Below are 57,671 nucleotides of genomic sequence, written 5' to 3' on the forward strand. Positions count from 1 at the left end.
AAGTCTGCATCCTGAATATGTTCATCCTGTCCACCATTAGACTGTCCACCAGCTTGTTGTCCAGCGTTCATATCCGGACCAGCCTGAGCACCACCTTGTGCACCGCTTTGTGCATACATCTCAGCACTTGCAGCCTGGAATGCAGTATTCAGTTCAGCCATAGCACTGTCAATAGTAGCCAGATCCTGTGCTTTGTGAGCATCTTTCAGTTTCTGCAAAGCAGCTTCAATCGGAGCTTTCTTGTCAGCAGGCAACTTATCACCCAGTTCTTTCAATTGATTTTCAGTAGAGAAAATCATACTGTCAGCCTGATTCAGTTTATCAATCTTCTCACGTTCTTTCTTATCTGCCTCAGCATTAGCTTCTGCTTCTGCTTTCATCTTATCAATTTCTTCTTTGCTCAAACCACTGGAAGCTTCAATACGGATCGCTTGTTCCTTACCAGTAGCTTTATCTTTAGCAGATACCTTTAAGATACCGTTAGCATCGATATCGAATGTTACTTCAATCTGGGGTACACCACGACGAGCCGGAGCGATACCTGTCAGATTGAACTGGCCGATTGATTTATTCTGTGCAGCCATCGGACGTTCACCTTGCAACACATGAATAGTTACTTCTGTCTGATTATCAGCAGCAGTAGAGAATGTTTCACTCTTACGTGCGGGAATAGTTGTGTTAGCATCGATCAACTTAGTCATCACACCACCCAGTGTTTCAATACCCATTGACAACGGAGTAACATCCAACAATACCACGCCTTTGATTTCGTCTGTTAACACAGCACCCTGTACAGCAGCACCGACAGCTACTACTTCATCGGGGTTAACACCCTTAGAAGGAGTTTTACCAAAGAAATCTTCAACCAGTTTCTGTACAGCAGGGATACGTGAAGAACCACCTACAAGGATTACTTCATCAATATCAGAGTTACCCAAACCTGCATCCTGCATTGCTTTTTTACATGGTTCAAGACAAGCCTGAATCAAGTTATGAGCCAGAGATTCAAATTTAGCACGAGTCAATGTCTTAACCAAGTGCTTAGGTACACCACCTACCGGCATGATATACGGTAAGTTGATTTCTGTACTTGTAGAAGAAGATAATTCAATCTTAGCTTTTTCAGCAGCTTCTTTCAAACGTTGCAAAGCCATCGGGTCCTGGGTAAGATCAGCACCTTCATCATTCTTGAATTCTTCAACTAACCAATTGATAATTACCTGGTCAAAGTCATCACCACCAAGATGAGTATCACCATTAGTAGAAAGTACCTCAAATACACCACCACCGAACTCAAGGATAGAGATATCAAATGTACCACCACCAAGGTCGAATACGGCGATCTTCATATCTTTGTGTGCCTTATCAAGACCGTAAGCAAGTGCAGCAGCAGTCGGTTCATTTACGATACGTTTTACTTCCAGTCCGGCAATCTGCCCAGCCTCTTTAGTGGCCTGACGTTGTGAATCAGAGAAGTATGCAGGTACAGTGATAACAGCTTCTGTTACTTCTTGTCCAAGATAGTCTTCAGCAGTTTTCTTCATTTTCTGCAAAATCATTGCAGAAATTTCCTGCGGAGTGTAAAGACGACCATCAATATCAACACGCGGAGTGTTATTATCACCTTTTACTACTTTATATGGAACGCGGGTTACTTCTTTTTGCACCTGATCCCAATTTTCACCCATGAAGCGTTTAATAGAGAAAATTGTCCTTGTCGGATTTGTGATAGCCTGACGTTTTGCAGGATCACCTACTTTACGTTCGCCACCATCAACAAATGCAACAATAGAAGGAGTTGTACGTTTACCTTCGCTGTTTGCAATTACTACCGGTTCGTTTCCTTCGAATACAGAAACACATGAATTTGTTGTTCCTAAGTCAATACCAATAATTTTTCCCATGATCTTTATACTTTTATATTATTTATTATTCTAATTTCCTTTTGTCCGATTGTCATTCAGCGCCTTTCTTCAAGGATATCTTTCAAGCGGACGACAACTAAAAAACAAACCGTGTGCCAAAAGGAAATTACATTAGTTAGTGACATATTTTCTGCCAAAACGACAGTTTTTAACGATAGAAACTGCCGCAGCAGGCACAAGGCTGCAAGCATGATTGCTTCATACAACAAATGTAACCGGCTCTGGTTCGATGGAAAAAATAAATTCTTATCTTTGTAGTTGGAAGTTAGAAGATAGTAGTTTCTAATTTATACAAACCTGATATGACAAACCGCATTTTATACATCTGCCTTTTTGTTTTGCTGACAGCCTGTGGTGGAAAAACAAAAAAGGAAACAGTATTACAAGATAGTACTCCCGTTTCTCTGTCACAAGCCCAAGGTTTCGGTATAGCACATACCGATAATTATACCATTGTCACTGTATATAATCCCTGGAAACCAGGAGAAATATATGATAAATATTATCTCGTTAAAGATGAGACAATTGCAGTGCCCCAAGACGGACATAAAATTACTATTCCGTTAAAAAGCCTGATGACAAACTCAGCCACCCATCTCGGCTTCCTAGAGTTGTTGGGAGAACTTGACAAAGTGACGGGCGTATGTAATTCTGACTATATTTATAACCCCACTATTCTAAAGGGAGTAGAAAAAGGACAAATTAAGGATTTGGGAGACGCTTTCAATCTTGATATAGAGAATCTGCTCCTACTCCATCCACAAGCTGTCATGACTACCGCTTATAATACCGAAGATGAGAATAGCAAACGAATGCGACAGACAGGCCTTAACCTTATATATAATATAGAGTGGCAAGAGCCGACTTTGCTGGGACGCGCCGAATGGATTAAATTTATCGGAGCTTTCTTTGATAAAGAAGCACTGGCTGACAGTATATATACGGGAATAGAACAACGCTATAACGATTCAAAAATGAAAGCACTGGTACTCTCATATGCTCCATCTATTTTCTCCGGACAGGATTATCGCGGTACCTGGTCATTACCTGGTGGTAAAAGCTATACAGCCCAATTGTTTCGTGATGCCGGAGCCTCGTACAAATACTCACAGGATTCAACCAGCACCAGTATTCCCAGTAATATAGAAGAGGTATTGGTGAATTTTAACCAAGCGGATATATGGATAGGTGCACAGGCTTCTTCACTCGAAGAGTTGGGAAAAACAGATAACAAATACAAACTTTTCAAAGCCTACAAAGAAGGTAATGTGTACAATACAAACAAACGAACAAATGCTACCGGAGGAAATGACTACTGGGAAAGCGGAGTCGCACGTCCTGACTTGCTACTGAATGACATGATTAAAATCTGCCATCCCAACCTTTTCTCTGAATATGAACTGACCTATTACGAACGACTGAAATAATGAAAAGTTATCCTCTGTTTTTTTTGTTAAGCGGACTGCTGATTTGTGCTTTTCTGGCTGATATCGCTATTGGCAGTGTCAACCTGTCATTATCTGATGTGTGGGTAACCTTAACAGGAAACAGTGACAATCTTATTTATCATGAGATCATATTAAATCACCGGTTACCTAAAGCTATTACTGCCATACTGGCGGGAGGAGCTCTCTCTGTAGCCGGCGTACTGATGCAAACCCTGTTTCATAATCCATTGGCAGGCCCTGACGTATTGGGGGTTACCTCCGGTGCCAGCTTGGGAGTTGCCTTACTCACATTAGGTACTTCCACCCTTCCCCTTTGGCTCATTACCGGATGGGGGCAGGTAATGGCTGCTATTATTGGAGCAGTATGTGTACTATTGTTGGTTATAATCGTATCCATTCGCATACCACAGACCGTTTCTTTGTTAATAATAGGTATGATGTTCGGTTATTTTGCCGGAGCAATAGTGAGTATTCTGCAAAGCATGAGTAATCCGGATACACTGAAACTATTTATTACCTGGACATTCGGTAGCCTTTCTTCTGTAGGTTGGGGACAAATGGCAGTAATGGCTCCTGTCATTATCTGTGGAATATTTCTAGCGCTACTTTTACAGAAACAGCTGAATGTATTACTACTGGGCAGAAACTACGCCAGTGGACTGGGTATTTCTGTCACTCAACTGCGTTTATGGATTATTCTGGCTACAGCACTGTTGGCAGGTACTTCAACGGCTTTCACCGGACCGATTGCTTTTATTGGGATCACAATGCCTCATATTGCCCGTGGGCTATTCCAGACTCCCAATCACCGGATTATTCTTCCGGCTTCTATGCTGTGCGGAGCCATCATCCTATTAATATGTGACCTTATTTCACAAATGCCTGGTTTTCAAGGCACACTCCCCGTCAATGCCGTGACAGCCCTCTTTGGTGCTCCAGTCATTATCTGGATCATACTAAAAAATAAAGGATAAAAAGGATAAAGCAATACTTCAGTAAGACCTTCATAGCGTATGATAGGACTCAACCTGTACAAGGTTGGTAAGGAACGATGTACGACATGCACATGTCGTACTGTACCAGATGCACATGTCGTACTGCACGAGATGCACATGTCGCGCTGTACGAGATGCACATGTCGTACAGCGCTTCTCACCGAAGAAAAGAGTACTTCTCTAAGGCAAAAGCCATCTACCTTCCTTATATTCAGACATAAACACATAGCCCCGGATGTACAACATTTGTTCATCCGAGGCTACACTATACTTATTTAATATATACTTCTCTTATTTCTTGGTAAGCACCAATACTAAAGTATTATTCGCATCATACAAGCCAATTCCACCACCGGCAAGTTTACCAAACGATTTCACTTCATTCAGGGCACTCATAATTTTACCTTCGGTTTCCATATCAGGACATGCCATCATGGTAGATGCTACAGCAGGGAAAGAGATTGAAAGAGCATTACCCTCCTCCATTTTGAAACCACCATTGATCAGGTTGCATCCGGCATTGCCATGAATTCTCTGTTCTTTCACATCAAAAGCAATGAAAGGTTGTTTTTCCATACCAGCAGGAACCGCTTCTCCATTCACTTCCGTAATGTTCCATTCACCCTTTAAATCAGCCACTTTCACATCGGAAGCTTTCTTTTGAAGTATAACAACAGGACGGTCGGAAGCATTGCAAAGAGCCATTGTTGCTTTCCCCATTTTTTTATATCCCTTGACCTGTCCCAAAGTGCTCAATACATTCTGTTCAAGGGTCATGTCCGGGCAAGCCATACGAGTGCTGCCTAATGCTCCCAAATCAATTGTACCAGCTTTCGCATTCACATCAATTGATCCTATTAAACGATTACATCCGGTGTAACCATATACTTTTCCTGTAGTAGTATCGAAGCCGATAAAAGGGATTTGCTGACCTTGACCCGGCACAACAGCTGTACCGTTTATCTCAATAATATTCCATTCACCATTCATGGAAGACAAAGAAGTCGCCTCTTTGGAAGAGCGACAAGATGACATTGCAAGTGCTGCACCTGCAATGAAAATAGAAACTAATACTTTTTTCATTATTCAATAACGTTTAAGTTAAATATGGGCGCAAATATATCAAAAATAACATAAAGTTCATACATTTGTCTGAGTTAATATTAACAGAACAGACAATTCAATGGTTCATGAAATACAAACGAAGATGAAAAGAATTACATTTATCCTCCTCTGCCTTATTCTGAGAATTGTAGCCATTACAGCTCAGAATGATTATCTTGTAACGACGCCTCAGCAAAAAAGTAATAGTATGAGCGAAGAAGAACAATTTATTGAGAGTAACTTTCCGTTGCAACTCTTATGTAAATGGACACCCGGATTAAAATTCATGTTTATTCCTGATGGTAATGAGCTTTTTATTCCAATCTTCAACTCTTACGAAACAGAAAAAGAAGTAGACAGCAATAAACTTAAACACAAAATCTTCGAGTTTCAGGGTACAGAAGAGAAAGAAAAAGAGACCTACGTGGGTACTAATTACTCCACCCGTTTCATCTTTAGCTGCGAAGGAAATAAGTATTATTCCGAATTCAAAAACCTACGCCTTAATGATATTTGTGAACAAAACCCACGTGCCAACATTAGTGGCCTGGTATATTTACCCGATGTAGACAAGGCACGAGAGTTACTTATCGGCAAAGTTGTTTACACCCACATCGCCAGTGCACGGATAGACGACAGTAATAGCTATTCAGGTTATAAGACAGTACAAATTGCCGAAAATGAAAAAGTTACAATCACAAATATAGGAGTAGGCAGTAAAGCCTATCCGGTAAAGATTGTTTTTGAAGACACAAAAGGTAATTCATACTATGTTGAAGTAGCTTTATCCAGAACAAATTCCGGCATGGATAAGTCAGACTTTCAGGCAGATAAGAAAACTAAATATTTTCCAAACGCATTCTCATTCAATAATCAAAATGCATTAACACTTGAAAACTTAAAAAGCAAATACGTCGGCATGTCCGTCTATCCCAAGCAAACGATGAGTACAAAATGCAACATGAAAGTAGAAGGAAGTACCACAGCATTAGAAGTACGCCTGCTACGCTACACTCCGTTACAAATAAAAGATATTTCCATTGAGCCTCCTAAAACAGTAGCTATGCTGACTCTGGAAGATGCAAACGGAAGCACTTATGAGACTGAAGTAGATTTGAAATATGATATAATTACCAAAAACGAGAATTACATAGAAGATATTTTTGTGTTTGGAAATATCCGGAAGCAGTACCCTTACATCACAGAAGAAAATTGGAAACTAATTGCTCAAGGAAAAATAAAGGAGGGAATGACCACAGATGAATGTCGTCTGGCACTGGGCAATCCTATCCAAATAGAATATAAACAGGACACGCGTTTTGAAAGCTGGTTGTACGCTCGTAAAATACTTGAATTTGAAAGCGGCACGTTGCTTCGTTATAAATAAATAAGGAAAGAGGGAATGATTTTATAAAAATAATACCGTATATTTGTTCCTTAAACAAGTCTTAAATTCTTAATTTTTAATTCTCATATTAAAGAAATGGGTAGAGTTCTTATTATCGGTGCGGGCGGTGTAGGTACCGTTGTTGCGCACAAAGTGGCACAAAATGCCGATGTATTTACTGACATTATGATTGCCAGCCGCACTAAATCCAAATGCGATGACATCGTAAAAGCCATTGGTAATCCTAATATAAAAACAGCCAAAGTAGATGCTGATAATGTAGACGAGCTGGTAGCTTTATTCAATGACTTCAAACCGGAAATGGTAATCAATGTTGCCCTCCCCTATCAAGACCTTACCATTATGGAAGCTTGTCTGAAAGCTGGAGTGAACTATCTGGATACTGCGAACTATGAGCCCAAAGATGAAGCTCATTTTGAATATAGTTGGCAATGGGCTTACCACGATCGCTTCAAAGAAGCCGGGCTGACAGCTATCTTGGGTTGTGGTTTCGATCCGGGGGTAAGTGGAATCTATACAGCATATGCCGCAAAACACTATTTCGACGAAATTCAGTATCTGGACATCGTAGACTGTAATGCAGGTAATCATCATAAAGCGTTTGCCACTAATTTCAATCCGGAAATTAATATCCGTGAAATCACCCAAAACGGACGTTATTATCAAGATGGTAAATGGGTAACCACCGGTCCGCTTGAAATTCACAAAGATATTACCTATCCTAATATCGGTCCGCGCGATTCATACCTACTCTATCATGAAGAGTTGGAGTCATTGGTAAAACATTTCCCTACGATCAAGCGTGCACGTTTCTGGATGACTTTCGGTCAGGAATATCTGACTCACCTGCGCGTAATTCAAAATATTGGTATGGCCCGTATTGATCCAATCAATTACAATGGCGTAGAAATCATCCCGTTACAATTCCTCAAAGCCGTATTACCTAATCCACAGGAACTGGGCGAAAACTATGAAGGCGAAACTTCTATTGGCTGTCGCATCCGGGGATTGAAAGATGGTAAAGAACGCACATACTACGTATACAACAACTGTAGCCATCAGGAAGCTTACAAGGAAACTGGTATGCAAGGAGTCAGCTACACTACCGGTGTGCCGGCTATGATCGGCGCCATGATGTTCTTCAAAGGAGAATGGAAACGTCCGGGTGTGAATAATGTAGAAGAGTTTAATCCGGATCCGTTCATGGATCAACTGAATAAACAGGGATTACCCTGGCACGAAGTATTTGATGGTGATTTAGAGTTATAAAATAGTATGGGATTAAACGTTGGAGATAAAGCTCCCGAAATACTAGGAGCAAACGAAAAAGGAGAGGAAATACGTCTCAGCAATTATAGAGGAAAGAAAATCGTAATCTACTTTTATCCAAAAGATAATACTTCCGGATGTACAGCGCAGGCTTGTAGCTTGCGTGACAATTACTCTGAACTGCGTAAAGCCGGTTACGAAGTGATTGGTGTAAGTGTGGATGATGAGAAATCACATCAGAAGTTCATAGCTAAAAACGAATTACCCTTCACTCTCATAGCCGATACAGACAAGAAATTGGTAGAAGAATTCGGTGTATGGGGAGAAAAAAAACTGTATGGGCGTGCATACATGGGAACATTCCGTACTACTTTCCTTATTAACGAAGAAGGAATTATAGAACGAATCATTGGCCCTAAAGAGGTGAAAACCAAAGAACACGCCGCTCAAATTTTAGTAAACAAAGACTAATCAGTCAGTATACTGACTACTAAATTCTAACTATTAACTACTAAAATAGTATGGCAAAGAAAGACGAACTTAATTTTGAAACAGGAAATAATATGGCATCAAGCGAAAAACTAAAAGCCTTACAGGCTGCCATGGACAAGATAGAAAAGAGCTTCGGCAAAGGTTCTATCATGAAAATGGGTGACGAAGTTGTAGAAGAAATGGAGGTTATCCCTACCGGATCAATCGCATTAAACGCAGCTCTTGGCGTAGGCGGTTATCCACGTGGTAGAATAATCGAAATCTATGGTCCGGAGTCTTCCGGTAAAACAACTCTGGCCATCCATGCCATTGCTGAGGCACAAAAGGCAGGAGGTATTGCAGCATTCATTGATGCTGAACATGCATTCGACCGCTTCTACGCAGAAAAGCTGGGAGTAGATGTAGACAATCTCTTTATCTCTCAACCGGATAACGGAGAACAGGCATTGGAAATAGCCGAGCAGCTGATCCGTTCTTCTGCCATTGATATTATTGTCGTGGACTCTGTGGCTGCGTTAACACCGAAAGCCGAAATTGAAGGCGATATGGGTGATAACAAAGTTGGCTTACAGGCACGTTTGATGTCTCAAGCACTACGTAAATTAACTTCTGCAGTAAGCAAAACCCGCACTACTTGTATTTTTATCAATCAGTTGCGTGAGAAAATCGGTGTAATGTTTGGTAATCCGGAAACGACTACTGGTGGTAATGCATTGAAATTCTATGCCTCTGTACGTTTGGACATCCGTGGTTCTCAACAAATAAAAGATGGCGAAGAAGTTATCGGTAAACAGACTAAAGTGAAAGTAGTGAAGAACAAAGTAGCACCTCCTTTCCGTAAAGCAGAGTTCGACATCATGTTCGGCGAAGGTATTTCCCGTTCCGGAGAAGTAATTGATTTAGGAGCTGACATGGGAATTATCAAGAAAAGCGGTTCATGGTATAGCTACAATGATACCAAACTGGGACAAGGACGTGACGCTGCCAAACAGTGTATCGCCGACAATCCGGAATTGGCAGAAGAACTTGAAGCATTAATATTTGAAAAGCTGAAAGAGCATAAGTAAATTAAAGATTGAAAATTAAAAATTAAAGGCTGCGCAGTTGGATTAATAATCCCTGCACAGCCTTTAATTTTTATCCTTTTGTCTTTCAAACCTCAATAGCTGATCAACCTTCTTAAAACCAATAAATATATGCCAATGTGCTACAACTGATGACAACCCACAGTAATATACCTTGAATCAACGGCTTTAACCCTACCGACCTTACTACATCCATAGAAAGAGAAGCACCTATGAAAAACATAGTTATAGTCAAAGTTTTACGAGCCAATCCGTTAATAGCAGATCCTAACTCCGGAACACTACCTAAGAGATAAGTATTTACTATCATAGCCAGTACAAAGAAGAAAATAAACCAGGGAATACTTATTTTTTGTCCCTTACTTTTGAATATAAACGAAGTTGCAAATGCCATCGGAATAATCCAAAGAGCACGAGTCAATTTTATAGTAGTAGCTACCTTCAAAGCCTCTTCACCGTACGCTGCCCCTGCCCCAACAACAGAACTCGTATCATGAATAGCAATGGCAGCCCATGTTCCGAATTCATGCTGGCTCATACCCAAAGCGTGACCAATAACGGGAAAGATAAACAATGCAATTGCATTTAGAATGAAAATGGTAGCTAATGCCACAGACATTTCACTATCATTTGCTTTCACCACCGGTCCAACAGCAGCAATAGCACTCCCCCCACAAATAGCAGTACCGGAACTGATCAAATAAGAGGTATTACGGTCCACCTTCAATACCTTGCGACCAATAAACCACCCGATCACTAAGGTACCAATAACAGAAATAATTGTAAACTCCATACCTTCTTTACCGGAAGCTAAAGCAGAATCAAGATTCATACCAAACCCCAAGCCGACAACGGAATATTGCAATAAATATTTTGAGGTTTTCTTATTAAACTTGGGATGTGCCTGCCCACAGATTAATGCAAATGCTAATCCTAAAAAGAGAGCTAAAGGAGGGGTTACCCATGCAGAAAGAGCATGCATTCCTGGAATGTAGTCTAACAACAAGAAAAAAGTTAAAATTGAGAGTAAAGTTACATAAACAGTTTTGTTATTTGCCTTTAATGTTCTTGTAATTGCTAAAGCCATATCTTTATTATTTAATTATTTTTTTCGGCTGCAAAGATACGCTTAGTTTATGGGTTACGCCAATCGTTTCTATTTATGTGCTATAACTTTTTATTATCACCTCCAAATAGAAATTACTTATAGTATAAATTTTCTACTACTATCTTAAGATTGATTTATACTATAAGTAATTCAACTATCTTTTATAAACATTTGTTATTTCAATAAATGTTTATTTATAAAATTCCATGCACCTTCTTTGTAATAGCGATGCCCTCCATTGCCAATGTAAAGTTCGCAATTATCCGGAACACCGGCAGCCGTATATATTTTCTTCAAATTTACAAAAGCTTTCTGAGCTTCTTTTAGAGGAAACATAGCATCGTCTTTTCCATTCAAAGTACAAAAAAATCGAGGGGCTGTCAGTCCTGCAATATCAGACATTTCACCATACTCCAATATTCCCGGAACATAGTTACAGTCACAATGATACATTGTTCCAATACTCCCTGTAAAAGTACAAAAATAGGAAGATGGAATCGACATCGAAATACGAGTATCGCACGCTCCGGCAAAAAGAGTCGTCGTCCCACCTCCCGAATTACCAGAAACAATAATATTAGACTTATCAACGGGCAGCTCTGCCAATGCCCAATCTATCAACTTAGAAATATCCCACACTCTATCACCTATAGGAGTTCGCCCAACCAATAAGTCTTGCATTAATAGCGTACGACAAGAATATGGTACATCCTTTGCCTTATCTTCCGAAGTACGTGTCTTTCCGAATCCTCTTGAAGTAGGAGCTATGGCAATAAAACCGTTCTGCACTGCTTGTACAGCAACATTTCTTTCGCCAATCTCGCCCTCAATGCGCTCCTGCTCAGAGAGATATATTCCGGCGTAGGTTTCCGTATTTTTCCCATGTCCGTGCGGAGTTATCATTAAAGGCAGGTTTCCTTCTTTATTTTTAGGTAATAAAAGCACAAACGGCAGGGGAACAGTCGGTTCAGTCCATATTTCCCATCTCTCTCTAATAGCATATCCAATATCTTCAGAATTGATTTTCCTGGCTTTAATTTTAAATGAAGCCAACTGCTTTTCTAACTGACTGATCCCTAATCTTTCTTTTAATTTATCTCTAAATTCTGTCTGCCAAACATCGACTTCCTCAGATGTCGTACCTTTAAATGCATACTTCATTTCAGCACTGTTATAGAGGTCTTCATAATAAGCAGATGCGGAAAAACTGTCTTTATAAGCAAGGTCTCGCTCTCTCAAAATATCATCTTTTTGAGTTGTTTTTTGGTAATTTGTACATTGGGTCACAATTAATGTACTTGATAACAATGCAGACCAGTAAATTATTGACTTCATAAGCATATAACATTTTTTATCTTAATGTGAACTATACGAATGATTATAACTTTATACTTGCCACTATTTGATACAAGAAAGCGGCCTTAATATAACTTTACCCGAGATTCCTGATGGTCGGGGTTTCCAGTTTCCTGCATCAAATTTCCCATCCTTTCCAACGTTCATTCGTCCTTTTGAATCGATGTTCGCATTATAAAAAATCTTCCATTCCAATCCTCTTTTATCCATATAAGAAATACGATTTGCCATAAGGTTGGATACTTTAATTTTCAGTTCATCATTTCCTTTCAATACAGAAGCTGGTATCTCTATTGTATACGGAGCATTAAAAAGAGTTCCCAAATATTTATTATTCACGTATATCGCAGCACTCTCATACAGATGCTCTATATGAAGTAACCAAGCATCTGCTTTTCCCGGTAATGCTGGTATACGAGTTGTATATTCAGCAGTCCCAGAAAAAGCTGCGTAGTCTTCTCCATATTCTGTCCATGACTCCAATTCTGTAACATTTCTCGCTTCCGGTAATACAGGACCACCTTTCACAAAAGAAATCGTCCAATTATTATTCAAAATAACCTCTTCGCCTATCGGTGTATAGTAAGGATACAAATCACCCGTATACTTTTGACTGAATGTTTCGACTATCATCGATTCATTGGGTTTCAAACTAAGCCATAGTTCGGTCTGCCCACTCTTCTCACGCGTCCGCGCATAACCGTCTTTTCCTGTCATTGGATTATATAATGCACACGATTTATAATCCGCATTCAAAGTTATCCAATCTGAAAATTCTTTATCTTTAGGATTCAAAATAAAATAATAGAAATTCCCGTCTTCTTTTAATCGCCTGACACACTGTAATCCCTGTTTACAAATACTTTCGGAAATAATCCCCGATTCACTCATCAAATCCGAGATGGTCCCTGAGGTTATAAATTTGCCTTTTCCATATTGAGCAATACACACTTTCCCCTTTTCTACAAATCTAAGTCTATCTTTCAAAGAGAACAATTTATTTCTGTCGTGTTCTAAATCAATCAACCCCGGAACATCGGAAGGAAGCGTACCATAAAAAGCAACGGTAGCACCGGCCTTCACCAACTCCATCAATCGTTCAAATGTCTTTAAAGGCATATGTTTTATTTTAGGAACCACAATCATCTTATATGTATTCCCTCCGGCAGAAACACCATCTTTCCCGACTTTCACCTCTTGTAATAGTTGGTCAGACACAGCATCCCATGAATATCCGTTTAGCCAGAGATAACGTCCGCATTCATCCATTGTTACCGTTTTAAAAGAATGGAAGTAATGAAACATTTCTTTTCCGGGAGTAGACCAAAGGTCAGAAATTCCATAATAAAGCAATAAATCGTTAGATGGTTTTCCTGCCTGCAAAAAGCTTTGTGAACAGGCAACATAGTTATTGAGTGCTCCGAAATCATCCCAAAAACTATTGGATGGAGTAAAATGTACCGCTGCATAATACAGCCATCCCGGCCAAGAAGCATTTTGAGGAGAATAAGCCGTACCATGATAAAAAATATGATTTACACCTCCCAATAAAAATTTATCATTGGCAATCTTGACATCAGCCAATTTGGTTTGAAAATGTTCATTTAACAAAGTTGCTGATTCTGCTGACGTTAGCTTCTTTCCCATCAGATGAGCAGCCGAAGAAGCACTTTTTATATCCGTAATCGTACTCCCTTCTGTTTCCGGAATATCGCTGGCCGCATACAAATCCAGAGCATTAGCCGGAGAACCGTGTGCCTGGTTCCGAATACCTTTTCCTTGATGTTCAGCCCACAACTGCCATTTTCGGGTAAATCGTTCTAATAATAAATCAGAGATAACCATACGATAATCGTGTAAAACCCTACTATTAGTATCATCATCTGCCAAGCCTAAAAGAGCCGGAAGATATTGTTTTAAATCATATCCACAAACTCGTTTAAACTCTTTCAGAAAATCCGGAGTCCAATTTGCACTTCCAACTGCATCATCCACCTCATAAGAGTCATTAAAAAAACATCTTAAATAACTCAAATCATATCCGGCAAATGCTTCGTCGAACTTTTTCAGATATTCACTGATTGCATGCTCCGAAAAATGATCGATTACATTCCCTTCACCACCAGGGCTCGCACGTTCCACCATTTTACCATGATTGCCTTGAAACAAAGCACAAATCAACCAATCTCCCTTAGGAGCAGTCCAGTCTAAAAAACCGTTTTTCACCCTATCCGTAAGATCTATGGTTTCTGTAAATCCAACCTGCCCTACCCGTTTCTTATTCGCTGTGACAGTAATCAACGGCAAACTTTTTTTATACCAAATCTGTGCATAACAATTCTCCTGCAAGTTCCGGTTCGCAGTGACAGGTTCTTTCACATCGTCAATATTCACTTTCGAACCGTTTTGAGTATAAACCAGCGGTTGACGGACATATTCTATTCTCTCAGCCAGTCTCTCTCCCTCTTGTAACTCAAACGTTTTTGACAACATACTTTTACAGGCCATATCCTCATCGACCCAAGGCCCACCAAACGGCCATCCGGATGTATTCGCCATATCTACCCCCATGCCAAGGCGTTTAGCCTCAGCAAGGGTGTACACTAATTTATCCATCCATTCTGGAGATAGAAAATCAATAAATTTACTTTCTTCCCCCCTGACTCCATATACAGGAGTAATTTCAACCCCTCCTATTCCTGCTTTCCGATACGATTCCAAGGCAGCTGTAATATCTTTCTCAGTCAAGACATTCCCAAACCACCACCAACGGGTCCATGGTCTCATCTCTTGCGTAATTTCCGGCCATTTTACAGCTCCGGTTTCTTGCATTTTCGAACTATTAGAAAGAGAACAAGAAGCAAAAAATACTACAACAGTATATAATAAAAAATATTTTCTTAACATAATATCCATCATTTACTTAATTATTTAGCTAAAGAAACCGATTTTATTTTGACACGTCCTCCCTCATCATTAGATACAACAAAACCGATTGTCACAGGTCCGCTTGCCAATACTTCAAATTCCATACCCTGTTTTGTTATCTCTATTGTTTCATCCCAATGAAGATAAGCAATAACATTAGGATTACTTTCCACATCGTCAATATCAGGAAGTTCCACTCCCTTAGCTACTACAAAATAACAATTATTTTTTCCAACAAAACTAAACGGAACAAAAGCAGCATAATAAGCCCCTTCCGGTAAATCCGTGGTTTGATAAATTTTAGCATTTTCCAATGCACCCGTCGTTGCTTTATTTGCATAAAAATCCATCACTCCACCATTATCTCCCTGATAACCGCCTACATATATCTTCTTAGACGAATTATAAGTCGACAATACATTTTCAGTACAGGTCCAATCTTTCAGGCAGTCAACACGTCCGGAAACCAATCCTGCTTTCTGGAAAGGATTTCCACCATTTTTAATGTAGATATCCGTAATATCCTCCCAAATATGAACCACTTTTTCTTTTGTAACCAGATTTCCACGCGTACCCTTCGAAGTCAGTTTTACATTATAAATTCCAACCCCGGGAAACACATGCTTCTGAGGCTCTTTCTCGTTAACCGTTGACGACCCGTCATCAAAATCCCATTCATAATCCAGGCAGAAAACAGATTTATTGGAGAAAGAGACCTCAAATGGTTTCTTTTCGTCCATTTCGAAAGTGAAGTCCGGTTGAGGCTCTATAAACCCCGCTGTAATGTCGACAACAATAAGACTCATTTTTTCATTGATCTCTGCGTTCGAATTTAGTATCCTTATGCCTAATACATATCTTTTATCCAGATTATCCAATAAAAAAGGAATATCCACAGTTAAATTCAATTGTCCCAAATCTTCTCCCTTTGCAATATGTATTTCCGTATCCAACCGATATTTATCTGCAGGCAGAATTTCGGGAATAGTACCATCTTCACCCACTAATTCCTCCGAATCGATAAGAGCAGGTATCGTATCATTATCAATACCCAATTCAACACTCACATCATTATTACTCCATACCGATGACCGGTATATACCCAAAGGTATCAAAACCTTATTATTCTCTACATCGATTTTATAACGAAACGGAGCATTTTCTGTTTCTACAATCTGATCAACCTTATAAATAATACTTTCATAAGTCCCCGCTATGTATACTTTATCAACCGGATATTCAGATCCTGCATCATAAATATCTTTATATTCACATGCATGTAACAAGATAACCAGCAACAATGACAATGCTCTATATATCATCTTTTTCATATACTTTATATTTTTATTCGTTAAGAAATTTACCATAATGGATTTTGCGGCCAACCAGCAGCCATTACTTGCTCATTCAAAATGACCGATCCCGGTATAGGATAGAAATACATTTTAGGTGAAAAGACTCTCTTTTCAACATTGATTTTTTTATAAGTAAATGTTTCATTTTCATTCTTACGTATCTCAACACCTGTCAAATCAGCATTAAGCACATCCGTCGCAATCATCCATCTCCGGGCGTCCCATAAACGATGATCCTCAAAAGCTAATTCAATCCGTCTCTCATTTCTTATTCTTTTACGTAACACATCCTGATCCGTATCTCCAATCGGAATCATCTTAACATCAGAACGGCCTCTTGTTTTATTCACATAAGTCAGAATATCCGGATGTCCGGGATTACTCTCATTCAAAGCCTCAGCATAGTTCAAGTAAATCTCGGAAATACGAAAGATCACCCAGGGATGATTACTTGTACCATTCACCACCAAATCGATATTAGAATCTACAAACTTTCTCAAATAATATCCGGTCATTGTCCCGTTCTTAATCCTTTTGTGTGCCCCTCCATCAAATGTTTCTATAGTTGTATTTTTAAATGAAGAGCCATTGGTATATATCGACAAGGCCAAACGGGGATCACGATTACTATAAGGAGAGAGTGCGTGTTCCGGATTATTCCAATCAAACTTACTGCCATCAATCATTTCATAATCATCCACCAAATTCTGTGAAGGAGTAACTCGTCCTTCCCCATTAGGAAATCCGGCCGGAAAATTCAATTTTTCAAACGTATTGGTATTTCCGCTTATACGTCGTACCAATATCAATTCTGGGCTTTGAGTTACTTTTCCCAAATCCGAATAACGTTCCATTAGTCCATAACCGGCTTCGGCAGACAAATCAATTACTGCTTTAGCTGCTGCGGCGGCCTCTGCCCATCTGCCCCTACGGTCTTTCTGTTCTAAGGTCACCAGTTCGGGATGTGAATATCCTTGTGCCCATGAATCCGTATTCCACAAATCACTGGCCGCATATAGCAATAACCGACTTTTTAAAGCCAAAGCAGCCCCTCTTGTCACTCTTCCTAAATTATCATTATTATAAGTTATTGGTAAAGCATCTTCATCACCATTTTCGCCTTCTCCACCCAAAATAGAACATTCATTAACTATAAAATCAACGCATTCTTGCAACGTATTTCGATGAATATTTTTAAAATCTGCATCCAACGGTAAAGCTGTTTTCATAATCGGAATGCCGCCATAACGTTTTACCAATTCAAAATGATAATAAGCTCTTAAAAAACGGGCTTCTTTTTTCCAATTGGTAATATCCTTCAATCGCGTTTTATAAATCTCTTGTGCGTTTTCACTCGGATCAAATTTATATGCGTCCAGATTCACTTCAAACTTTTCCGAAGATTCCAAATAGGTATTTATACGACGTATATAAGAATAATAATGTGCCCACAAATCATCCGGATTAACATACTGATTCCAAGAACCGGAATTAAAGACTTGCGCATTACCCTGCAAGGTATATTCGGCCTCATCACTTAACGAAGCCATCATCGCATTATCAATCAAATAATGTCCGTCACGCATACCTGCATACAGATGAGTAACCTGTTTCTGCAAATTGCCATATTCCACGGCAATCGCCTCTTCATTCATAGTGGTCGAATATTCTCTGTCCAGATCAGAACATGCTCCAAACAAGAACAACATAAAAATAAGATTATATTTATTTATCGTACTTCTCATTTTTTCTCGTATTTATCAAAACTGAATATTTGCTCCTAAACTCACCGTTCTTACTGCAGGATAACCTCCAATCCTTTCTGAATCATATCCGTCAACATTATCCACAGCAAAAAGATTGGTTCCATTCACAAAAACCCTTAAATCGGCTTTTGTTGCGGGAATAATATTTTTAAAAGTATATCCGACTTCTACATCTCTCAATTTCAAAAAATTACCATTACGCATCCAAAAAGTAGATGTTCTATAATTATTTTGTTCATTAGTAAGAGAAAGCCGGGGATAGGTTGCGGTATGTGCTGTCTCGTCCGAAGTCCACCGGTTCAATGCAAATTCCGAAACAGAACCATTGTTTTGAAAAGCCTTGTAATAACTAGCATCCAAATACACATTCCTATTCAACGCTGCATGGAAAAATGCCGAAAAATCTATGTTCCTATATGAAAATCCGAGATTCACCCCAAGCGTTATTTCCGGAATATTCGTATAACCGAAAGGAGCACTGTCATTATTATCGATAATCCCATCTCCATTCCAATCTTTATACTTCAAATCTCCAGGAACAACCTCTTTCCATGTTGGTTTTGCAACGTCCGGATTATCAATATCCTCTTGTGTGTAATACCCCAATGATTCCAAATAAAAAGGTTGGTTGATACGATGCCCCGTCTTATACAAATGTCCATTATTCTCGGCCCTAATATCTTCAGACATATATAATATCTCATTCTTGGCCATCCACATATCTGTCTTTATATAATATTCAAAATCTTTACCGATACGGTCATGATAAGTAATAGATGCTTCAAAACCGGTATTTTTAGTTTTTCCAATATTCAGATACGGTAATTCTGCTCCCATATAAGAAGGAATACTCCGATTCGGTAAACATAAGATACTCGACCTACGATTGTGAAAATAATCGAACGAAAGATCTAATTTTCCTCCTAAATTCGCCTCAAATCCTATATTCATCTTTTTATCTTTCTCCCATGAAATATCCGGATTGGCCAATCTAAGCTGTCTGAAACCGGAAAAATTACTATTACTAATTCCAAAATTATACCCGTCTGCTCCTCCATATTCCTGATCATACATAAAGCGTCTGTCACCATTAATCTTATCATTTCCGGTCAAACCATATGATGCCCTGAGTTTCAAAAGTCTTATCAAATTATTTTCTTTCAAAAAATCTTCCTCTGAAATAACCCAAGCGATAGACCCTGCCGGGAAAAATCCGGCGCGATTTCCATTTTTAAACGTTTCAGCAGCTTGTAATCCCATAGAAAACTCACCTATATATTTTCGGGCATATGCATAAGTCATACGTGCTCCCATACCGACATGTATAAAAGGTTGTTGTTGTCCGTATGTCTCATTCTCATACGAATATAAAAGTAAAGCATCTATATCGTTTCTGCCAAAAGAACCTTTATAATTCAATGATCCCTCTACCGTCGTATTCCTCCATTGATCGGACATTGAATCATCAATCGTTAACTGTTCTTTTTTACCAAAAGGTTCAGAATACAGATATTTTCCTTCAACATCTTTACCCGTCAGCGCATAATACTCATAATTAGCATATCTATTAGAATATCCCAAATAATAACTATTAAAAGATATAGCACCGGAAACACTAAGTCCGGGAAGCAGCATATCCAACTTCTCCGTCAACCTTAAAGCAGAATTAATATTTCTCGAATTTTGTTTCCAATAGCCACGTTCTGTAATATTAGCCAACGGATTAGACCAATTACTGCTTCCTCCCCATGAATTATTAGGATTCATTACAGGAAATGAATTAGGCGGAAGCTGTTGTATACGGTTAAAAAGATCATTCGTATTCTTACCAGCATCTGTCCCTCCCGGAGTTATTTTGTCTTCGATAGCAATTCCCAATGTAATATGAGCAGATAAGTTTTTTGTAATATTCACATCCATATTAGAACGGATATTGTATCGATTATAATGCTGGTTCTTGGTTTTATCAGACATATCAGCCGTACGTCTGAGTAATCCGGAATTTCCCAAATAATTTAACAACACAAAATATTTTACAATATTATTTCCTCCTTGAAAATTCAAACCGACTTTATACATCTCGGCTGTTTTCCGTAAGGTCTCGTCGTACCAATCCACATTCGGATACAGATACTTATCCGTACCGTTTTTATAAGCATTCAAAGCATCCTCATCATAAAACTGAGCACCATTATTCGCATAACCATAAGCCTCATTGTAAAGACGTGCATAATCATACGAATCTAAAAAATTCGGCATCCGGGTTGGCTGTTGGAATCCAATCTGTGCAGTAAAATTTATTTTTAACGGAGAATTTAAACCTCTCTTAGTATTTATCAGTAAAACCCCATTAGCCCCTCTCAATCCATAAATTGCCGTTGCGGACGCGTCTTTCAATAAAGTTACCGATTCTATTTCCTCCGGCATCAGTTGAGACAAAAGTGTTCTCAGATATCCATCTCCATCAATATATTGGGTTACAAAGCCATCAATAACAATCAAAGGTTCAGTCAATCCCTGAAAAGTACCAAGTCCTCGTATAAACAATTTATTATCAATAACTCCAGTCTCATCCGAACCTTGACTAATCGTTAGTCCCGGTAAACGGCCGGCCAACGAATTAAGCAAATTAGGAGTAAAAGATTTCGAAAGTTCATTTCCACGGACAGAAGAAATAGCACTGCTCGTTTTATATCTTTCCTGTACATCGTATCCAATGGAAGTTTCGGCACATATACTGTCATTTACAGCAAAAGTGGAAACAGATATGGAAAGAAAAGCAAAACACATTATATATTTAAACATCGAATTCATAATATCTATTTAAAAGTTCAAGAAATATAACCATATCAATATCCCGGATTTTGAATTAGATAACCTTTATCCATTTCACCGGTAGAAAACGGATGCCTATACATCTTACGGTTGAAAGTTCTCACTTCAAAAACATAAGGTTCATATCGACATTCTTTCGTACCATCTATCTTATAGATTTTAATTCCGTACATATCGCCTTTCATAATCCCTTCCTGTTCACATATTTCCCAACGTCTGACATCAAACAAACGATGTCCTTCCATACACAACTCTATAGCTCTTTCATTCCGCACTTTTTCTCTGAATTCTTCCTGAGTCAGATTCCGAGATAAAGAAGGCATACCCGCCCGCTTACGAATTTCGTCCACAGCATCATAAGCCTCTGTAGGCGGAGTATCATAATATTCATTCAAAGCTTCCGCGTAACTTAAATAGAATTCTGCCAATCTAAAAATACATCCTTTAGGTTCAACCTGCACATTATCTCTCCGGCTAACTGAAAGTGGTACCGGTTTATGCATATATTGCCCTGTAATACATTTATCATTGCCAGTCTGAGACATGTCCATAGAAAGATTATCCGTAGAATTCCAAGGTTGACCATGATAAGTTGCCGTCTGTCTGAAACGAGGATCCAATTCTTCATATTTTTGCATCAGATCATCTCCTCCATTCATATTCCATGTCTGCTGAGTTCCATCTTTCTTCTCATATTTCATAACAAAATTAAATGTCATACAAAGTCCTCCTCCCGAGCCTCCGACAACACTCGGTATGTGTCCATTCCATGGAAAGTGTCCTGTACCGACTTTTCCTCTACACTGATCAGCAAGAATTACCTCTTCATTATCCGGATTATCCCATACGTATAAATAGGATATATCCTTACCGCTTTCATCCTTCCTTCCTTTTACAAGAGCCACACCTGTCTTGGTAGCCTCATCAAGAACATCTTTAGCGGCATCTGCTGCCGCTTTCCAGCGCTCTTTATCATAATTTCCTAAAACTATCAGATCATTATTTGCACCAAAATTCAGATAAGGTTTATCTGTATTAAAAGTGGGACTCGCAGCATAGAGTAAAGTTCTGGCTTTCAAACACATTGCAGCCAAATTAGTGAGTCTCCCTCTTTCGGAAGTATTTAACTCATTTGGTTTCGGTAAAAGTCTTATAGCTTCTTTGCAATCATCCAAAATAAATTGAACGACCTCTTGAACCGTATTCCGTGGAATTTTAAGATCCCCTCCTAAAGCAACACGTTCACGAAGAATCGGGACACCTCCATATTTACGAAACAGCTCAAAATAATTAAGTGCTCGGATACAATACCCTTCTCCTTTGACACGACGTTTGAAAGCATCATCTTGAAAAGGAGCATCATCTATGCGTTCCAATATCGTATTAGCTCTTCGTATAGCTTTCCAGTGAGTGGCAAACCTAAGATCCCCTGTATTACTAGGATTCATTCCTCCAGCGTTCCACGGAGCTTGACACCAGTACCAACCCTGGGTTATCTCGGCTTCATCTGTTGCAGCTCCCGAACCGATATCACTCATATCATGTTGGTTCCAGTATGGAAAATCACTTTTTACTCCCATAAAATAAGTTCCGGCAACGAAATAATCGATTTGTATCGGTGACGAAAAAATCGTATCTTCAGTAACATCCACTCCGGGAGGTTTCTCCAAATATCCATCACATGATAAACATATTGTATTCAAGAATATACTTAAAAATAGAACAGCGGTTTTTATATATTTTTTTTCCATTTTTATTGTGTATTAGAAATTAATGTTAAGTCCCATATTAACCGTTCTTACTAAAGGATATGGTTCATAATTATTATCGTTATAAGAAGGAACTTCCGGATCTTCACCTTTCCACAGTCCGCTCCAAGTAAGCAGATTCGTTCCATTCACATATATACGCGCCGACTCAATATGTACTTTTTTCAATATCGAATTGGTAAATGTATATCCCAATTCCACATTTTTCAAACGCAGATATTTTGAATCACGTATCCATAAAGTCGAATTCTGATAATTATGTTCCTGTGACCTGTTAGCCGAAACATGTGGAAATGTTATATTCTCCCCTCTTTCATATTTTTCTTGAGTCCAACTCCAATCTTTCAAGAAATCCAAGGCCGATCCATCTTGTTGCCAGCCTTGATAGAATTTCTTCGAAGCCTTTTTCGAAGAGTTTGCCGCTCCTTGAAATAAAACGGAAAAATCAAAATTCTTATAACTACCTCCCAATGAAAATCCATATGAGATCTCAGGGAAAGGGCTATAGCCAATAGGAACCATATCATTATTATTAATGATACCATCTCCATTCACATCCTTATATTTGACATCACCCGGTTGCAACTTATTGTTATTCCAGATAGATACCGGACGATTCGGATCATTTACCTCCTCCCAAGTATTATAAAATCCTTCAGCAATAAGTCCGAAATACTGTTCAAACGGTTTCCCTGTCCGCTGCATATACGGATAGGCCCTGTCAACCTCATCCATTTTCAATATCTCATTACGGGCAAAAGTAAACAGCCCTTTTATCCAATAATTAAAATCACCGATACGGTCATTATAAGATATTTCACCGTCAAAACCATAATTCTTCATTTTACCCAAATTATAAGCAGGTAAATCAGCTCCGACAATGACAGGTACACTACCTCTATTCGCCAGGATATTATCTCTCAATTCTCTAAAATAATCTCCCGTAAATTTAATTCGCCCTTCCCAAAAATAAAGGTCTACTCCGATATTCATTTTCTTCGCACGTTCCCATGTTAAATCAGGATTCCCTAATTTTCCTTCCGATGCTGTCAGATCCCATTTTTTATAATCGAGACCGATTGTTCCAAAATGATAAGCATTATTGCTTGCCGTAGCATTCGAATTATTATCCGAACTGTTATAAGTGTAAGCAGTAGGCAAATAGAGAAAGCGTTGGCCTCCAATCTTATCATTTCCAACCTCACCATAGGAACCTCTGATTTTAACATAAGTCACAATCTTATTTTCCGGGAAGAAACTTTCTTCGCTCAATACCCATCCTAAAGAATATGCAGGAAAGAACCCGAACCGATGTCCTTTTGCAAAATTCTCAGTACCATTATACCCGGCATTAAATTCAGCAAGATACCTGTTTTTATAAGAATAAGTAATACGACCTACCAAACCGGTATAAGCACTCGGAATCTTATATAATAAATTGGGATTATTATCTTTTGTTTGATTATACAACATCAAAGCACTTACCTTATGATCACCAAATTCTCCCGAATAATTCACTCCGGCTTCAAAATAAGTCCTTCCTCTTTGACTAAGAGATTCAGTAAGCCCATAAGGCGACGGAGTCCCTTGAGGAAGGAAACTCGGTGAACCGTCCGGTTTTTTCACAGCTTTATAAGTTTGAACCTCTTTGTAATACCGGGTACTGTGCCAATTCCATTGTTGATATGAAATCATAGCGTGAACACTCAGACCTTTAAGTAGAAAACCAAGATCGTAAGTTGGTTTCACCGAAACATTCAACTGATTGGAATAGTTCTTTAATGCCCCGCTATTGATCATTATTCGCGTTACAGGATTTCTGGAATAATTATACCGACCATCCAAGTTTTCAATCACTTTACCATCCACAACTCCCGGCCCCGATGTAGGCGGATGTGCAAAAGCATACGAAAGAACAACTCCGGTATCCTCATTAGGGCGATTGACAAATTCCAGCTGATCAGATACATTCAGCGTTACATCGAGTCGTTTTGTTACCTTAAAATCAAAATTCGTGCGAAAATTATATCTTTTATAACGTACTTGTGCATCATAATCAGGTACCAGATCTGTATTATTATACATACCACCTTGTGTAAAAACGCCTAATGAAGCAAAATACTTCACTCTTTCCGTACCTCCTCTTAAGTTAATATTATGCTGAGTTTGAAGACTTGTTTCCTTAAACAGCATATCCACCCAATTCGTATTCGGATAAAATACAGGATCGGAATTATCTTTAAACTTCCGAATCTCCTCATCCGTAAATACCGGATCGTAGTTTCCAGTCAAATAACCGTCATATTTCCGTGTTTCATTTAGTTGAACAGCCCAATTATATGCATCCATCGGCTCGCGTAAATTCGTAAATGAATTTATGGCATAACTGGTCGATACACTCAATTTAGGTTTCTCTACCATTCCTCGTTTGGTGGTTATCAGTATCACTCCATTAGCACCGCGTACCCCATATACCGCCGTAGCCGAAGCATCCTTCAAAATAGCGACATTTTCAATTTCATTCGGATCGATATTATTATAGTTTGCCACTTCTATTCCATCCACCATCACCAAAGGATTCTGTAAATCACTATCATAAGAACCTGCAAAAGAACCAATGCCACGGATTCGGATAATAGATTGGTCATTCCCCGGTTCACCTGATTTCTGAACAGCTGTAAGCCCAGGCAAACGCCCGACAAGAGCATTACTGATATTAGCCTGAGACGACTGTACCAATGCCTTCGTATTCACAGAAGATATTGCTCCCGTAACAGTCTCTTTCTTCTGTACTCCATAACCTACTACTACGACCTCTTCTACCATATGGACATCTTCAGTCATAGTAATAAAAATATCACCCAAGGTTTTTACTTTATAAATTACCGTACTATAACCTAAATATGAAAATTCAAGAGTAGCACCTACCGAAGCCTGAACAGAGAATTTTCCTTCTACATCCGTAATCGTTCCCAATGTTGTACCTTGAACCAATACAGTAGCTCCGATAAGAGGCTCTCCCTTTGAGTCTACTACTGTACCTTTCAATGTCTTTACGTTTGCAAAAGTAGACTCGATCGTATTCCCAGCCCATATAGATACCATTGAGACGAGCAGGAATACCAAACATAGATATAGGAATCTTTGTTGAAAGAATCCTAAATTCCAACATTTAATACCATTTTCCGTGTGTTTTTCCATTTTATTATAATATAGAATTTGTTTAGTAAATTGTTCCTTCTTTTACTGTTTCCCCACATTCCGCCTTTTTCCGGACTCTATCAAAATTGACGGATCTGACATCGATATGCCTGCTCTTTTCACCATCGATCTTTAAGAATAAAGGAACCTCTTCCGATGTACGAAATCCGGAAAACACAACATCCGAAGACTCATTCAGATATACTATAGGAGTCTCTCCCTGAGGTAGATCGACCTGAAAATTATTCAGACTTACATTATGCACATCATCAAAAATAAATGCGGGTCTATAATCCGGCTTCCGTAAACGACATTGTATATTTTCCATCGTCAGATTCTTTACATGCCGAATATACAGACCGTAAGCCGGCAGTACCGGACCGAACATTCTATTTTCGGGATACTCATTTATCTTTTCCGGAACAACAATAGAAGCATCGTTTTCATCCGCCCCTCCTGTATAGCCAAACATAATATCTCTGAGAGTAACATTTTCAACATAGCTACCGGGGATTCCTGTTATCGATGAAGTTATCAAACTTTGATTCTCAGCCACGATATTCGAAACTATAATATTCTTTAATACTCCTTTTCCCCTACGATTTCCCAAACGGATAAACAAAGGAGTCTGTACATCCTGCATCGAAATATTATTGATAACCACCCGATCCATCGTCCCACCGTCAACAACCTCAAGTGCTATACCCGAAATAACTGTTGTATCTGCTGAAATACCCCTTAACATCTTTGGCCAGTTACGAATATTATTTTCAGAGGCTTTCCGTATAACACAGTTACTGATACTTATATTCCGAAAAGTACCAAAAGACCCGGTACCGAACTTAATGCCATTGCAATTGGAAGCTATAACACAATTAGACACGGTCACATGTTCCACATCAAATCCGGGAATATCCGTTTTAAAACAAATGCCATCATCATCACAGTCTATGATACAATCAGATATTACGACATTCCTGCTATTAATATCAATTCCGTCACAGTTATGATTACCATGAGAATAGATCCTTATATTGTTCACAATTACCCCATCATTATTGGCACAACGTAATGTCCATGATGCCGAATTATAAAGAAATACATCCTTTACCTTGACATTGGAACAATTCTCGAACAATACAACATGAGGGCGACGACCTTTATCATCACCAAACTGGAAGTTTTTATGATTACCTTGTCCATCAATACATCCTTCTCCCTGAATAGAAGTATTTTTGATATTCTCTCCGACAACAATAGCACGTCCTTTGTAGGCTTTAGGATCAGTTACCCCCTGTAGTACAGCTCCATTGTGCAGGAATAAATGAACATTACTCTTAAGGAATATCGTTGTAGTTAGATAAGTTCCCGTAGGAACATACACCGTTCCCCCTCCACTCAATGCGCATTTATCTATGGCAGCCTGTATAGCTACCGAATTATCCCGGGAATTCTGTTTTGCGCCAAAATCCAAGATGGACATATCGGCAGCGTTCACTTGCATTCCCCATATTAAACATAGCAGACTTAATATAACCTTTTTCATTGATATTTTTTTTAAGATTACTATTTATTTTTTGTACATTCCTCCCATGAATCAGTGCGGAAAGGCACTGTCAACAATCCTTCTTTGTTATATAAATTGGCTCCCGGATTATTGGACCAAGCATAACGGACAGCTACAGGATCTTTTACCCTATCCGAAAACACCACTACCTTATCCCCTTGGATATAAGCTTTCGCCCACTCAAACTTCCGGTCTTTACCGGCAATAGAAAAACCTGTGACATATCCGTATTTATTGTTTTTAGTACACAAGCCTTTTTCCGCGTTATCAAAAGATACAATAATTGTATCCTTTTCCTTCCGAAACGATTGATATACAGGTCCCTCACATACCGTGTCTGTTTGACCGTATGTTTTATTCATTGCCACCAACGCAAGCCGTCTGCCCACTTCCTGTTTATTCACCGGATGTATATTATATGCTTCACCGATATCATAAATAACAGCCTGTCCTGTTTGCGGTAAAGTTAGCGTCATTGTTTGTGCTTCGCGTAATTCGGCCCATGGGCTATCCTTAGGTAGGATATCCTCCGAATTTATATTCGCTAACGATACCCAATAAAACGGAAACTCATATCCCCATTGCCGACGCCAGTCATTTATCAGATTCGGAAACATGGTTCTGTATGCATAAGCCCGAACCGTATCGTGTTCGCCCTGATACCAGATCACCCCCTTTATACGAAACTTTATCAACGGATGAATCATCGCATTATACAGTAGTGAAGGTGCAATATTCGGCCCTATTTCCACATAACCATAATCCATGCTGACAGCAGACTTTTTATATTTCCACTTTTCTGATAAAGGAAAATGAAATTTATTCTTCCCCTTTGTTTCAAGATAATAGTTCTCCGGTTCGGAGATAAATCCTCCGGTATGAGAGGAGTTACTAACCCGAACCGTTACCGTATTCTCCCCTGCTTTCAAAAGCCCTTCGGGTATATCATAAATACGCCGTTTATCGTAACCGTATCCTTCTCCTACTTTCACACCGTTTATCCAGACAATATCCCCGTCGTCAATAACTCCCAACGATATGGTACCGGACTCTCCGACCACCTTTTCCGAAAGATTTATTTTCTTACAATACCACACATTTCCTAACGAAGTTCCCAGCTCTGTTCCCATCCACGCTCTGGGAAGATTTACCTCTTTCCACAAGGATATGTCCGTCTCCGGATCATACCATTTCTCGGCCATACCGATATCATTAGCCAGTGCTTTTTCAAATTGTTTCTTATTATCGGAATTCTCTTTTTGGAATTTTCCGAAATCATTTAATGCCAATTGATTATAATCGGCCGACATTGCCGGTGGAAGCATATCAAATGCTTTTCTGCTTGTCCATGTCCTTACTCCGGTAGCTCCCCAAGACGAATGTATAATTCCAATCGGAATATTCAATTGTCTGTAAAGCTCACGCGCATAATAGTATCCTACAGCCGTAAAATTGCCAACAGTAGAAGGAGAACAGATTTCCCACTCACCTGCCATATCTTCTTGAGGCGATGCGTTCACAGTCCGCGAAACATTCAGAGAGCGAATCATCGGATAATTGGCCGCTTCAATCTCTTTTGGAGCATTTGCGGACAACTTTACCTGGAATTCCATATTCGACTGTCCACTACAAACCCACACGTCTCCTATCAGAATATTTTTGATTTTAATCTCATTGCTTTTACCTGAAACAGTCATCTCGTAAGGTCCGCCAAAAGGCATTTCTTTCAGTTGAAGTTCCCAATAACCGTCATTATTTGTACGGGTTCTCTGGTTTTGCCCATTAAATATCACAGTTACCAGTTCTCCTTTGTCTCCCCATCCCCATACTTTGACAGGAGCATCCCTCTGAATAACCATATTATCGGCAAAAACACCGGATACCTTAATCATCGCGGATAAATCAGTAATGCCCAATAATCCAAGAATAATCACTACAAATTTTCTTATCATAATCCGATTCTTTAACATTATCAATTAACTTCTGTAATCATAAAAACAAAGCTATCAAACATGGCACTATCATTTACATTTATCCCCATCTTCATCAATTCTTCGCCTGTAAAGATCTTGTCATTTCCCCAAAAGGAACTTTTCTTGCCCATTCTGTTCAGTTCTGTCAGTTTATACTTCTTTTTTTCGTCCAAGCCATCCAATTTAAATTCCAAGAAACAATCTCTACCGTGAAATTCGAAACTATAAGCAAACACAACTGCATTTTTTTTATCTTTATCAACATACATGGATGCCGCCCATCCGCCCTCATCATAAGGCGAAACAAGCCGGTATAAGTCACCGAACTGCACTATCGGACGAATCTGTTTATAGGTCTCTATCGCGTTTTTAGCAAAAACACGTTCATCGCCCTGCAAATCTTCAGGTTGCAGTTCCATGCCCAGACGTCCGGCCATAGCCACATCAAACCGATACTTCAGCGATGCATGCATTTTTGTTTGATGATTAGGACTGATCGAAACATGAGCACCCGTAGCGATAGCCGGAAAAAACATATTAGTACCGTATTGAATAAATATCCGGCTCAGCGGATTCGTATTATCACTGGCCCAAACTTCATCATGATACTTTAAGGCACCAAAATCCAAGCGTCCTCCACCCGATGAACAGAGTTGAATAGTGATATGCGGATATTTTTTACGTACTCTGTCATAAACAGAATATAAACCATTGATGTAATCCACCCAAAAATGAGACTGCCTGTCAGCCGGAAGATATTCCGAACCGGCACGATTGATAAAACGGTTCGAATCCCATTTGATGTATGAAATATTAGGCGAACTACTTACTATATCATCAAATGTTTCGACGATAAAATCCTGTACCTCCGGATTCGTCAAATCCAATACACATTGGCTTCTAACTAATAAAAGCTCCCGATTACCGCTTCTAACGATCCATTCCGGATGTTTTTCGGCTAATTCACTTTTAGGATTCACCATTTCCAACTCTACCCAAATCCCGAACTTTACACCTTTCTTATGTGCATAATCGGCTAAATGACCGATCCCCCCGGGAAGTTTTTTCTTATTCACCTGCCAATCTCCCAATCCACACCGATCATCATCGCGAGGATATTTATTACCAAACCAACCATCATCAAGAACAAACATTTCAATACCGAAATCAGCAGCGGCATCAATCATCCTTTTCACCTTTTTCTCATCAAACTTAAAATAAGTGCCTTCCCAACTGTTCAAGACAACTGGACGTATCTCATTCCCATGCTCCAATGCGTACTTACGACACCAGTCATGATAATTTCTTGAAATCTGCCCACGACCGCAAGAGCTATAAGTCCAAATCATTTCCGGCATTTTAATTTTCTTTCCCGGTTCTATCAGGAGCATCGAAGCATATGGATTAATCCCTCCTACCATATGCAATATACCATATTTATCAAGTTCGAAAGTCATTTTATAATTCCCCGACCAGGCTAAAGATCCGGCATATATCTCACCAGCTCTTTCTTGTGCCGGAGCATCTGCCGAAAGCATAAAAGAAGAATTCACCGACTCCGTTGTCAAAATTCCGGTCCGTGCTTCTATGCTCTTTGTTCCCGGTGTCAACTGCTCTTCTTTCATTTTCATTTCAGTTCCCCATCCTCCATAAAAATGAGTGAGATAATAAGACTTACGATGTAAAGGAAGATAAGCCGAAGCTATTTTTTCAATCTTAACAATATCATTTTCCCTATTTTCCAATTCTATGTATTGAGCGATAATATTTTCCTTTTTATATGCCTTAAATACAACATTGACAAAAAGAGGATACAATTTATCTTTAAGCCGAATGATCGTTTCGGACACATTATCATCCACGTTTATCGTATTATGCTCCACATAATATAAATCGGTTGTAAATACTCCATCAGCGTGTGTCAACTGTAAAGCAGGATCCAAAAAGTCTCCGGAAGTAGGAAAAATCTCCGGTATAAGCGGACGACCATCACGCCTGAGCTTGTATTCCTTATTTAAAACAGTAGTCCGGCTATCGGAAACCAATCTATCTCCAAAATACAGAAAAGAGACCTTCTTATTTTCCGAAAGAGTAAAAAACATATTCAATCCGGCCGTTTCTATAGTTATAAAATCCATTGATTTTGCACAAACTTCCACTCCGCACAGAACAAACGATAAAAAAGTAATCAATACACACTTTCTCATATCATATCATAATATTAGTTTTCCATTCTATTTATTTCTCAGATATTCTCACCGGTAAGGTAAAAGGAAATGCCGGTAAGCCATTTTTATTATATAGATTTGCGTTCACGTTATTTTCTACAGCATAACTTACTTTTGCCGGATTCTGAATATTTTCACAACCTATTATCAATTTATTTCTTTTAGCAACAGCTTTCACTTTTTGCTTCTTTCCGGTGGTATCAGTCACCCAAATATCATTTATCTCTTTTCCTTTTATGCACAATTCTTTCACAAGATTAAAACTCACTACTATTTTATCTCCTTTAGCTACCGCTTTCTCCGCTACCGGATAATCTGCAAAGTTTTTTCTCCCATATATCTTATTCAACGCCATATCAGCAAACCGCTGTCCGAAAGGTAATTTATCATCCGGATGTACATCATCCGCATTTCCAATATCAATCGTACAGATGACATAAGTATCTTTTTTCTCACGTGCCTTTAACTGTGCATCTCTTAAAATCGCTGCTCGCTCAGCAGACGGATAATTAAAATTAGTCAGCTGCCCGATAAGAACAGGAAAATCCGAATGGAAACTATCTCTCCAATTATCAATCATACTCTGTAACTGATATTCGTATTCATCGGCCCATTCCACACTATTTTCTCCTTGATACCAGATCAGCCCGGATATGGTATAGGGCATGCAAGGATGAACCATTCCGTTATAAAGGGAACCGGGCTTACAATGCGGTCGTTCCAGCATATGAACACTTTTCGGTTTTTTGACAATCTCCCGGGCAGTACCTTTTACCAAATTTTCTTCCTGCAAAGCCAATTTCTCTGCGTATGCAATGCTATCATGCGGAAAATCCTTCTTCCATTTCCACCATCTGTCTGTCGCTTTTCTCAAATCATCGTCAGAGGCCTGTAAATCATAAGAAAGCCATGATTCAATACCTGTTCCGGCCCAAGAGGCAGAAATAATTCCAATCGGAACATTTAACTGTTCTTGTAAGAAAACGGCAAAATGGTAACTCATAGCCGAGAAATGTCGAACAGTTTCAGCATTACATTCTTTCCAAACAGCATTCTTACCAAAAACAGATTCCTTCCGGTCTGAGACATGACGCGGAACATGAAACAAACGAATATTAGCATGGTCGGCATTTTTCAATATGTTTTCAGCATTCTTTTCTTCTATGATTGACCATCCCATATTAGATTGCCCACTGGTAAACCAAACTTCACCTATTAAAACATTATTCAGTTCTATCCGGTCCGTTCCATTGATCAATATATGATAGGGTCCTCCAGCTTCAGGGGTAGAAATATACATATTCCATTTACCATCCAATCCGGTTTTTGCCACATACTTCCTATTGTTCCAACTTGTCTCTACGGATATATCCGTCCCTGGCTTGTCCCAACCCCAAAATGCAACTTTTGATTTCTGTTTCAAGACCATATCATTACCTATAAGTCCAGGCAAAATAGTCTTTGCATACAAAGTACCGAATGAAGTGATAGAAAGAAGAAAAATCACCAGAAGATTTACAAAAAACTTTTTCATAATATTAAATATTTTCAAAACACAGGAATTACTGCATAAAAGTATCCTCTGTAATATCAGAAAACAGAGTACTTTTTAGAAAAACTCTCATCATTACAAATAAGATTAATAATATAAATCCCCTGTTTAAGCCGATGTAAAGTAACCGAAGAATATCCAGAAAAAGAATCTTCAAGAATTAACTGTCCATAAACATCAAAAACTCTCATTTTCACCTGTTTTTCTTGATATCCATTTAAGCTTACATATCCATTATTGTCTACACGAATCAATTTCTCCCCATCGTTTTTTATTTGACTCAACCCTGTCCCCACAGGATCTTTATCCGTAACAATATTTTTCACATACTTCGTTACATACTCCATATCATTCCGAATCAAAAAATTCTGTCCATGATCTCGTATCCAAGTTGCAGGCTCAATCGTATTCTTGTAAAAATAGCCACCATCTATCGCATTCAGAAACACACACGGTTTTGGACAATTCTTTATCGTATTACGATGAATAATGATATTCTTAAAACCACCCGCAGGTGCCAAATCACCATTCGATGCTTCCAATACTACTGAAATAGCAGCAGCCTGAGAACGCTTCAAATTTTGGCGGAACATACACGTTTCTATGTGATTACCACTTATTTCCAGATTTCTCGATAGTCCTGCCTCCATCCAATTAAATTCAGGAGCAATAATTATTGCACCGGCACCAGTATATGTTATTTCATTATTTTGTATTTTTCCATCAGATGACTTTACCAATATTCCTCTTCCCGGAACATGGCCAATTTTATTATTGATAACCCGGAACCCCGCCCCGATTCTGTCAGTTGAATAAATCACATCACCAGGGGAGACATTACTAACTTTATCCCAATCTTCCGCTGAAAAACGAACCATTACAGTTCTTATATACCGGGTATCTTTAATATCTTTAAAATAAGACAAACATTTCTTTATATCCTCTGCGGTAGGATCGGCTGACAACGTCACTCGTGTGGGCTTAGCCTCTCCACGATAGACCCCATCATTCGAAACAACAACAACATTTTCATCTTTCTTGATAGTTACATCTGCAAGATTATAATCCCTTGCCAAAATATACAATTGTTTATATTCTTTATCTACCCTATATACCGGATAAAAATTCCCGTTAATTGCTATCGGGTCGTCATTTGTATACTGAATAACACATTCCTCTATAGTAGGTCCTATTGTCGCATGCTTACTATGAATTCCATCAGCAATACCAGGTCGTAACCTATCTTGAGGATATTTGGGATCATCTACTTTCCGATCGATAATACAACGATAATAATGTGTATTTTCACAATAATGTTCGGCAAAATGAAAAGCAGGAGAATCATAAATGGTTATACCGGACATTGTCAGATTCTTACAATGATTCATAATGATACAATGACCAACATAAGTAGTAGGAATATTATTGAATACAACAAAATCACCGACTTCATAAGTTCCGACCTTAGGCATTGTCAAATTTACCTGTACTTTACGATCCTCTAAATAAACAATCGGATCTTTTATTTCATTGGTATAAAGATTCCAAATCAACTCCCGGGTATTTTTATCAAAGAAATGTACTCTATTCTGCACTGTTTCCGGATTCAGCATCGGATACCCTTCATGTATCTCCACTTGAAGTGTCTTTGCATCGGCCGACATTTGAGTAATCGTACCTTGTGTAGAGCAAGGCGGATCATACTCTATTGTCAAATCAGAAAAGACCATATCTTCACAATACTCAAAACTAAAAGCCTGTTTCTGATAATTACAAATAATTGTCGAACCATTTCCCTTGACCTGAACATTTTTTTTATAACTAAATAAGTAAGGTTGTTTTCCATCTTTCAAATCAAGGATGTAGGTTCCTTTGGGAATATCAATCACAGAATTATTGATTTGAGCATCAAGAACAGTCCGTAGATCCCCATTTACTTCTCCCGCATTGCTCGTACAAGAGATCATTCCCAAAAAGAATAGTAAACCGAAAGATTTCATTTTATGTTTCATAAGTATTTTATTGATTCTTTATTTACTCGATTTTTACTTTTTAAAATTCATCAACCAATGGCCTATTCTCCAGCCATGCCAACATATTCATAACCAGATAATTCCAATTCTGAAATCCAGGATTTAGTATAGGCTCCCCATTTTCAGGCTGATAATACTCGTGTAAAGCCCCGAAACGTTTAAAATCACGTCCAAATAACTTTATAGTTTTCTCGGCCAATTCGTACGCCTCCTCTTCATACCTATATTTCACCAACCCTTTCCAAACCATATAATTCGAAATCCCCCACACGGGCCCTAACCAAGATGACGGATTACCAGTAGCTTTCAAATTATACATCTTCTCCATTTTAGAAAGAGTTCTGATGCCATACGGAGCATTAAAGGTTTCTGTATTTTTAAAATGTTCCCGAACGATTCTTTCCGATTGTTCCGGCGTTGCAATATCTGCCCACATGGCCAAAAAGCCTGACCAAACACCAATTCTCATGATCAGACAATCCCAATCACGAGGCATGCCACTATGTCTCTCAAATGCCTCCGCCCCCCTTACAGGCAATAAATTCAAATCTACACTATAGAAGAAACCGTCTCTTTCATCCCAACAATGCTTCTGAATAGCTTCTCGCAAATCTGATGCATTCTTTTGATATTGAGGTGCGATCTCAGACAGCCCCAACCTTTCGCACAAATAAGCTACAGCTTTCAATTCCTTATACATCAAACAATTTAAAAAAATAGATCCGGAGCTTCTTGCCGGACGATAATAGGTACACGGATCATTATCTACTCCGATAGCTACATCATTTTGCCAATAATATAATCCGGTAGCCCGATCTCGGTGATGGTTAATATAATTATTCACAAAAGTCTGAAGATAATAAAATTTAACTCTAAGCCATTCGGCATCACCACCATTGAGTTTTGTTAAAAATGCAGCATGTTGAGCCAAACACGGCTTATGCATATTCGTTTTATAAATTTCTTTAGGTTGTATTTCGGCTCTCACAGATTCCCGCTTTATATTTATAGGTATCCAACCATCCATTCCTCCAAATTCCAAAAAATTCAAGATACAACCTTGCTCATATTCTATGGCTTCTTTCGAAGCTTTATCATTACCTATATCCAACAATATCTGACGTAGTGCTATATTAGTCAGCCAAGAATCCCAATCCCATAAAACATCGGAGTATTGATTGCTTCCCGGAGTAATAAAAGGATATTTCAAAGCCATCCCCTCTTCTCTGAACATCCCTTTGTAATCATTGTAAATACATTTTTTTATGATAGAACTATAATCTCTCCATGTTTCTTCTTGTTGAGAATAAACAGAAAATATTGCTATCGAAAATACAATAAATAAAGAAAAAGCTCTTTTCTTTTCCAAGAATTTATCCATAGTTACAGGATTTAATCTTCAATAATTATTTTATATAATTCACAGAAAGGTGCATAAACCTTTTCAAAGCACCTTTCTGTGTTTTATTCTTATTTCAAGATCTTTTCAGAATATACTTTTCCATTTTTATCTACTATCCGCACGATGTAAATACCTTTTTCCAGATTCTGTATGTTAACAGATGTAACGTTCACAGCACTAGGAATGCACGGCATACCAAAAGATGTATACATTTGAACCGATGCAACTTCTTCAGAAAAATACAAAAGACCTGTAAGATGATTCAAATAAACATGAACCTGAGAATCCACTTTAAATTCATTGACAGAAGAAGCAACTCCATTATACTCGAAAGCACCTAAGTCTCTGGAATTACCAGTTTTAGCAACACCTCTTATATCAGTTTGCGGAATCAATTCTTCTCCTTTATATATCAACGAAGAAACTCCATTATCAATAGCATATCCTTCAGGATCATTGATCTCGATGTAAGGAATACCTTCTGTCGGTTCGGTTAACTTACGATTAATTCCCACTTGTTTCAGTTTCTGGTCAGTAGACTTGCCGCGAACACTTTTGTTGTTATTTGCCGTAGCAATATCTTCATTATTAAAATGATACAAAAATCCGGCACCCCAAGTCGCATCATACGCTCCACCTACACCATCAATTAAATTATTCTTAATAATATATTCACCTTTCGATCTGGCATCTTTTTCCCGGATTGACCATCCCCAACCTAACTGGTCAACCATTGTTCCGTCACCTTTATCAATAGGTTCTATCATACAATCCAACATAATATTATTTACAAAAACCAAATCGAAATCACCACCAAAGTCACTGAAATTTATGGCATTCTGGTCTGTCTGAACTAATCCGTCAACACCAGTATTGTTCATCATAGACGTATTGTTTACAAAAACAAAACTTCCCGACATCCCTACAGTAGGCGCTGGTTTCTGAGAAGTAATAAGATTCGCTTGTGGGCCTTCCGTACGATTTTTGTAAAATACATTATTAACAAACTTCAAGTTTACATTTCCTTGTTCGCATCTTGCCCAGTGCATGAATCCACTGGCACCCACAGACTTATTGTTTGCTACCGTACAATTCATAAATGTTACATTTGCATCACATTCCTCATTAAGGAATAAACGTATGCCACCTCCTGTAGCATTTCTGGCTGTATTAGTAGCTACGTTAGAATCAAAATAACACTTATCAAAAGCAATATCCATCTCCATACCTTCTATATATAAAGCACCTCCGGCAGCTCCACTACCATTTTCAGCCACACCGTCTCCCGTTTCATTATTTCTGAATATACAATCTTCAAATCGGGCATAAATAGGATTCTCAGATTCTCTCAGACAAACGGCACCGCCTTGATAAGCTTTACATCCTTCAAAAATTGAATTTTTTACAACCAGTTTACCTTCACTGCAAATGGCGCCTCCACGGCAGTTTACTCCAGTAGTAACCACTCCGTTTCTCACAACAACATTATTAAGATTCAACTCCGAATATGGATCTACGTATATCATACCACCAGATCCGGTTCCCCCATCCCGATGCAAATTTTTCAGCGTAATATCTTCCAAGTTCAACTTCACTCTTTTCAAATCAAAGAAACTTGAAACATTCATTTCTCCATCATTAAACTCATCATCATTCACCCCCATTATTGCAGCTTCAGGAGTCCCCCCTTTTATTGTAACTTCTTTGATAGTAGCCTCCTTACTTACGTCAATTACCGGGTCCAAATAGATTTCATCCAATACAATAATTGTACATCCATCAGTCCAATTATCAGCATTTAGTGAATACCAGGGTTGCTCTTTAGTTCCAGGATTATCATCACTTCCACTCGAACTTACATAAAAAGTTTCTTGGGCTGATAAATTAGACTGCCAGCACAATGCCAATACCATAGAGTAAAATAAGTTTTTCATAAATTTCAAATTTTAATGTTTAACATAAGCTCTATTACTACATTTATATCAAAGTACTTTAATGTTCAGATTATAACCGATCAACGTTCGTTGGTCATTAAAAACTCCAACGTTCCACCCTGCATAATATCATCATATGAGATTTTATAATCTCTGATTTGTCTTCCATTCAACTGAACCGATTTCACATATTTATTCTCTTTAGACAAATCATGTGCTATCATTGTGAATACTTTTCCATTCTTCAATTTTATTTGTGCCCGAGGAATCTGAGGGGCACCCATTACATATTCAAGACTGACCGGATTCACAGGATAAAATCCTAATGCACTGAATATATACCAGGCTGACATCTGACCACAATCATCATTCCCACATAGCCCATCAGGTTTTGATAAATAGAAGCGATCGAATACTTCACGGACTAATTCAGCTGTACGATCATTTTTCCCAAGCAAAGTATACATATATATTACATGATGACTCGGTTCGTTTCCATGAGCATATTGACCTATCAGGCCTGTTACATCTCCAACAAATCCAGTCTGATCAGCAGATTGTTCAATAACAAAAAGTGAATCCAGCTTCATTATCATCTTATCTGTTCCCCCCATTAACTCTGTCAACCCTGCTATGTCTTGTTGTACATGCCATGTATATTGCCAAGCATTCCCTTCAGTATAATCACCACCGGCAGTCCCGGCATGAGATAAATGAAAAGCACTGAATGGTGTACGCCATTTGCCGTTGGAATCTTTTCCACGCATCAGTCCCGTTTCATTATCAAATAGCTTTTTATAACTCGCCGAACGTTTCATGAAAAAATCATAATCATCACCTTTACCCAATTTCTTTGCCAACTGTGCTGCACAATAATCATCATAAGCTCCCTCCAACGTACGAGAGACAGATTCTTCTTCCACAATGTCAAAAGGAAAATATCCATATCGATCATAGGCCTCTACATCATATTTAAAATGAGAAACTGTCAAAGATTTCTTGATCAAATGATAAGCCTGTTCCACATCAATTCCCGGAAAGTTTTTCAAACAGGCTTCTACAATAACCGGAACTGCATGATTACCAATCATACAATGCGTCTCTTTTCCCCATAACGTCCAAATCGGTAAATACCCTTGGCATTCGGCGTGCAGTAACATAGAATTTACCATATCGGGAAGTAACTCCGGAGTAAGAATGGTATATAGAGGATGAGCCGCCCGATAAGTATCCCACAAGGAAAAAGTAGAATAATATATTCCAAAAGGAGAAAGCGAAACCGAATCTTTCGCATTTTTATATTGTCCGTTTACATCGGCTACGTTATTAGGTTGTATCAGTAAATGATACAAAGCCGTATAAAAATTTATTTTCTGTTCATCAGTACCTTCAATTTCAATCCGTGACAAATAATTCTCCCATTTATTTTCAGCCTCTTTTCGAACTGTATCAAAATCCCAATGTTCCAATTCCAAATTCAGATTCTTTTTAGCTCCCTCAATGCTAACCATTGAAAAAGCAACTTTTATCTGTACCTCTCTTTCATCAGCTAAACGAATTATCTTACGAGGAGCCTTATCTTCACGTCCATCCTCAGCATCTTCAAATGCTACAATTGGTTTATCTAACTTTATTACATAAAAGAGATCACGTTCAACCCAGGCCTTCACTCGCTGATAACCAGTTATAGTATACATATCCTCTTTTTGTATGTCGGCATCAAGTACTCTGTTATCATAACTATTTTCACTCCCAACCATTCCATTCTGAAAGTTAATGTATATTGCAGGATTCTCTTTTTCAAACTGATACCGATGCATAGCAACATGCGAAGTAGCCGTTAACTCTACTTTCACCGAATTATCAACTAGCTCCACAGAATAGTAACCAGGATTAGCCACTTCTGAATCCTTCCGATACGTACTTTGAAAATTCTTTGTATCCTTCCCTGAAAATGGCATAATCAGTATATCACCCATATCCGGTACTCCTGTACCATTCAACCGATTTTGAGAGAATCCTGATATCATGGTATCCTCATAACGATATCCGGCACAATAATCCCAACCAATACACCCGGTCTGAGGACCAGGTTGTACCATCCCCAAAGGATAAGTCGCCCCCGGAAAGGTATGCCCTGTATAAGTAGTACCTATAAAAGGGTCTACATATCGATTTAACTCAGAAGATATTTGTTTGTTACCAGAACATGAAACAAATAATAATGCAACATATAGAAAAGGAATAAGGCTTTTCATGGGTTCAATATTTAAGATAATTCTTTAATTAATAATTTGCTTTCCTTTGTCTTCAACAGAGTACCAAAATCTATAGAACACAGATCAAGTACTAAAAACTTAAGCAAATGTATGTGTATGAACCTAATAAAAGATTAATCAGACCTTAACTGAAGTAATTTATTAAAAACAAAAATATAACCCACTGATAACATGAGCATTAAGATCAAAAAAAATTAAGATTCAATCAGGTTTACACACCTTAATTGAATCTTAATTTATCATTAATGAACTAAAACACTTTAAAATATAGTCTTAAAAATAGAATGATAATGTAACTATCTACTATGATACAACTTCGTCGTAACTAATTTCAGGATAAGTATTAAGCAAACGTAAATGTTCTTGCGCGAATTTATCAAAACATTGTTTAGAAGCACCTTTCTGCCCAAGCAAAAACAATGCACGGCATTTTATTCTCACAGCTTCCTCATCTATATTATCATGAAGCAATATCACATTGGCAATTTTCACCTGCAAATTCAAATCTGATTCTACCTCCGGCAACAATACTGATTTTAAAAGAACTTCTATCAAAAGAGTCGAATACTCCGATTTGTATCCATCTGCCCATTCCGCATTCAAATTAGGAAGAAGAGTTCCATTCTGAGCAATATCTAAAATGGCATTTAATATATTCGCACTAACCCTCTGTTCTTCTTTAGTCTTTTTTAATAAAAGCATTATATTTTTATAATCACAGACCACTTCATTCCCCATCTCTACAAACCAATAAGACGTCTTATTGACAATACTAATATCACCAACTTTCTCTAATAATAATCTAAGCTTGCGTACATTGACACTTCTATTATTCGATGCACTGGCTTTATCCATTTCAAACCAGAATGTTTCATCCAATTTCTCCGAAGTAACCTTCTTTCCGTCTTTTACAGTACTTAATAAAAGATATAAGAAAATCTGCTTAACGATAGGAGTGAAATTATCAGTAATATCTACTCCTTCTTTATCAAAGACCTGAAATCCCCCCAAAAGCTTTACAGTAGAAACCGGAGTTTTTAATTCAACAGCAGGCGTCTTTGCTGCACTCTCGGAAAATGAAGGGATACTTTTTGCAGGAGGAGTTTCTCTTCGTTTTCTTCTTACGCAAAAGAAAACAATAAAAAATAAAACAATGAGTAATAAAAAGCATATTACCAAAATCAATTGATTACTTTTTTTCTCAGCCAATGCACTCTTCTGAATAACATCCGAGACCTTTAACGGAGGATATGACAAAGAATAAATATCCACATTAAAATTATCCGATTGATTTTTCTGCATTAAGACTGCATATAAGATAGATTTCTCCTTGTCCAATATAAGATCACAAAACGATTCCATATCCAAAAAGTTATATGGAATAGAATCGGCAATAATAGAGACGGAGCCATCTGTAAGACTCACTTCACACAGACTTAATAAGGTATGAAAACGATTATTATCATAAGCCAGTGCATATGCTTTATCTTTATCAATTATCATTGAGTTTGAAAAAGTTACCGGTACTCTCGGAACAGTCAAATCAAACAACTTTTTGCAAGTTTGATTTCGGGAATCCATTTCATACAGATCATAAAAGTTCTTGGGAGATTCTTCCTGTTTTCCGGATATACTACCATATCCTCCCAGAAGCAAAAATTTCCCCTTACCCAAATAACCTAAAGCACTCAAATAACGCGGAGAGATATCCTTTGACATATTCTTTATATCCCAAACACCACTGTCTAATGGATGTGTAGATAACCACGCCTTATAAGACTGATAGCCATATCCTCCAAACGTAACCAGCTGCCTTTTTTCCATATCAATAAAACGATTATGGTGGTGTGCCGGTGCAAACCTCTGGTCCAGCTTATCTCCTGACCACTCATTCTTTGCAAAATCATAAAGAATAAAATCGGGATATAGCAAACTATAAGAAACCAATCGGTCGTTTATACAATCATATATCATCTGGCTACTCCCCCCTGCACCAAAAGGAGAACCTTTTTGAGTTTTAATTCTTTTGATACGAAAATTATCCATATTAAAGAAAATCATAGAATCAGAAGTAGCAATAAAAAGTCGATTCTGAATAGAATCAAAAGCTATCTGAGCATATCTCTCCGACACAGGAATAGATGTTTCTTTTTGCCATTTTATATATTTATCAATATCCCAACTTCCATTCTCTACTATCGCTTCTTTACTACAGATATCATCATACACCTTTGTACCTGCATATTTATCTAATTTCCAGAAATAGAGTAAATCCCCTTTATCATTCCGAACGGCAACATCTTTTATTGAAATCGGAGGTACATCTGAACTGTAAAACACTTTAGTCCAATTTCTACCAAAATTAATTCTGATATCATCTAATTTATTAAAAGAATAAGGTATCGTCTGGATATTATCATTAATAGAACAAATAATTTTGTCTTGCTTGAAATTAATCTTCATTTTACTCCAGTCTTCCCTATTTTTAGGTAACGATATTTTAAAATCAACATTAGCTAAAGCTTTATCATCATTAATCAATACAAAATTAAGTTTAGAAGCATTTATATTCGATATTATATCAAAACTATTAGTACCAGAAGTAACCCTACATATATAACCATAAGTCTGTACCCCCGGATTAAATTTAATATCAAGCTCTAATGAAAAACCATCCTGAAACGAAAAAGGATCATCCGGAGTTAAATTCAAAGACGTTCTCACATCTTGATTTACAGTATGAGAATAAAAGGTCAAGCCATAATGAATGTTACTTCCATTCACTTTAAAAAACGAGAAACAAAAAAACAGTAATAGATATATTCTTCGCATAACAACAAGCCCTCATCAACGGAATAAAAATGTTAAAATAGTATTTTACAAAAGGTTTAATTATCAATTTTATCATAAAAGGTAAATTACTCATATGGTAATATCCTCTGCAAATATTCACTAAAATTCCAAGAATAAGCAAACAAATAGCCGTAAATCTTATATATAAAAACCAGGAACTATCAATCTTTTCAAGTTTTTATAGCATAAAAAGCGTGGAACTATATCCTGCATTTGTTGGAATGAGACATAACGCCTCTCTTTAATAAGACAGTGAGTTTATCGCTATAATCTCATTGCAAAAATATAAAAACTTGCCAATAAAATTAGGTTATATTGCCAGTTTTTACAGAATAAACCTTTTCTCAGATAGGATATTCAAAACAAACATTCAATATATGATTCGGATGATTTACTCTCATTACGACCAATCCTCTACTCACATTTTTTTACCATAATGCATCGCAAACTGCATAAACACCTGTGACAGCCCTCCCTCTTGTCCCTGCTGATGTACAAAACAGAATTCCCTCAACATCTGCATTCCTTTTATTTCAATTACCCGGAAAGCACCAGAAACTAATTCTTTGGTTATAGAACGAATAGACACAATACCCATGCAATCGGTATTCTCGAGAAAGAGCTTGATGCTTTCTGTACTACCGAGATACATCAGAACATTAAGTGCAGACAATTTTATATTATGTTGTAACAAAGCACGTTCAAAAACATCAAGCGTACCAGAACCGCGTTCACGAAGCACAAGAGGAATGCCTGGCAAGTCTTCGGGAGTTATTTCATCCGGTAGCGAAAGTTTACTTTGAGTATGTACCACAGCTACCAGCTCATCATCTAAAAAAGTCGTATATTTCAGATTTGGTAAACGAAAGATACCCTCAACTAAGCCTAAGTCAATCCGATGTTCTTGTAACGCAGCTTCTATTCCACGAGAATTCCCATTCAGCAAAGACAGATTTACCTGTGGAAATTTACGAATAAAATTTCCAAGTAGAGGTGGAAGTACATATTGGGCAATGGTAGTACTGGCTCCAAGTTTTAATTCACCTCTATAATCACCATGTAGAAGATGCATTTCATATTCCAACCGCTTATAGGCATCAAGAATGCGTTCGCTATGCTCCAGAAGCAATTTCCCAGCTTCTGTGAGAGAAATTTTATTCCCTTGCCGATCGAAAAGCCGTACCTGATAACAGGTTTCCAATTCCTGGATATGTTTTGTTATGGCAGGTTGACTTACAAAAAGCTCCTGAGAGGCTTTAGTAAAACTGAGATTCTTCGCTACACTCTGAAATACTTTCAAACGAAAATCGGACATATAAGTAGTGATTAACGATTAGTAACAGGTGAAAAAAGACTCCTATAATTCGTCTCCTTTAATTCCCAATGCTTGCATCAATGGGTATGCCAGCATCTCCCACTGATACTCTATAGTCTCTTCCGATTCATTCACCCGGAACTGAATAATCTCTTTTTCTTTTACTTTATTCAAAACAGCAGTCACTTTATTACCATACTCTTCATTGAAAGAAAGCACAATCAGCTTTTTCACATCTGCCGAGTCAAGGACTATCTGCAATAAATCAAGAAACAGCTCTTCACGAGTCACCATCCCTTCGCAGGGTACTCCTGCGAAAGAAAACTCTCCAAACTGATCTGAAAAGGCAACCCCATCAAGCTCTTTTTTCAAATCTGACGGATTACAGAAAGCCAGATTAGAAGAGTCCTGATCGTACACAAATAACAGTTGTACTTTATTATCTCCTTCTTCAATACCGGCATCCAATGCCAGATAGGTAGTTAGCAAGGATAAATCAATTTCCTGTAGCGGACGATTTAACACATTCTCGAAATATCTCTTCAAATCTGACACTATGAAATTCAGAAATGCGGCATCAACGAGTATCACTATCTCAGGAAGTTTTATCTTTTCATCCATAAAAATCTTATTCTTATCTATTTATTTGCGGATAAAGATACAATAAAGCTTTTATACAGATAGCATTAATCTTCTAAAAGTTTTGGTACAAACAGGAATGGTGTAAGGAAAGAGTAGAAATTCAAAGTTGTTTCAAAGCTTTGAGAAAAAATTCTCAAAGCATATGAAACAACACTCTCAACGTATTGAGAAAAGACTCTCAATAGGTTGAAACACTTTTCTCAATACGTTGAAACAAAATGAAACATTAAAGAGGCTGAGAACTTCTCCGCAAACAACATTGCACATAAATATAAGAGCAGGACATTTTGTCAACCTATTATCTAAAATTACTGAAAAAATGGCATAATATGTGCATTGGCAAATCTTTTGCGCCCTTTCAGTGTTATTAGAAACGTGAAAATAAGAAAGGAGACATAAGATATGAACTTTAACAACTTTACCATTAAGTCACAAGAAGCGGTGCAGGAGGCCGTCAATTTGGTCAAAGCCCGAGGGCAACAGGCCATCGAGCCGGTCCATCTACTAACGGGAGTAATGAAGGTAGGCGAGAACGTTACCAACTTCATTTTTCAGAAGTTAGGAGTAAACGGACAACAGATTGCACTGGTTGTTGATAAACAAATTGACTCATTACCTAAGGTTTCCGGTGGAGAACCCTATCTGAGCAGAGAGTCAAATGAAGTACTTCAGAAAGCAACCCAGTATTCCAAAGAAATGGGTGACGAGTTTGTTTCACTGGAACATCTGTTATTGGCTTTATTAACTGTAAAAAGTACTGCCTCTACCATTCTCAAGGATGCAGGTATGGCGGAAAAAGAATTACGCAGCGCTATCAGCGAACTGCGCAAAGGAGAGAAAGTAACTTCACAATCAAGCGAAGATACTTATCAGTCACTCGAAAAATATGCTATCAACCTAAACGAAGCAGCACGTAGCGGTAAACTCGATCCGGTAATCGGACGGGATGAAGAGATACGGCGTGTACTACAGATATTGAGTCGCCGTACAAAAAACAATCCTATCCTGATCGGTGAGCCAGGTACCGGTAAAACGGCTATTGTAGAAGGTTTGGCACATCGTATATTGAGAGGTGACGTACCCGAAAACCTGAGAGACAAACAAGTATATTCTCTGGATATGGGTGCATTGGTAGCAGGCGCCAAATATAAAGGCGAATTTGAAGAACGATTGAAATCGGTGGTCAATGAAGTAATGAAATCCGAAGGGAACATTATTCTGTTCATTGACGAAATACATACACTGGTGGGTGCCGGAAAAGGTGAAGGTGCCATGGACGCTGCCAATATTCTAAAACCGGCATTGGCTCGTGGAGAACTGCGCGCTATCGGTGCTACCACCCTTGATGAATATCAAAAATATTTTGAAAAGGATAAGGCATTAGAACGTCGTTTCCAGATTGTACAAGTGGACGAACCGGATACCCTAAGTACTATTTCTATCCTCCGTGGATTGAAAGAGCGCTACGAAAATCACCATCACGTACGTATTAAAGATGATGCTATCATCGCTGCAGTAGAATTGAGTAGCCGTTATATCACCGATCGTTTTTTACCGGATAAGGCTATCGACCTGATGGATGAAGCAGCAGCCAAACTACGCATGGAAGTAGACTCTGTTCCGGAAGACCTGGATGAGATTTCACGTAAAATCAAACAATTGGAGATTGAACGTGAAGCCATCAAGCGTGAAAAGGATCAACCTAAATTGGATACAATAGGCAAAGAGATAGCCGAATTGAAGGAACAGGAGAAATCATTCAAAGCGAAATGGCAAAGTGAGAAATCACTGATGGATAAGATTCAGCAAAACAAAGTGGAAATTGAAAATCTGAAGTTTGAAGCTGAAAAAGCTGAACGTGAGGGTGATTACGGAAAAGTAGCCGAGATACGTTATGGCAAGTTACAGGCTTTAGATCAGGAGATAAAAGATACACAAGAAGAACTGAGACAAATGCAGGGAGGTTCTGCAATGATTAAAGAGGAGGTAGACGCTGAGGACATTGCTGATGTAGTATCCCGCTGGACAGGAATCCCCGTCAGCAAAATGTTACAAAGTGAGAAAGACAAACTGCTCCATCTTGAGGAAGAACTTCATGAGCGGGTTATCGGCCAGGATGAAGCAATTGCTGCCGTAGCCGATGCAGTACGCCGTAGCCGTGCCGGACTGCAAGACCCAAAACGGCCGATTGGCTCATTTATCTTCCTGGGAACTACTGGTGTAGGTAAAACAGAATTGGCTAAAGCACTTGCTGAATTTCTGTTCGATGACGAAACAATGATGACACGTATTGACATGAGTGAATACCAAGAGAAACACAGTGTTTCCCGCTTGGTCGGAGCTCCTCCGGGATACGTAGGATATGATGAAGGCGGACAATTGACAGAAGCCATCAGGCGTAAACCATATTCAGTAGTATTGTTTGATGAAATAGAAAAGGCGCATCCGGATGTATTCAATATCCTGTTGCAGGTATTGGATGACGGACGATTGACAGACAACAAAGGACGTGTGGTCAATTTCAAAAACACAATCATCATCATGACTTCAAACATGGGAAGCTCCTATATACAGAGTCAAATGGAAAAACTCAACAGCTCCAACAAAGAAGAAGTAGTTGAAGAGACCAAAAAAGAAGTGATGAACATGTTGAAGAAAACAATTCGTCCGGAATTCCTGAACCGTATTGATGAAACAATCATGTTCTTACCATTAACGGAGAAAGAGATCAGGGAAATTGTTTTGCTACAGATTAAAGGTGTTCAAAAGATGCTTGCTGGCAATGGTGTAGAACTGAAACTGACAGATACTGCCATAAACTTTATAGCGCAAGCCGGTTATGATCCGGAGTTTGGTGCACGACCTGTAAAAAGAGCGATCCAACGTTATTTGCTCAATGACCTGTCGAAAAAGTTACTTGCACAAGAAGTAGATCGCAGTAAAGCAATCATCGTTGATGTTGCGGGGGATGGATTATCATTCCGCAACTAAAATAAAAACAGATCCTTATATACAATGCCAGTATGTTACACAATATACTGGCATTTTTTATAGCAAAAAACTTAATAAATAATTCTACGTACTACCACCTCACTGGCAGGATGCAGTATAACAAGTACGTAGGCTCCACGCTTCGGAAGTTCTAATGTCAATGAGGAGGAAATACATAATTCTTTTACCTGCAAATATCCGTTATCATTATACAAATAAACCATTGTATTTATAAGCAAATCACTCAGACACAATACTCCCTTTTCTGTGTCTAACTGAAACTCGAATGTTTTGTTTGACCTTTTATCCATACCCCATTTACATCCATCTTCCAGTCCCCCAAGAAGATATTTATATATAAAAGCGTGGGAACTGTTGCCATTATCGCACTTGAGGCTCTGGACTGCCACTATTCAAATAATGTACAACAACACCCCACGCCCAATACCATATATTTGCATATACAGCGGAGCATGAGCGCTTGTTTCCATTATTCCTGAATAGTGAAATTGTCCAGATTTCAAGTACAGAATAATATAATAAACGCCTTTGTTCTAAGTAATTACTAAGCAATCCTCCCTCCTGACTTTTCAGAAATCGGTGGATTGCAACAAAGATAAGTAAAAAGCTCTGAATCTTATAAAGGAAAGCTCAAAAATATTCCTGCAAATATATAGTATAAGCAGAACAGAACGAGTTCCTTTTTGTTTAAAGCATTCCAATAAAAAAAGAAAAAGCGTGATAAACATCCTCAAAAGATATTTATCACGCTTCTTTTATAACTGAAAAAGATATCAGATCATCTTATTCCGCTGTTTCTACAGCCTCCTCTTGTTCTTCTGTGGCATCTTTAAACTCAGTAATTCCATTTGTAACAAGAATGTTATACCATGAAATTAATTTTTTAATATCGGTCACATATACCCTCTCACGATCAAAATCAGGCAACACTTCTGCCAGATAAGCTCGCAATTCCTCCACAGTAGCCTTCTTAGGATCAATAGAAGCAGTTCCCACATTTTCTTTTTCCTTGATTGACTCAAGAACATCACGCAAAGGAACTTCAGCATCATTTGTATACATTGCTATATCTGCCAGAGAAATAATTTTTTCATTTCCGTAAGCCGGGAAACGCTTTTTTTCTGCGCTAACAGATTCAACAATCAGCATATTCTTTCCCTGCGAAATAAGTTTATACAATCCCGGTTTTCCGGAGATAGACAAAATAGTCTTCAACATAGTATATTCTTTTTATTTATTAGTTATTTTTTCGGTGGGCAAAGATAGTGTAAGCCAAAGACAATACAAAATAAGCAAGCCTATTTTTATTGTTAAGACAATACCTATTTTCCCGAAAGAGAAGCAATATTTTCAAATAGCAAAGAAATTAGTTCCAGAACCTGTGGAATTAATGGCACTTCGCCGTCATTAACAATTACAAACTCGGCTTGTTTACGCTTTTCTTCATCACTCATCTGGCTTTGTATACGCTTCATTATAAGTTCACGCGAGGAACAATCACGTTTGATAGCACGCCGTACACGTAGTTCCAATGGGGCATACACCACCACCACCACATCTACTTCAGCAGCAAAACCCGATTCTATTAATATGGCAGATTCCATACCTACTATAGGAGAAAGCGATTGCCTCTCTACCCAGCGACGAAAATCGTCCTTTACCTGCGGATGAATAATTTCATTGATTCGCCTTGTATGATCCGGATGCCCAAAAAGATAAGAAGCCAGAAATGCTTTATTCAGTTCACCGCCTTCAAAAACTTTGTCGCCCAGCAAAGCACAGAGTTCCTTCCGAATGAAGGGATCTGTATTTGTCAATCTTTTAGATTCAATATCGGCTATGTACACAGGAATACCCATCACTTCCAGCAATCGTGAAACAACACTTTTGCCACTACCTATACCACCGGTTATGCCTACTTTAATCGCCATTAGAAGATACTTGTTCTATAAGAAAATCAACCTTTTTAGGTGTTATACGAATATGACTCACCCCATTAGGAATAGATTTGAGTTTTACCGTATACTTATCTGAACCCAACTTTAGTAGCTCTTCATAAGATATATTTATAATAAAGGAGTTTGCTTCAATCTTATAAAAGTTGTGATACCCTACCTGAAAAGTTATCTGTACCTTTGAAGGAAAAGTACGCAAAACCTTATCAGCAGGAAAATTAACTCCATGCAAAGGTACTTCAACTGTCTTTTCCGTATACATATCTACCGGAAAAGTTAAATCTACAGCATTGGGAATAAACTTAGCCCCTTTTACCTCTGCCAGAGCAACATGATGTGTCAATGTATCCGCAATATTGCTCAGGTCAACCTTACGCGTATAGGCAGTAGTTATTGTATCCAGAATAGCAACAGGAGCATAAACCAAAACAGAATCCGGTGAATAGATCGTATCGGATAGATAGTATTGCCGGGCGGCAGTCACTTTACCCTGCATTTTCACCGGAACACGTTTTGATCTACCGGTAGAGTATATGTATTCCAGTGTATCGGGCTTTACAGAAACCAACCGGGTAGATACATTCAGTTGACTCATAATTTTTTTCTCAAACTCTGACGAATAAATCCGCACATGATTATTTCGGGCACTATAGTCATTGAAATTGAGATTCACCGGAAAAAAGCTTTTCCCTAACATATAGTTTAACAAAACGGTTCCCCTGTCTTTTACCTTAATACGCAGTTCAGAAGGAGGCTCCGAGGTAATTACTACATCATTGGGAACTTCTTTCAAACGGACAGGAATAGAAAATTCCGCTTCATAATCATTGTTTAAAGTTTGAAGAAGCCAGAAACCACTGGCTATAAGGAAAAAAAATAAAAAGATCAGGAATTCCCTACTCTTTTCACTGAGTAAAAAGTTCCTAATCTTTTTAGAAAATCTCAAATAAATATACTTTATATCCCTACGTTCAAACATAGGCTTTATTTATGTTTATAGCTTATTTAGCTGGCTGCTGACTAGCAGCAGAAGCATCAGCAAAAATAGAATTCTTATCTATCTTAATTTTTACATTAGTTGCAATTTCAAGTACAATGTGGTCATCATTAATCTCTTTAATAATGCCATGTATACCTCCGGCAGTGATAACCTTTTGATTCACCTGAAGAGATTTACGGAAATTAGCAATCTCTTTTTGTTTTTTGTTCTGAGGGCGAATCATAAAGAAATACATGATAACAAACATTGCTATCAGCATAATCCACATCAGACTTCCGTCGGGACCAGCAGCAGGAGCTTGCAGTAATACAGTCAATAAATTCATAAATAATCTGTTTTAGTTTTTTAATCTATAATAGCAAAGGTATCAGTTTTTCGCCAACTTACCTTCTTTTTTTAATTGATTAACAATTCCATCCAAAGTTCCATTGATAAAGCTACCACTCTTAGCAGTGCTATAAAGCTTGGCAATCTCTACATACTCATTTAACGAAACACTGACCGGAATGTTCGGAAAACTCAGAATTTCTGCCAAAGCAGTCTGCATAATAATTACATCCATAAATGCAACACGATCCAAATCCCAGTTCTTGGTATTTTCGCTAATGAGATGGCGGTAGTAATCTGCATTCAGAATAGTACGGCGGAAAAGACGACGTGCGAATTCCTGATCTTCATCATCTTTAAATTCCGGAAGTAAAGTCTGATTTGCACCGTTCTTTTCTTCAAAACGTTTAATGGTTTTCAAAACAAATGTATCTACAATCTCTTTGTCATCATTCCAATACAAACTCTGGTCTTCTAACACCTGATCCAAAGAGTCGTTATTAAAAACAAATGCTTTGTAGAGCTTTCTCCATAGTTCACGGTCGACTTCATAAGAACTATCAGCAGAAGCCATATATTCTTTATATATATCTGACTCCACTATTTTATCATAAAGTTCTTTGATAAAATCCTGATCGTTAGCCCATGTTCTTTTTTGATTGGCTATAAACTCTGTCAATTGTTTATTTACTTCAAGTTGCGCTACGAATTTGTTTTCAACAAATTTCATGTTAGGATACAACTCTTCTTTGGTAGGTTTCAGTTTGGCTTTTGCTGTGTCAATACGTTTTTGTGCGTAGTCCGTCAATGCAATCATAAGCATCAACAAATAGTTGTAGAGGTCATAAGCCTTCGAGAGGCTAAAAAACAACTCTTTCTCCGCTGAGTCTAAATTTTTGCTGCCGTTCTGATAGTAAGCATACACTATCTGTATGATTTTTAGACGAATAAGAACTCTGTTAATCATAATCTTTAATAATACTGTTATTAACGAATTGCAAAAGTAGATATTTTTAATGAGTTTCCACAAATAAATCACATTTTTTAATGTTGTATTTCATTCTCTGCCCTTTTTCTTTTGACAGTTGAAAAAAAAGTTCCAATTTTGAAGCCGATTATAAACAGACCTAATGATATGGAAGATTTAAAAAAGAAAATGAGTATAGATATGAATGATAAAGAGATTGTATTCTCAAAGTCCATTAAGGCTGGTAAGCGTATTTATTATCTTGACGTAAAGAAAAACCGTAAAGACGAAATGTTCCTTGCCATCACTGAGAGTAAGAAAGTGATTATGGGCGAAGGTGATGACTCGCAGGTAAGTTTTGAGAAACATAAGATTTTCTTATACAAAGAAGATTTCGATAAGTTCATGACCGGACTGACTCAAGCTATAGAGTACATCAACGACCAGCAGGGACACACTGTGAAAGAGGAAGAGCTTATAGAAGATGTACAGCCAACTGATGAAATAAAAATAGATATTGATTTTGAATAACAATTTCTTTGATATTTCAAAAAGAAAGCGTACTTTTGCACCGCTTTTTTGCAACATTGTGTGGGTATCACACCGTGTGATGGTGAATTAAGCACTCAAATCACTTAATTTAGAGTAACACAAAAAAATTAAAAAATGAAATCAATTGAAGTAAAAGGAACTGCAAGAACTATTGCAGAACGCTCTTCTGATCAAGCCAGAGCATTGAAAGCTATTCGTAAAGACAACGGTGTACCTTGTGTACTTTACGGAGGTGGTGAAAATATCCACTTTACTGTACCTGTAGAAGGTCTGCGTAATTTGGTTTATACTCCGCACATTCATGTAGTAGACCTGATTATTGATGGCAAAAAAGTAAATGCTATCCTGAAAGATATTCAGTTTCACCCAGTAAAAGACAACATTCTGCATGTTGACTTCTATCAGATTGATGAGGCTAAACCTATTGTAATGGAAGTTCCGGTACAGTTGGAAGGTCTTGCAGAAGGTGTTAAGGCCGGTGGTAAGCTGGTTTTGCAGATGCGTAAGCTGAGAGTAAAAGCTCTTTATAACATCATCCCGGAAAAATTGACAGTAAATGTTTCTCACTTAGGTCTTGGTAAGACTGTTAAAGTGGGTGAACTGAGCTATGAAGGTCTTGAATTATTAAATGCCAAAGAAGCTGTTGTATGCGCAGTTAAACTGACTCGTGCAGCAAGAGGTGCAGCTGCTACTGCAGGAAAATAATCACAGAAATACTTCTATCAGAATATTTCGGAACGCAGATTATCACAGATTTTGGTCTGTGTTAGTCTGCGTTTCTTTTTCATTTCAATACATCTTTATTTATGAAATACCTCATTGTAGGATTGGGTAATATTGGCCCCGAATATCATGAAACACGCCATAATATAGGTTTTATGGTAGTAGATGCTCTGGCAAAATTAAATAATACTCCATTCGTCAGTGGACGTTATGGTTCTACTGCTTCTTTTTCGATAAAAGGACAACAATTACTGTTGCTTAAACCTTCTACATTTATGAATTTAAGTGGATTAGCTGTTCGTTACTGGATGCAGGAAGAGAAAATTCCACTGGAAAATGTACTGATCGTGGTAGATGACCTGGCATTGCCCTTCGGTACCCTTCGCCTAAAAGGAAAGGGAAGTGACGCCGGCCACAATGGCCTGAAACATATCGCGGCCACACTGGGAACACAAGACTATGCACGTCTACGCTTTGGAATAGGAAACGAATTCCCACGTGGGGGGCAAGTTGATTTTGTACTCGGACATTTCACAAATGAAGATTGGAAGACAATGGATGAGCGTTTGGAAACCGCCGGAGAGATTATTAAAAGCTTTTGTTTAGCAGGAATCAATATAACAATGAATCAGTTCAATAAAAAATAAGAACAAGTATAATTTACCATGTACAATGTACAAATTTGTAGTATGGTAAAATGACAAATCTAAAAATTGTAAATTGTAAATCGTAAAATTGTAAATATCTCTATGCCTGAAGCAAGAATAGATAAATGGATGTGGGCTGTACGTATTTTCAAGACACGTACGATTGCCGCAGAAGCCTGTAAAAAGGGACGAATCAGTATGAATGGTTCATTTGTAAAAGCAGCCCGAATGATTAAGCCTGGAGATGTTATTCAGGTGAAGAAACCTCCTATCACATATTCATTCAAGGTACTGCAAGCCATCGAAAAACGTATTGGTGCCAAATTGGTTCCCGAAGTGATGGAAAATGTAACAACGCCCGACCAATATGAATTATTAGAAATGAGCAAAATCAGTGGATTCATAGATCGTGCCCGCGGCACAGGTCGTCCTACGAAAAAAGACCGCAGAAGTATAGAAGAATTTACTACTCCGGAATTTATGGACGATTTTGACTTTGATTTCGATTTCGAAGAAGAGGGAGTTGAGTGATAAGTGGAATAGTGATAAGTGATTAGTACCATGCGGAATATGGCGCAGTAACTAATCACTTATCACTACTCACTCGCCACTATTACAAGTTTTCTTTCACCGCATCTATCAGTTCCTGATATTCGGCATCTGTCAGATAGACTTTCCCCGGATTCATCTGAAATGTAGCACCATAATCCGGTCCGTCTACATATTTAGGGGCTAAATGAAAATGCAGATGAGAGAGTTTATCAGAATAAGCACCATAATTTATTTTTTCCGGATGGAAAGCTTTATCCATCGCACGGGTCACACGAACCACATCTGCCATAAATGCATTGCGGTCTTCATCACTCAATTCATTCAAATCATTCACATGATCTTTGTATGCCACAAGGCAACGTCCACGATAGGTTTGCTCTTTAAAAAGAAACACGCGTGATACACTTAGCTGTGCAATCTCAATCATCAGATTGTGCAGCGTTTCATTGTTCTGACAGTACAGACATTCTTTAGGATCGCTTTTCATGATATAAAATTCTGTTTTAAATTTATACGAAAGCAAAGATAATGCAAACCGAGCTCAGAATAAAATGAGCTTGTTCGTTTTTTATGCCGAGATGCAGCTTATCTTCGCTTTTTGGCAAAGATAAACATATGATGTTTATCTAATGTCGATTTTTTAATTCTTTTGCCCGACTAATTGGTAAACATCCTCTTTTTCGCCAACTACCCACAACACATCCCCTTCCTCAAACGGAGCATTAACGTCCGGAGTCATCAGCATTTCTTCGCCACGTTCCACTCCAGCTATCAGACAATGATACTTATCACGAATACCCGATTCACGCAAAGTCTTGCCTAGAAAAGCACAATCAGAATCAATCATAAACTGCTTTAAAGTCATCTCACTCTTTTCAAAGACATCACTGTCTACATAAGAACCGCGCGACATATCTTCTCCAAATACATTCAATTGTTCATCCGTACCAATCACCTGAATCTTATCCATCGGAAACAACCGTACACTTCCTCCCGGAATATTAATACGCCGTTTCCCACGAAGAATTGAAACAACATGAACTCCGTATTTCTTCCCCAAATTTAGTTCAAGCAATGTTTTTCCCGACCAAAGAGATTCGCCCGGAATTTCAAAATCGGCCAGATGCAAATCACGGGAAAGTAATCGTCCTGCATACTCAGGTTTTTTCTCTCCCATATATTCGGCCCGTACATCCCGGGAACGAAGATTTTGAAAAAACTTCCGCTCAATCAATATAGACCTTTTCTTTAGTTGGCGTGAGAGCACCATCAATACAACAAGCAATATAGCTACACCAATTATCAGCCCTATTGACGATTTAAAGAGCTGGGCAATGATAAACATAACGAATAATACCGCAATCACCATACGTAATACAATCGTTGAAACCAACGGAGCACGATTGGCACGATGAGCCTCCCAAAGAGTAGTAAACTCAGTCGAATGATTCTTCTTCACCATTATAGCACGCAGGAAAGGTGATATACATAAAATAGTAAAAGCAGCTCCCAGTAATGAGCCCCAAAATCCAGGCAGGTTTTCACGGAAGAACGGAACAACAAAACGAAACGACAGAGCTATCACAGAAATACTGACAATGGAATATACCACTACGATTCGAGCCATCGCAAAAAGAAGTTTACGCCATAGGTTTTCATGATTCAACGTTTGTGAACCAGAGGAATAACGAGTCAGGAAATTTCTCCAGGATTCGGGCAAATGCCTATCAACAAAACTGGATGCCGGCTCTGCCAAACGAATCATATAAGGAGTAAGAAAAGTAGTAATCACCGAAACTGCAACCACAATCGGATAAAGAAAATCACTCGTCACATGGAGTGCCACCCCTAATGAGGCAATAATAAAGGCAAACTCTCCAATCTGTGTCAGACTGAACCCACATTGCATGGCCGTCTTCAAAGGCTGACCTGCCAAAACAACTCCAAATGTGCCAAAGAGTGCTTGTCCTACTATGACAGCAAGAGTTATCACCAGGATAGGCAACGCATATTCCCCAATCATTGCAGGATCTACCATCATACCGACAGAAACAAAAAAGATTGCACCAAAAAGGTCTTTAACGGGTTTCACTAACCGATCTATGGACTCTGCT

40 protein-coding genes (1 of these 40 running past the window's edge) are annotated in these 57,671 nt (G+C 38.3%); 11 read left to right on the plus strand and 29 right to left on the minus strand.

All coding sequences use genetic code 11. From position 1 onward, the window contains the following. A partial coding sequence (dnaK, locus tag QX565_RS01215) for a molecular chaperone DnaK (protein ID WP_289290790.1) occupies positions 1–1,904 on the minus strand: 1,904 nt, incomplete at its 3' end. 323 nt (positions 1,905–2,227) lie between these two features. Between dnaK and QX565_RS01220 the strand changes: the two genes are divergently transcribed. Continuing rightward, positions 2,228–3,352, plus strand: coding sequence for an ABC transporter substrate-binding protein (locus tag QX565_RS01220; RefSeq protein ID WP_289290792.1), 1,125 nt, complete (start codon positions 2,228–2,230; stop codon positions 3,350–3,352). Beyond that, positions 3,352–4,347, plus strand: a complete 996-nt coding sequence (locus QX565_RS01225; RefSeq protein ID WP_221648561.1) for a FecCD family ABC transporter permease — start codon at positions 3,352–3,354, stop codon at positions 4,345–4,347. Before QX565_RS01220 ends, QX565_RS01225 begins: the two co-directional genes overlap by 1 nt. Positions 4,348–4,659: 312 nt before the next feature. On the opposite strand, the gene QX565_RS01230 is transcribed toward QX565_RS01225, so the two are convergent. Continuing rightward, positions 4,660–5,451, minus strand: coding sequence for an META domain-containing protein (locus QX565_RS01230; protein WP_221648562.1), 792 nt, complete (start codon positions 5,449–5,451; stop codon positions 4,660–4,662). Between the two features lie 124 nt (positions 5,452–5,575). Between QX565_RS01230 and QX565_RS01235 the strand changes: the two genes are divergently transcribed. From QX565_RS01235 to recA, 4 genes are all read left to right on the plus strand, one after another. Further along, on the plus strand, positions 5,576–6,859 hold the full coding sequence (locus QX565_RS01235; RefSeq protein WP_289290795.1) for a hypothetical protein: 1,284 nt from the start codon (positions 5,576–5,578) through the stop codon (positions 6,857–6,859). 96 nt (positions 6,860–6,955) lie between these two features. Continuing rightward, entirely contained in the window at positions 6,956–8,149 is a 1,194-nt protein-coding gene (locus QX565_RS01240; RefSeq protein ID WP_251236280.1) for a saccharopine dehydrogenase family protein, read from the plus strand. A 6-nt stretch (positions 8,150–8,155) separates the two neighbouring features. Next, positions 8,156–8,620: a thioredoxin-dependent thiol peroxidase gene (gene bcp / locus QX565_RS01245; protein WP_221648566.1), complete on the plus strand. Its 465-nt coding sequence runs from the start codon at positions 8,156–8,158 to the stop codon at positions 8,618–8,620. A 50-nt stretch (positions 8,621–8,670) separates the two neighbouring features. Continuing rightward, a complete protein-coding gene (gene recA / locus QX565_RS01250) occupies positions 8,671–9,708 on the plus strand; it encodes a recombinase RecA (RefSeq protein ID WP_002561983.1) in 1,038 nt (345 codons plus the stop codon). A gap of 112 nt (positions 9,709–9,820) precedes the next feature. On the opposite strand, the gene QX565_RS01255 is transcribed toward recA, so the two are convergent. The 19 genes from QX565_RS01255 to QX565_RS01345 form a co-directional block, all read right to left on the minus strand. Further along, the gene (locus QX565_RS01255) at positions 9,821–10,813 is read right to left on the minus strand and encodes a YeiH family protein (RefSeq protein ID WP_289290798.1); all 993 of its coding nucleotides are present in this window, start codon (positions 10,811–10,813) and stop codon (positions 9,821–9,823) included. A gap of 195 nt (positions 10,814–11,008) precedes the next feature. Continuing rightward, entirely contained in the window at positions 11,009–12,169 is a 1,161-nt protein-coding gene (locus QX565_RS01260; protein ID WP_289290800.1) for an alpha/beta hydrolase family protein, read from the minus strand. Between the two features lie 63 nt (positions 12,170–12,232). Beyond that, the gene (locus QX565_RS01265) at positions 12,233–15,097 is read right to left on the minus strand and encodes a glycosyl hydrolase (RefSeq protein WP_414429709.1); all 2,865 of its coding nucleotides are present in this window, start codon (positions 15,095–15,097) and stop codon (positions 12,233–12,235) included. Positions 15,098–15,117: 20 nt separating this feature from the next. Beyond that, positions 15,118–16,449 (minus strand): DUF5013 domain-containing protein, encoded by a 1,332-nt coding sequence (locus QX565_RS01270; protein ID WP_025867719.1) that lies wholly within the window; start codon positions 16,447–16,449, stop codon positions 15,118–15,120. 29 nt (positions 16,450–16,478) lie between these two features. Beyond that, on the minus strand, positions 16,479–18,218 hold the full coding sequence (locus tag QX565_RS01275; RefSeq protein WP_289290806.1) for a RagB/SusD family nutrient uptake outer membrane protein: 1,740 nt from the start codon (positions 18,216–18,218) through the stop codon (positions 16,479–16,481). A 15-nt stretch (positions 18,219–18,233) separates the two neighbouring features. Beyond that, entirely contained in the window at positions 18,234–21,044 is a 2,811-nt protein-coding gene (locus QX565_RS01280) for a SusC/RagA family TonB-linked outer membrane protein (RefSeq protein WP_289290808.1), read from the minus strand. Positions 21,045–21,088: 44 nt separating this feature from the next. Further along, on the minus strand, positions 21,089–22,744 hold the full coding sequence (locus QX565_RS01285) for a RagB/SusD family nutrient uptake outer membrane protein (protein WP_289290810.1): 1,656 nt from the start codon (positions 22,742–22,744) through the stop codon (positions 21,089–21,091). Between the two features lie 93 nt (positions 22,745–22,837). Continuing rightward, positions 22,838–26,044: a SusC/RagA family TonB-linked outer membrane protein gene (locus QX565_RS01290; protein ID WP_289290811.1), complete on the minus strand. Its 3,207-nt coding sequence runs from the start codon at positions 26,042–26,044 to the stop codon at positions 22,838–22,840. Between the two features lie 22 nt (positions 26,045–26,066). Then, positions 26,067–27,590 (minus strand): glycoside hydrolase family 28 protein, encoded by a 1,524-nt coding sequence (locus QX565_RS01295; protein WP_289290812.1) that lies wholly within the window; start codon positions 27,588–27,590, stop codon positions 26,067–26,069. A 20-nt stretch (positions 27,591–27,610) separates the two neighbouring features. Next, positions 27,611–29,563, minus strand: a complete 1,953-nt coding sequence (locus tag QX565_RS01300; RefSeq protein WP_289290814.1) for a sialate O-acetylesterase — start codon at positions 29,561–29,563, stop codon at positions 27,611–27,613. A 20-nt stretch (positions 29,564–29,583) separates the two neighbouring features. Then, positions 29,584–31,791 (minus strand): alpha-galactosidase, encoded by a 2,208-nt coding sequence (locus QX565_RS01305; protein WP_414429710.1) that lies wholly within the window; start codon positions 31,789–31,791, stop codon positions 29,584–29,586. A 31-nt stretch (positions 31,792–31,822) separates the two neighbouring features. Further along, complete coding sequence (locus QX565_RS01310) at positions 31,823–33,346, minus strand: sialate O-acetylesterase (RefSeq protein ID WP_289290817.1); 1,524 nt, start codon at positions 33,344–33,346, stop codon at positions 31,823–31,825. Between the two features lie 56 nt (positions 33,347–33,402). Then, positions 33,403–35,376, minus strand: a complete 1,974-nt coding sequence (locus tag QX565_RS01315) for a T9SS type A sorting domain-containing protein (RefSeq protein WP_289290819.1) — start codon at positions 35,374–35,376, stop codon at positions 33,403–33,405. Positions 35,377–35,416: 40 nt separating this feature from the next. Continuing rightward, on the minus strand, positions 35,417–36,778 hold the full coding sequence (locus QX565_RS01320) for an MGH1-like glycoside hydrolase domain-containing protein (protein ID WP_289290821.1): 1,362 nt from the start codon (positions 36,776–36,778) through the stop codon (positions 35,417–35,419). Between the two features lie 89 nt (positions 36,779–36,867). Further along, positions 36,868–38,733, minus strand: coding sequence for a T9SS type A sorting domain-containing protein (locus tag QX565_RS01325; protein WP_289290823.1), 1,866 nt, complete (start codon positions 38,731–38,733; stop codon positions 36,868–36,870). Positions 38,734–38,813: 80 nt separating this feature from the next. Then, a complete protein-coding gene (locus QX565_RS01330; RefSeq protein WP_289290824.1) occupies positions 38,814–40,991 on the minus strand; it encodes a GH92 family glycosyl hydrolase in 2,178 nt (725 codons plus the stop codon). A gap of 324 nt (positions 40,992–41,315) precedes the next feature. Next, on the minus strand, positions 41,316–43,844 hold the full coding sequence (locus tag QX565_RS01335) for an AfsR/SARP family transcriptional regulator (protein WP_289290825.1): 2,529 nt from the start codon (positions 43,842–43,844) through the stop codon (positions 41,316–41,318). Positions 43,845–44,283: 439 nt separating this feature from the next. Next, positions 44,284–45,180 (minus strand): LysR family transcriptional regulator, encoded by an 897-nt coding sequence (locus tag QX565_RS01340; RefSeq protein WP_289290827.1) that lies wholly within the window; start codon positions 45,178–45,180, stop codon positions 44,284–44,286. Positions 45,181–45,222: 42 nt separating this feature from the next. Beyond that, positions 45,223–45,801, minus strand: a complete 579-nt coding sequence (locus tag QX565_RS01345; protein WP_221648584.1) for a DUF6621 family protein — start codon at positions 45,799–45,801, stop codon at positions 45,223–45,225. A 423-nt stretch (positions 45,802–46,224) separates the two neighbouring features. Here QX565_RS01345 and clpB point away from each other — a divergent pair, with 423 nt between their 5' ends. After that, positions 46,225–48,813, plus strand: coding sequence for an ATP-dependent chaperone ClpB (gene clpB, locus QX565_RS01350; RefSeq protein WP_289290830.1), 2,589 nt, complete (start codon positions 46,225–46,227; stop codon positions 48,811–48,813). 71 nt (positions 48,814–48,884) lie between these two features. Here the strand turns inward: clpB and QX565_RS01355 are convergent, their stop codons facing one another. The 6 genes from QX565_RS01355 to nusB form a co-directional block, all read right to left on the minus strand. After that, the gene (locus tag QX565_RS01355; protein ID WP_289290831.1) at positions 48,885–49,124 is read right to left on the minus strand and encodes a hypothetical protein; all 240 of its coding nucleotides are present in this window, start codon (positions 49,122–49,124) and stop codon (positions 48,885–48,887) included. A 493-nt stretch (positions 49,125–49,617) separates the two neighbouring features. After that, the gene (locus QX565_RS01360; protein ID WP_221648587.1) at positions 49,618–50,052 is read right to left on the minus strand and encodes a DUF5606 family protein; all 435 of its coding nucleotides are present in this window, start codon (positions 50,050–50,052) and stop codon (positions 49,618–49,620) included. 104 nt (positions 50,053–50,156) lie between these two features. Then, positions 50,157–50,765: a dephospho-CoA kinase gene (gene coaE / locus QX565_RS01365; protein WP_289290833.1), complete on the minus strand. Its 609-nt coding sequence runs from the start codon at positions 50,763–50,765 to the stop codon at positions 50,157–50,159. Then, on the minus strand, positions 50,755–51,768 hold the full coding sequence (locus QX565_RS01370) for a CdaR family protein (protein WP_221648589.1): 1,014 nt from the start codon (positions 51,766–51,768) through the stop codon (positions 50,755–50,757). The genes coaE and QX565_RS01370 overlap by 11 nt, the downstream gene beginning before the upstream one ends. 22 nt (positions 51,769–51,790) lie before the next feature. Then, entirely contained in the window at positions 51,791–52,114 is a 324-nt protein-coding gene (gene yajC / locus QX565_RS01375) for a preprotein translocase subunit YajC (RefSeq protein ID WP_221648590.1), read from the minus strand. A gap of 42 nt (positions 52,115–52,156) precedes the next feature. Continuing rightward, positions 52,157–53,083 (minus strand): transcription antitermination factor NusB, encoded by a 927-nt coding sequence (gene nusB / locus QX565_RS01380; protein WP_221648591.1) that lies wholly within the window; start codon positions 53,081–53,083, stop codon positions 52,157–52,159. A 168-nt stretch (positions 53,084–53,251) separates the two neighbouring features. Here nusB and QX565_RS01385 point away from each other — a divergent pair, with 168 nt between their 5' ends. The 4 genes from QX565_RS01385 (at position 53,252) to QX565_RS01400 (ending at position 55,536) form a co-directional block, all read left to right on the plus strand. Beyond that, a complete protein-coding gene (locus tag QX565_RS01385; protein WP_221648592.1) occupies positions 53,252–53,614 on the plus strand; it encodes a DUF3276 family protein in 363 nt (120 codons plus the stop codon). 135 nt (positions 53,615–53,749) lie between these two features. After that, positions 53,750–54,340 carry a 50S ribosomal protein L25/general stress protein Ctc gene (locus QX565_RS01390; protein ID WP_289290838.1) on the plus strand — a complete coding sequence of 197 codons (591 nt, stop codon included), beginning with the start codon at positions 53,750–53,752 and terminating at the stop codon, positions 54,338–54,340. 101 nt (positions 54,341–54,441) lie between these two features. Continuing rightward, entirely contained in the window at positions 54,442–55,005 is a 564-nt protein-coding gene (gene pth / locus QX565_RS01395) for an aminoacyl-tRNA hydrolase (RefSeq protein WP_002562013.1), read from the plus strand. 102 nt (positions 55,006–55,107) lie between these two features. Next, positions 55,108–55,536, plus strand: coding sequence for an RNA-binding S4 domain-containing protein (locus tag QX565_RS01400; protein WP_221648595.1), 429 nt, complete (start codon positions 55,108–55,110; stop codon positions 55,534–55,536). Between the two features lie 82 nt (positions 55,537–55,618). Here QX565_RS01400 and QX565_RS01405 read toward each other — a convergent pair whose 3' ends face one another. Further along, positions 55,619–56,044 carry an HIT family protein gene (locus tag QX565_RS01405; protein ID WP_221648596.1) on the minus strand — a complete coding sequence of 142 codons (426 nt, stop codon included), beginning with the start codon at positions 56,042–56,044 and terminating at the stop codon, positions 55,619–55,621. 153 nt (positions 56,045–56,197) lie between these two features. Further along, positions 56,198–57,671, minus strand: partial view of a monovalent cation:proton antiporter family protein gene (locus tag QX565_RS01410; RefSeq protein ID WP_289290840.1) — the 3' portion only. 779 nt of this gene lie beyond the right edge of the window; the window shows 1,474 of its 2,253 coding nt (coding positions 780–2,253); its start codon lies off the right edge, out of view; its stop codon occupies positions 56,198–56,200.

It is taken from the genome of Bacteroides sp. 41_26, assembly GCF_949740115.1.
In the GTDB taxonomy this organism is placed as follows: Bacteria; Bacteroidota; Bacteroidia; order Bacteroidales; family Bacteroidaceae; genus Bacteroides; species Bacteroides nordii.

Coding starts and splice junctions, on each gene's coding strand:
- yajC (WP_221648590.1), bottom strand. CDS start 52,114: ATGAATTTATTGACTGTATTACTGCAAGCTCCTGCTGCTGGTCCCGAC.
- QX565_RS01295 (WP_289290812.1), bottom strand. CDS start 27,590: ATGAAAAAGGTTATATTAAGTCTGCTATGTTTAATATGGGGAATGCAA.
- QX565_RS01400 (WP_221648595.1), top strand. CDS start 55,108: ATGCCTGAAGCAAGAATAGATAAATGGATGTGGGCTGTACGTATTTTC.
- QX565_RS01405 (WP_221648596.1), bottom strand. CDS start 56,044: ATGAAAAGCGATCCTAAAGAATGTCTGTACTGTCAGAACAATGAAACG.
- QX565_RS01355 (WP_289290831.1), bottom strand. CDS start 49,124: ATGGATAAAAGGTCAAACAAAACATTCGAGTTTCAGTTAGACACAGAA.
- QX565_RS01335 (WP_289290825.1), bottom strand. CDS start 43,844: ATGCGAAGAATATATCTATTACTGTTTTTTTGTTTCTCGTTTTTTAAA.
- QX565_RS01255 (WP_289290798.1), bottom strand. CDS start 10,813: ATGGCTTTAGCAATTACAAGAACATTAAAGGCAAATAACAAAACTGTT.
- clpB (WP_289290830.1), top strand. CDS start 46,225: ATGAACTTTAACAACTTTACCATTAAGTCACAAGAAGCGGTGCAGGAG.
- QX565_RS01325 (WP_289290823.1), bottom strand. CDS start 38,733: ATGAAAAACTTATTTTACTCTATGGTATTGGCATTGTGCTGGCAGTCT.
- QX565_RS01315 (WP_289290819.1), bottom strand. CDS start 35,376: ATGAAACATAAAATGAAATCTTTCGGTTTACTATTCTTTTTGGGAATG.
- bcp (WP_221648566.1), top strand. CDS start 8,156: ATGGGATTAAACGTTGGAGATAAAGCTCCCGAAATACTAGGAGCAAAC.
- coaE (WP_289290833.1), bottom strand. CDS start 50,765: ATGGCGATTAAAGTAGGCATAACCGGTGGTATAGGTAGTGGCAAAAGT.
- QX565_RS01390 (WP_289290838.1), top strand. CDS start 53,750: ATGAAATCAATTGAAGTAAAAGGAACTGCAAGAACTATTGCAGAACGC.
- QX565_RS01220 (WP_289290792.1), top strand. CDS start 2,228: ATGACAAACCGCATTTTATACATCTGCCTTTTTGTTTTGCTGACAGCC.
- QX565_RS01270 (WP_025867719.1), bottom strand. CDS start 16,449: ATGAAAAAGATGATATATAGAGCATTGTCATTGTTGCTGGTTATCTTG.
- QX565_RS01330 (WP_289290824.1), bottom strand. CDS start 40,991: ATGAAAAGCCTTATTCCTTTTCTATATGTTGCATTATTATTTGTTTCA.
- nusB (WP_221648591.1), bottom strand. CDS start 53,083: ATGATTAACAGAGTTCTTATTCGTCTAAAAATCATACAGATAGTGTAT.
- QX565_RS01340 (WP_289290827.1), bottom strand. CDS start 45,180: ATGTCCGATTTTCGTTTGAAAGTATTTCAGAGTGTAGCGAAGAATCTC.
- QX565_RS01225 (WP_221648561.1), top strand. CDS start 3,352: ATGAAAAGTTATCCTCTGTTTTTTTTGTTAAGCGGACTGCTGATTTGT.
- QX565_RS01235 (WP_289290795.1), top strand. CDS start 5,576: ATGAAAAGAATTACATTTATCCTCCTCTGCCTTATTCTGAGAATTGTA.
- QX565_RS01275 (WP_289290806.1), bottom strand. CDS start 18,218: ATGAGAAGTACGATAAATAAATATAATCTTATTTTTATGTTGTTCTTG.
- QX565_RS01240 (WP_251236280.1), top strand. CDS start 6,956: ATGGGTAGAGTTCTTATTATCGGTGCGGGCGGTGTAGGTACCGTTGTT.
- QX565_RS01265 (WP_414429709.1), bottom strand. CDS start 15,097: ATGTTAAGAAAATATTTTTTATTATATACTGTTGTAGTATTTTTTGCT.
- QX565_RS01230 (WP_221648562.1), bottom strand. CDS start 5,451: ATGAAAAAAGTATTAGTTTCTATTTTCATTGCAGGTGCAGCACTTGCA.
- QX565_RS01290 (WP_289290811.1), bottom strand. CDS start 26,044: ATGGAAAAACACACGGAAAATGGTATTAAATGTTGGAATTTAGGATTC.
- QX565_RS01300 (WP_289290814.1), bottom strand. CDS start 29,563: ATGATAAGAAAATTTGTAGTGATTATTCTTGGATTATTGGGCATTACT.
- pth (WP_002562013.1), top strand. CDS start 54,442: ATGAAATACCTCATTGTAGGATTGGGTAATATTGGCCCCGAATATCAT.
- QX565_RS01360 (WP_221648587.1), bottom strand. CDS start 50,052: ATGTTGAAGACTATTTTGTCTATCTCCGGAAAACCGGGATTGTATAAA.
- QX565_RS01385 (WP_221648592.1), top strand. CDS start 53,252: ATGGAAGATTTAAAAAAGAAAATGAGTATAGATATGAATGATAAAGAG.
- QX565_RS01280 (WP_289290808.1), bottom strand. CDS start 21,044: ATGTTTAAATATATAATGTGTTTTGCTTTTCTTTCCATATCTGTTTCC.
- QX565_RS01345 (WP_221648584.1), bottom strand. CDS start 45,801: ATGGATGAAAAGATAAAACTTCCTGAGATAGTGATACTCGTTGATGCC.
- QX565_RS01260 (WP_289290800.1), bottom strand. CDS start 12,169: ATGAAGTCAATAATTTACTGGTCTGCATTGTTATCAAGTACATTAATT.
- QX565_RS01305 (WP_414429710.1), bottom strand. CDS start 31,791: ATGAGAAAGTGTGTATTGATTACTTTTTTATCGTTTGTTCTGTGCGGA.
- QX565_RS01310 (WP_289290817.1), bottom strand. CDS start 33,346: ATGAAAAAGTTTTTTGTAAATCTTCTGGTGATTTTTCTTCTTTCTATC.
- recA (WP_002561983.1), top strand. CDS start 8,671: ATGGCAAAGAAAGACGAACTTAATTTTGAAACAGGAAATAATATGGCA.
- QX565_RS01370 (WP_221648589.1), bottom strand. CDS start 51,768: ATGTTTGAACGTAGGGATATAAAGTATATTTATTTGAGATTTTCTAAA.
- QX565_RS01320 (WP_289290821.1), bottom strand. CDS start 36,778: ATGGATAAATTCTTGGAAAAGAAAAGAGCTTTTTCTTTATTTATTGTA.